The following is a 55,987-nucleotide window of genomic DNA, read 5'->3' as shown; positions in this document are numbered from 1 at the left end:
GGGGCGGCAGGGGCGTCGCCCGGTCGTGTCCCCCCTTTCCTCTCGTCATTCCGGACGGATGCGCCGCCCCGGCGCAGTCGATCCGGAACCCACGGGGCGACGGGCACCGGCGGCGGTAGCCGGTTGCGGCGGCGGGTGGGTTCCGGAGCCGGACGCTCGCGCGTCCCCTCCGGAATGACGAAATTGGGGAGGATCCGGTCGGCTTTCCCTCCCGGCGCCAACCCTCGCTTCGTCATCCCGGAGGGGCTGCGTGAGCAGCCGGCTCCGGGATCCACGACGTGACGGGCATTGCCAAATGCCTCAAGCAGATGGTGTTTTCGCGATGTGTGAACACCGTAGGTCGCACCGTGGGTTCCGGATCGGCTGCGCCGGGGCGGCGCATCCGTCCGGAATGACGAGATAGGGGGGAGGCGCTGGAACACGGTTCCGCCGTTGTCCGGAGACGCATGCCGCGAGGCGCGCACCGTCAGCCTCCCGGCACGCCGGCGATCGCGTCCCGCAGCAGGCCGATGATGGCGCGCCGGGTCTCGACCGTGAGGGTGGCGTAGTGCGGCTGCAGCACCACGTTGTCGAACGTCAGGAACGCCGGGTCGAAGGCCGGCTCGGACGCGAACACGTCGAGGCCGGCGCCGGCGATCGTGCCGTTCCCGAGGGCGGCGATCAGCGCCGGCTCGTCGACCACCGAGCCGCGGGCGATGTTGATCAGGATACCGGTCGGCCCGAGGGCCGCCAGCACGCGGGCGTCGACCAGCTTCTCGGTCGCCGGGCCGCCGGGGCAGGTCATGACCAGGAAGTCGACCCGGGCCGCCAGGTCGGCGACATCGGCCACGTACTCGTAGGGCGCGTCCGGCTTGGCGCGCGGGCCGGTGTACAGCACCGTCATCTCCAGGCCGGTCGCCTTGCGCGCCAGTCGCGATCCGATCTGGCCGAGGCCGACGATGCCGACGGTCTTGCCGGCGACCCGGTGCGACAGGGCCATCCGCTCGCTCGCCCAGCGGCCGTCGCGCACGAACCGGTCGGCGCGCACCACGTTGCGGGCGGTCGCGTAGATCAGGGCGATGCCGAAATCGGCGGTGTCCTCGGTGACCACGTCGGGGGTGTTCGCCACCGCGATCCCGCGCGCCGCGGCGGCGGCCAGGTCGATCCGGTCGAGGCCGGCCCCCTGGCAGGCGATCAGCTTCAGGTCGGGCAGCGCGTCCATCAGCGCCGCGTCGGCGCCGGCCATGCTGGTGGTCAGGGCCACGCGGATGCCGGGGACCGGCGGCCAGCCGCCGTCATCCCCCCGCCGGTGGTCGCGCAGCTCCCAGTCGGCGGCCAGCGCGTCGCGCAGGTCCCTGGGAACCGGGGTGACGACCAGGACCGTGCCCTTGCTCATGACTGTCCTCCGCTTGCGGCGGCTTCGCGGGCGGCCCGCAGCTGTTCCAGGATGCCCGGCATGGCGTTCTCGGCGCCCGCCTGCAGGTCGTCGTAGAGGCTGTTGCCGTGGGCGTCGATCGCCACCGTCAGCGGCCCCAGCTGCTCGACCCGCAGCTTCACGATGCGGTAGTGCGAGATCATGTCGTTCCAGCTCACCGACACCACCTCGCGGATCGCCTCGGACAGCACCGTGCAGCCGCCGCCGAGGAACGACAGGTAGACGCAGCCGACCTCCTTCATGGCGTCGGCGCAGGCCCGGTCGAGCCCGCCCTTGCCGCCGACCGCGCGCAGCCCGAAGGTCCGGATCAGGGTCGGCATGTAGGGGTTGAAGCGGGTGCTGGTGGTCGGGTTCAGGTACAGCACGTCGAACGCGCCGTCGGCCTCGGTGTTGTAGCTGCCGAGGTGGAAGAACCCGGCACCGGTCAGGTCGGTCGGCGGCGCCTCGCCGGTCTCCAGGCAGCGCATCAGGCGCTGGTGGGTCGGCAGCCCGGCGGTCATGACGATCTCGCCGTCGATGCGGATCATCTCGCCGGCCCGCAGCGACCGGATGTCGGCCTCGGTCGGCGGGAAGGTGATGGTCCTGGTCATGCCCATCGCGCGCGCCTCACTCGTACAGCTCGACCGAGCCGTCGGCGGCGATCCGCGCGCCCATCCGGCGGTTGATCCAGCAGTTGAAGCAGACCGCCACCGGCACGAAGCCGTGGCTGGCGGCGTAGTTCACGTGGACCGCCAGCGCCGTGGTGTCGCCGCCGGTGCCCATCGGCCCGAAGCCGGTGGCGTTGACCGCCGCCGTCAGCCGCTCCTCCATGGCCTGCAGGATCGGCTCGGGGTTGGTCGAGCCGAGCGTGCGCAGGGTCGCCTCCTTGGCCATCTTGGCGGCGTAGTCGAAGGTGCCGCCGATGCCGATGCCGATGATCACCGGCGGGCAGTGCTGCGAGCCGGCCTTCATCACGCAGTCCATGACGTAGGTCTCGATGGTCTCCAGGCTCGGGAAGCTGAAGATCTCCAGCGCCGCCCAGCGCCCGGAGCCGAGCGCCTTGGGCGAGCACAGGATGTCGATGTGGTCGGCGCCGGCGATCACGTCGAAGGTGGTGATCGGCATCTCCTTGCCCTGGTAGCCGCGCTCCAGGGTCAGGGGGTTGGTGACGTGCTTGAGGATCGGCGGCCGGATGGTCGCCACCATGTCGTCGAAGCCGTCGGAGATCGCCTGCCTGATGTCGAAGCCGAGCCGCGCGTTGGTGCCGAGCTTCACGAAGAACACCGGCACCCCGGAGTCCGAGCACAACAGGTGGTCCTTCTGCTCGGCGGCCCGGGCGCTGTTCAGCATCAGCTTCAGGGTGTCGCGCGAGACCGCCTTGGTCTCGGCCTCGAGCGCCCGCTGCAGGGCGGCCTTGGTGTCCTCCGGAACCTTCTTCAGCGCCGCCTCGTGGATCCGGCGGACGACCGATCGGACCAGGTCGTAGGTGATGGTCATGGGCGCGTTCCTGCGATCGATCGCGAATGCCGCCCGTCGTTCCGTGGGTTCCGGAGCCGGACGCTGCCGCGTCCTCTCCGGAATGACGTCTGAAAATGGATCGTCATTCCGGACGGACGCGCCGCCCTCGGCGCGGTCGAGCCGGAACCCACCGGGCGACGGGGGCTCATGCCGGCACTCCCGGGATGCCGCTGAGCGACGGCACCAGCGGCTCGCCGTCGGGATGGATCGCGGCGGCGAGGCCGTCGGGCAGCGGGATGCGGTGGGCGTTCAGGGTCATCGCGACCATGGTGTAGTAGCCGGTCAGGGCGGTCAGCTCGACCACGCCGCGCTCGCCCCAGCGGCTGCGGACGGCGTCGTAGGCCGGGTCGCCGACCCGGCCGGACAGCTGCAGCTCGCGCACGAAGACGTAGACCTCGGCCTCGTCCGGGTCGCTGAACCGCGGCGGGCGGCCGTCCAGGATCGCCTCGACGATCGCCGGGGCGACGCCGGCCGCCAGTGCCGCCTCGGCGTGCACCACCCATTCCAGCTCGGCGTTCCAGCGCCGCGCCGTCACCAGGATCGCCAGCTCGCCGAGCCGCTTCGGCAGGGTCAGCCGGTAGCGCAGGACCTCGCCCAGGCGCTGCCAGCGGTCGGCCAGCTCCGGGCTGTGCAGGGCGGCGCGCAGCGGCCCGATCACGGCGCCGCGCGGCCCGCTGACCACCGTGTCGTAGACCGCGCGCTGCTCGGGCGTCATCGAGTCCGGGTCGGGAAGCGGGATGCGGGCCTCGGCCATGGGCTCAGTCTCCGGTGCGGTCGAGGCCGAGTTCGGCGAGCACTTCGGCGGTGTGCTCGCCGAGCAGCGGCGGCGGGGTCTCGAAGGCCAGCGGGGCGTTGCCGAAGCGCATCGGGCTGACCACCTGCGGCACCTTGCCGGCCAGCGGGTGCGGCAGCTCGCGCAGCATCCCGCGATGCCGGACCTGCGGGTCCTCGAACACCCGCGGGACCGTGTTGATCGGCCCGCACGGCACCGCCTTCTCGCCGAACGCGGCGATCCAGTGGTCCAGGCTTTCGGTCGCGAGGCGCTCGACGATCAGCGGGTGCAGCACGTCGAGGTTGCGCACCCGCTCGACATTGGTGGCGTAGCGCGGGTCGTCGGCCAGCTCGGGCCGGCCGATCGCCTCGGCGAAGCGGCGGAACTGCTCGTCGTTGCCGACCGCCAGCGCGATGTGGCCGTCGGCGACCGCGAACACGTCCTGCGGCTGGATGTTGGGATGCTTGTTGCCCTTGCGGGTCGGGGTCGCGCCCGACACCAGGTAGTTCATCGCCTGGTTCGACAGCGCGGCGACCGAGACGTCGAGCATGGCGACGTCGATGTGCTCGCCCTCGCCGGTCTCGGCCCGGCGCGCCAGGGCGGCCAGCGAGGCGATGGTGGCGTACATGCCGGTCAGGATGTCGACGATCGGCACCCCGACCTTCTGCGGCCCGCCGCCGGGGGCGTCGTCGCGCTCGCCGGTGACGCTCATCAGCCCGCCCATGGCCTGGATCATGAAGTCGTAGGCGACCTGGTCGCGCTTCGGCCCGGTCTCGCCGAAGCCGGTGATCGAGCAGTAGATCAGCCGCGGGTTCACCGCCTTCAGGTCGTCCCGGCCGAGGCCGTAGCGCGCCAGGGTGCCGACCTTGAAGTTCTCCAGCAGGATGTCCGAGCGCGCCGCCAGCGCCTTCACCACCGCCTGGTCGGCCGGGCTCGCCAGGTCGAGCTCGACCGAGCGCTTGCCGCGGTTGACCGACAGGTAGTAGCCGGGCTCGCTGGTGTCGTTGCCGTCCTTGTCCTTCAGGAACGGCGGGCCCCATTTGCGGGTGTCGTCGCCGACCCCCTTGCGCTCGACCTTGATCACGTCGGCGCCCAGGTCGGCGAGGATCTGGCCCGCCCAGGGGCCGGCCATGATGCGGCTGAGGTCGAGCACCCGGATGTGCGAGAGCGGCCCGGCCACGGTCAGGCCCCCCCGAACGTAAAAGGCGACCGCGAGTCGTCGCCGGCAGGCGCACCGCTGTCGTCGCGCACCGCGGTCGCCGCCACCGACGGCCGGGCCTGGATCCCGGCGTACCATGCGGCGAGCCCGGGATGCGCCGCCTGCCAACCGCTGCCGGCGTAGCGGAAGTCCATCTGGCCGAGCGCGCAGGCCGTCGCCGCCTGGCCGATGCCGAAGGGCTCGGCGGACAGCGCCGCCGCCTCGGCCTCCAGCGCCGCGAAGCAGGCCCGCACCTTGGTCTCGAAGGCCGCCGCGATCACCGGGTCGGGCCCGGCGGCGCGCATCCGCTCGTTGCGCCACAGCAGCAGGATGTCGGTCAGGCCGTCCGCGAGGGCCTGCCGGCGCAACTGGCGGAACCGCGCCGCCGGCTCGGCCGGGAACAGCCGGGGGCCGTCGTGCAGGCCGTCCAGGTACTCGCAGATCACCCGCGAGTCGAACAGCGTCGTGCCGTCGTCCAGCACCAGTGCCGGGATCTTGCCGAGCGGGTTGTCGGCCAGCACCGCCGGGTTCGGCGGGGCGGCGAACGCCACCGCCGAGCGCACGCATTCCACCCGGCCGGCCTGCCCGGTCTCGTGCAGGACGATCATCACCTTGCGCACGAACGGCGAACGCGGGGACCAGTGCAGTTTCACGGACGGCGTTCCTTCCCTCGCTCCTTCGCAATCCCAGGCTAGTCCCGGTGCTTTCGAAGTGTCAATAAACCATATCTATGACCTATTGATCGAGGAAGCCGGCCAGGGCCTGGTTGAAGGCCGCCGGCTGCTCGACGTTCGGGATGTGCCCGGCGTCGGCGATCTCGACCAGCGCCGCGCCGGGGATCTTCTCGCGCATGGCGGCCATGGTGGCGGGCAGGGCGCCGTCGCGCGCCCCGACCACCAGCAGGACCGGGACCCGCAGCGTCGGCAGCACCGCGGCGTAGTCGAAGCCCTGCAGGGCGGTGGCGCAGGCGACCAGCCCCTCGGCCGGGGTGGCGGCGACCATCGCCCGCACCTTGTCGGCCCGGCCGGACGCCACGAAGCCCGGGGCGAACCAGCGCGCCACCGTGGCCTCGGCGAACGCCGCCATGCCGTCGGCCCGGACCTGGCGGATCCGCTCGGCCCATTGTTCGGCGCCGCCGGGGGCGGTGGCGGCCTGGCCGTCGCACAGCACCAGCCGCTCGACCCGTTCGGGATGGCGCGCCGCCAGGTCGAGCCCGGTCGGCACCCCCATGGACAGGCCGACGAAGCCGCAGCGCGCGATCCCGAACCGGTCGAGCAGCGCCGCCACGTCGCCGCCGAGCCGGGCGAAGTCGCAGGGCCCCGCCGGGACCGTGGTGCCGCCGTGGCCGCGCTGGTCGTAGCGCAGGATCCGGAACCGCCCGGCCAGCGCCGCCACCTGCCCGTCCCACACCGTCAGGTCGGTGCCGAGCGAGTTGCTGAACACCAGCCAGGGCGCGGCGTCGTCGCCGTCGAGGCGGCAGCGGAAGCGCAGCCCGTCGATCTCGACCGTGTGGAAATCAGGCATCGATCACCCTCCTTCTTTCGTCATTCCGCCCGGTGGGTTCCGGCTCGGCCGCGCCGGGGCGGCGCGTCCGTCCGGAATGACGACAAAGGGGGAAGGGACCGGCCGCGCCGCGGCGGACCACGAAGGGCCGCACACCTCCCACCCCCGTCGTCATTCCGGAGCGGTACGCCGGCGGCGGAACGCATCCGGAACCCACCCGCCGCACGGCGCGTGCCGCGGCGCGCTCCCGTCGCTCCGTGGGTTCCGGCTCGGCCGCGCCGGGGCGGCGCGTCCGGCCGGAATGACGACGGGGGGGCGGGGGCCACGAAGGGGTCACCGCAGCTTGACGTCGAACCGCACGACGTCGCCGCGGTAGATGCCCTCGGCGATCAGCACCGCGGTGCCGTCGGCGTCGACCGCGCGCCGGTGCACGAAGGCGACCGGGGCGTTCAGCGGCATCGCCAGGGCCTCGGCGGTCTCCATGTCGGCGGTGCCGATGGTCAGGGTCTGGCGGGCCTCGGCGATGGTCAGGCCGGGGATGTCGTGGATCAGCCGCAGCGCGGTCTTGCTCTCGACGTCGGCGCGGCCGATGCGGTCGCGCAGCCGCTCGTCGATGTAGACGTCGGTCAGCAGGAACGGCGCGTCGTGCCGCCAGTGCCGGCGGTGCAGGTGGCGGTAGGAAGGCGCCAGCGCGCCGATCTGGTAGGCGATGCGCTCCAGCCGGATTTCGGCCTCGTCCGACAGGATCTCGATGCGGGCGCTGTGGCTGGGCCGCAGCATGCCCGACCAGTCGGTGGCGACTTCGCACCACAGCGCCTCCTGCGGGCGGCGCCGCACGAAGGTGCCCTTGGCGCGGTAGCGCTCGATCAGCTTCTCGTCCTCCAGGATGTCGAGGGCCTGGCGGATGGTGGCGCGCGCCACCCCGCATTCGGCGGCCAGCGCGTCGACCGTCGGGATCTGGCTGCCGAGCGGCCACTGGCCGGAGTCGATGCGCCGCCGGAACAGGGTCGCCAGCTGGATGTAGCGGGCGATCGCGCTGCGGCTGAAGTCGACCGGCTTCCTGGGCGAAGCCGGCGCCGGCATGGCGGCTGTGCCCGTCATCGGCCCCTTCATCGGCCCTTGAACACCGGCGGGCGCTTCTCGACCACCGCGCGGGTCGCCTCGCGGGCGTCCTCGGTGGCCATCAGCCGGGTGCTGTACTGCTGCTCGCGGGCATAGCCGTCCTCGACCGGCATGAACTCGATCTCGTTCAGCGCCTGCTTGCCGTAGCGCAGGCCGAGCGGCGCCTTGTCGGCGATCACCGCGGCGAGGCGCCCGGCGGCGGCGGCCAGCTGGTCCGCCGGCACCACCTCGTCGACCAGGCCGATGCGGAACGCCTCGGCGGCGTCGATCGGCCGGCCGGTGAAGAACATCCGGCGCAGCGCGCCCTGCGGCACCAGCCGGCCGATATGGGCGCCGCCGCCGCAGCGCCCGACGTTGATCTCCGGCAGGCCGAAGGTCGCGTTGTCGGCGGCGATCCGGATGTCGCAGACCGACGCCAGCACGCAGCCCGCGCCCAGCGCCGGGCCGTTGACCGCGGCGATCACCGGCACCGCGGCGTTGCGCACCGCCGAGAAGCAGCGCCGCACCACCGCACCGCGCTTCGGGTCGTCCTCGACCGTGGCGGCCATGAACTCCTTGAGGTCGAGCCCGGCGCAGAACGCCCGGCTGCCGGCGCCGGACAGCACGATCACGTTGACGTCGTCCCAGCCCGAAGAGCTCTCGAACAGCTCGGCGATGTCGGCGTAGAGCTGCAGGGTCAGGGCGTTGACCGGCGGCCGGTCCAGGGTGACGCGGGCGATCCGGTCGGACTTTTCGACGGTCAGGGACATGCGGGGCTCCGGTTGGCGGGGCGGGCGGTGATGGGCAGTTTCAGCGATAAGGCTAGATGTATGAGCTTTTGCTGTCGAGCGGGAACGGTGCCGAACACGCGTCTCGTCTTCGGCAAGGCTCGTGTGGACCAGCAGGGTGTCCTGCAACTCGACAGAAGATCGCGGGCTGAGCTTGCGTAGCCGGTCGAACAGCAAGAACAGCTGGTCCGGCCGGTGTCGACCCTGAGCGGTCACCCGGACGCTGGAGGCAATTGCCAAGTCGCTGACGGGCACGCATCAGCCGCCCCCCGCCGCGGTCGGCTCAAATGGCACGTGTCGTCGGTAAAGAAACTGCTGGATCAGGCGCGGGAGATGGGGCTGGTAGGAGAGCGGTGGTAAGCGCTCATGCACCGCCGCGACAAACCGCTGCAAGGGCGCCCATCGGAAGCCCGAGTAGCGAGGCGCCGGTTTCGGACTAGACTGGCAACCACGTCGTCTCCGGCCGGCGGACATTCAACGTTCGACAAGCTCCGGTTGTCGCACCACTCTGCTTCTTGTCGCGGCAACCGGAGGCTGAGATGGCGACACCGAACGATCGGCGGGTCTTTCTTGAGGGGGATCTGGGCGAGAACGGCGGCCAGGTCGCATTCGAAACCGTGAAGGATTTTGTCGACTGGGCAACGAGGGAGGGGGAGTTCTGGGCGTTCCTTGTCGAACGGCACCAGAGTCTCCCGAGGAACACACTGGCTCGCACCATCGCTGACCATATCAGCCAGATTACGGTGCACGGCGAGAAACTGGTCAATACAGGAACAGACGATCCCGACGCCGTTCGCCGCCTGAACGAGAGCTTCGAGGCCTACCGCGCGAAGAAAACCCTGCACTCCAGCAACGCGGCAGCCGCACGTGTGAAGCTGATCTACGAGAAGCTCGGTCTGGAGGCCGCGCTGGGGGCGCTGGAGACGATCAAGTCCAGCGACTTTCAACCTGAAAACCGCGGAGCCATGTCCGGAGCGGTGGCATATGTGCACCTGTCACAGTTCGGTGAACCCACGATGGGGAGTCCTGAAATTGCCGCTCTACAAGCTTCGATCGCCGAAATCCGCGAGCAAACCTCCAGCTTGGTGCAAGGCCTTCGTGATGACCAGAGGGCGGTTCAGGCGGCTCACGACGCCATGGTGGCCGACGGCCGAAGGCTCGGTCACCATGCCCTTCAGGTGTGGCGCCGCTTCCGGCGGCGAATGAACCAGCGAGCAGGCCAAGCCCTGGCGTCGCTCGAGGCCACGGACCAGGCTTATTCCGAGCAGATGCAGTTGCAGGCGCCAGTCGACTACTGGACTGACAAGAAGGCCGACCACACCAGAAAGGCGAGCACGTTGCGCTGGGTGTTGCTGGGCTATACGGCAGTGTCGATTGGCGTGATCGGTTTCTTTGCGCGCGACCTGCCCGAGCTGGCCCCGCAGTACAAGGGAGAGACCCTTGTGTTCGCGGGCGCCGCAGCTGCAGCGCTGCTCACGATTGCCTTCTGGGGCGGTCGTATTCTGGTGCGCCTCTATCTCAGCGAGCTTCATCTCGCCGGTGATGCCTGGGAACGGGCAACCATGGCCAAGACTTATCTAGCGCTAACCAAGGAGGGTAACGCGGGCGAAGCGGATCGGCCGATCGTCCTTGGCGCGCTGTTCCGTCAGGGCACTGACGGCGTCGTCAAGGAGGACAACGTACCGGACACATCGCTGATCGCTATGCTCGCCCGGGTCCTCGACAAGCGCTAGGCGACCAGTCCTCCCGGTAGCGTGGAATTATAGACCCTTCATTCGTGTTAGTGGGGCCTTGTCGAGGGCGCCTACCTCTCGGTACTTCCCGATCCGGCAGGAGTGGTCTTCGTTTCCGCCCTTCGGCTTGTGCGGCTTCGACGGGGTCTTCAACATGACCCGAAGGACCTCGTCGCGCTAACGCTCGTCAGGAATCTTTGTGCTGTCGTCGCTCTTGGGGGCGTCATGACTGAACCCGTTGATCCTTACGACCAGATCATCATGGCCGTAGGCGAGGTGTGCTTCTGGTGGTCAAGCCTCGAACACCTCATCCACGACATCGTTCTGCACCTAGCAGTGGCCTTGGATCCCGCATTTGACAAGGAGAGCCCGCGCAACATTCTCCACCTGACCCTCGCCAGCCTCGATATCCGCGGCAAGATTGTTACCGCGAAGGCACTGGCTCACCAGATCGACGAGATCGACTCTCCGGGGTTCTATGACCGCGTCGAGGAACTGCTGAACTACGTCGACAACGAGCTTCGGCCGGAGCGCAATCGGTACGTACACGACAACTGGTCGATCGCTGGTTCTGCGGCGATGCGGATGCGCCTAGCGCCAAAGATCACCCGGCCACAAGCACGCCAACGGGATCTCACCATGTGGTCAGGACGGCGCTATCCGTCCATCACGGCTGCCTTGGCGTTCGTCAAAAACCTCCAGCTTGCGGATGGCGACTTGGTTCAACTCGACAACCACATTGCGTGGATGGTGTCGCAGAGAGACCTGCAACCAGGATCGCCTCAACCACTTCTGCCGGAATGGCAAAGCTTAGCTCATCGTGACTGGCGCGAGCCAAGTAAGCGTTGACCCCAGCCTTGACTATCTCGTCCATGACCACGCCGCCGCCCGTATTCCCCTGATCCTTCTTGTCGTGTCGCATGTTGCTACGTCAGATATACAATTGCCCGGCCGAGAGCCCTGAGTTTTGAATGACCGCCACCCTCCCTGCAGTGCCGGCCCGCCATTCGGCTGGCGGCGACCCTGCAGGGCCGGATGACCCGTACTCCGGCCGCTACCGCAAGTGGTTGCCTGCCATTGTGCGCAAGTACCCAACTTGGCGGCACTTCGCTGCAGCCGCATCTACTCCAAGTCGCCTTGAACCGCGTACGGGGCCACGACTCCGCTTCAGAAGCGCGCAATGCTAGAGTATCCTTTCGGCTGGATCCGACCCTGACGAGCTCGAAAGGTGGAGCTGAGGAAGTGGCTTAGAATGAAGAAGTTTTGGCGCTTTGTCGCTATTCGGGAAAATAGAGAAATTCTCGGCTGGATTGCCACAGGGGTGGCGACTTTGACGGGTGCCATTTGGACAGCGTTCGTCTATTTCGAGGGGGGACAAGAGACACCTCGTCGGCACATTGATCTCACAGCGATTGTGAACGGATGCATTGAAGGCCCAATTCATCCCGATGCCTCGACAATCACACAACGTATCCGCAAAGCTCTTGCCGATGAGATGATGGTCATTGCCTGGAAGGGCGGTGTGGCAAGTGAAAATGTTCAACATGGCACACCGGTGTTCGCGATCTCTGACATAATTTCAGACGGTGATGCGGTAATGTTAAAATATAAATGGCAAAACGGTATACTTTCTCTTAAGCCGGTATTGCCTCGGTATGGCTCCGTGCGAGTTGGCGTTCATTTGGTTGGGGGCTGGCTGCAGGATCAAGGCTTCGGATGTCTAGAATTGAATTACGATTCGTCAAATCGAACGGCTGAAGGCTGGTGGGCGGCGGCTGACAGGCTGGATGAAAAATCGAGTATATTCTTAGCTCCACGCTCACTCGCGATTGGGGTGGGTGGTGATACTGACACTGTAAAGATTCGGCCGCTCTACTTTGAGCTTGGTACTGCTAAATTACTTCCGGAATCACTTGAGCGGCTACGTGAATATGCCAAGATAATCAACACACTGTCCGCCAAAACGGTACTTATTGAAGGTCACGCCTCTGAAGTTCGACCGGCAATTAATTTTCCATTAAGTTCCAACCGAGCAAAAGTTGTAGAGCGCGCATTGGCGGATCTCGGTGTAGACCCAGGTGAGATCACTATCAGGGCATACGGTGGGGAGAATCCGGTAGAAGGAAGAACACCAGATAGTGCTTACAATGATCGTGTTGAAATCCGAATAGAGGATCGCGTCGAGTAAGCTGAACGGTTATTTGGAATTGTCATTTGCATCTTGTGAGTATAAATATCTGTTTGCGTGAAATTCGATTGCCGAACTGTCTGTCGCGCCTGTGGGGCACAGTTGCATGTGTCCGCTTCCCACCCATTCGAGCGGTTCAAGCAGTGTCGTCGATGATCTGCGGTGACCCCCTGGCCCCGGGCCCGCCCGCGCCGCCGGCACCGTCACCCGTCCCCACCCTCCTCCAGCAGCGCCTCCGCGCACTCCCCGGCGACCGCCGCGAATACCGCGACTTCCGCCACCCGCCGCAGGTCGAAGCCGCGCGCCTGGGCGTCGCGGAGCGCCGCCGTCGTCGCGTCCCGCAGCCGGTCGCCGCGGGGGCCGAACAGCACCGCCAGATGCGCCTCGGCCAGGCCGGCGGCGGCCAGCGCGGCGGCCAGCCGGTCGCGCTCGTCGGCGTGCCGGCGGGCCAGCCCGTCCAACCGGGCGAGCAGCCGGTCGCGCGCCTGCGCGATGCCCGCGCCCGCGCCGCCCGGGCCGTCGCCGTCCGGGTCGTCGCCGTCGCCGTCCGGGCCGCCGCGCGGCTCGCCGCGGGGGTGCCGCGCCGTCGCCTGCAGCACGGTGGCGAACGCCCTGGTGTCGCCCTTCAGCGCCTTGTCGATCTGGCTGGCGACCATCGCCGCGGCCTTCGGCACCCGCCGGGTGCGGCCGCCCTCGGTCACGGTCACCGGGCGCCGCAGCTCGGCCTCCAGCAGCGAGGCGAGGTTGCGCACGCCCTTCGGCCGGCCCTTCGGGTTGCCGGACCGGCCCGGCCGGAACCGGTGCTGCCGGGGCGGCTGGGCATAGCCGGCGGGCGGGTCGGGGGGCGCGTCGGGGGCAGGGATGTCGGGGGCAGGGATGTCGGGGGGATGCTCGGTCATGGAAGCGGCCTCGGTCGGGGTTGCGGTCGGGGTTTCGGGTGGGAAGGAGGCTCGCGCCCGTCGCGCCGTGGGTCCCGGAGCCGCCCGCTCGCGCGGACTCTCCGGGATGACGAGGAATGGGGGAATGCGCGGATCCCGCCGAGGTCATCACCCCCCTCTTCGTCATCCCGGAGGGCCCCGGACTTGATCCGGGGCGGCTCCGGGACCCACCGGCCGCCGCGACCGCCCCCGCCGCCCCCGTCATCCGCCGCCCGGTTGGCCGCCGGGTTGGCCGCGGCGGCGCGGCGCGGCGTCGGCCAGGTAGTGCCGCAGCAGGGCGGCCATGACCGACAGCTCGACCACATAGTGGCCGGGGAAGCCGAAGGCGCGCTCGCGCAGGGTCGCGGCCAGTCGCTCGCCGCCCGGCACGAGCAGCGGCTCCAGGACCGACCCAGGCGCAAGATCCGGGAACACCTCGGTGGTCTCGACCCGGTTGAGCACCAGGTAGATCTCGGTGTCGGCGAGCGGCAGGCCGGCTTCGGGGTAGGACGGCGAGCCGGGGCGATCCTCGGCCAGGATGCGCTGGCGCGGCGCGGCGGGGCTGGCCTCCAGCTGCCGCCAGGCCTGCGCCAGCTCGGGGCGCAGGTGGCGCAGCAGGTCGACGATCTCGCGCTGCTTGAAGCCGGCGTTCAGCAGCAGCAGGCCGAGCGCCAGGCAGAACGCGTCGAAGGCGGCGAACCGGGCCTCGTGGCCGCGCCCCGGCGGCGCCGCCGCGGCGAAGGCCGAAGCGGGGGCGGCCTCGGGCGGGGCGGCGCGGTCGAGGTCGAGCAGCCGCTTGACGCGGGTGCGGAACACCGCCTGCGGCCGCCGGCCGGCGCGGTCCCGGCTCAGGAACCGCCAGACCGCCTCCTCGACCTGGTTGCGCTTGAACGCCATCGCGGCACCGTGTATGAAACCTCGAAAAAGGTTCTAATCGCTCGGGCGGCGGAATGCAAGCCCGGCGCCCGGGGCGGGACCGCGACTGGACAGCCGGACCGGCCGCACCGGCGCGGATTTTCCCTGTTGTTTCCCTGTTACCGGGCGGCACTGAATTCAGTGAATAACCTTGACCCCCCGCCGGCCCGCACCTAAAGCGGGAACGGCCCGTCGCCGGACGGCGGAGCCCGGAGATCCAGATGTCAATCGCTGCAGCCGCACGCGGCGGTGGCGCAGGTCGCGTCCTCGGGGACGAGATCCGCGCGACCGTCGCGCTGTCGATCCCGATCGCCCTGACGCAGATCGCGCAGATGGCGCTGCACACCACCGACGTGGTGATGACCGGCCGGCTCGGCCCGCACGCGCTCGCCGCCGGTCAGCTCGGCCACAACCTTTTCTTCCCGGTTTTCATCACCACCCTCGGGGTGCTGTTCGCGACCGCCGCGATGTTCGCGCAGGAGATCGGCGCGCGCCGCTACAAGGGGGTGCGCCGCACGGTCCGCCAGGGCTTCTGGGTGATCGTGGTGATGACCGGGCCGGCCTGGCTGTTCTTCTGGAACGCCGAGGCGGTGCTGGTCCACCTGCTCGGCCAGGATCCCGAACTGGCGCCGCGGGCGGCGGACTACGCGCTCGGCGCCATGTGGGGCTTCCCGTTCATGGCCGGCTTCAGCCTGCTGCGCAACTTCATCGCGGCCCACGGCCGGCCGCGCGCCGCGCTGTGGATCCTGGTGGTCGGGATCGGCGTCAACGCGTTCGCCGACTGGGTGCTGATGTTCGGCAAGTTCGGCCTGCCGCGCTGGGAGCTGTTCGGCCTGGGCATCGCCACCACCCTGGTGCAGGGCACAATGTTCCTGGCGCTGCTCGGCGTCGTGCTGAGCGACCGGCGCTGGCGGCGCTACCGCATCCTGGCGCGGTTCTGGCGGCCCGACTGGCCGCGGTTCCGCGAGGTCTGGGCGGTCGGCCTGCCGATCGGCCTGACCAAGCTGGCCGAGGCCGGGCTGTTCGCCGCCTCCGGCTTTCTGGTCGGGCTGATCGGGGTCGAGGCGCTGGCCGGCCACGCGGTCGCCCTGCAATACGCGGCGATCGCCTTCATGCTGCCGTTCGGGGTCGCCCAGGCGGCGACCGTGCGGGTCGGCCTGGCGGTCGGCCGCGGCGACCCCGACGGCGCGCGCCGGGCCGGCCGGGTGGCGATGATCGTCGGGCTGCTGGTGGTGATCCCGCTGGCGCTGCTTTTCGTCACCGCCGGGCGGCCGCTCGCCGGGTTGTTCCTGTCGGCCGGCGACGGCCACGGCGAGGCGGCGGTCGGCTACGCGGTGTCGTTCCTGGCGATGGCCGGGCTGTTCCAGCTGGCCGACGGCGGCCAGGCGGTGACCGCCGGGGTGCTGCGCGGCTTCAAGGACACCCGGGTGCCGATGGTGATCGCGCTGATCGGCTACTGGCCGGTCGGCATCGGCACGGCGCTGCTGCTGGCGTTCCAACTCGAGCTCGGCGGCATCGGCGTGTGGGGCGGCCTCGCGCTCGGGCTGGCGGTTGTCTGGGCGGCGCTGGTGCTGCGGTTCCGGCGGGTGGCCGACCGGGCGGTCGCCCGCAACCTCACCGGCTGACGCCTTACTGGCTGACCTTCTCGATGCGCCAGCGCGAATGGGCGTCGTCGACGCTCTCCCAGGCCTTCTGCTGCCAGGCCGACTTGGCTTGCTCGTAACTGTCGAACGGCCCGATCCGGGTCTCCGGCGAGCCGTCGGCGGTCTCGTTGAAGTCGGTCGACTTGTAGACCCCGCCGACCACCCAGAACTCGGTCGCCTCCTCGTGCAGGATGCGATAGCGGACATGGGCGTCGTCGACATGCTCCCAGGCCAGCTTGGCCCAGATCGACTTGGCGGTGTCGTAGTCCTTGAACGGGCCGATGCGCTGCTCGGCGTCGCCGCCCTTGATGTGCGTGAAGCTGGTGTCCGTGTACTCGCCGCCGATCACCCAGTACTTCATGGCCGTCTCCGAACCGCACCCGTGACTGTGCGGCCCGTATAGCGGAGCGCGACCGCCGGTTCAATCGAGGGATGCCCGCAGGGCCGGCGTCGGGTCAGCCGCCGTCCTTCAGGCTCAGGATGTGGGCGGTCACGTCGCCGATCTCCTCCGGCGTCAGGATCAGGTTCGGCATGGTGCGGTGCGGGGTGCTCAGGAAGGCGGACAGGGCCATTCCGGTCATGCCGGGCGTGTCGGCGACGTCCTCGAAGCTCGGGGCGGCGGACACCGGCGACACCGTCTCGCCGACGGCGACCGCGTGGCAGTTGGCGCAGACCCGCAGCGCCAGGTCCAGCCCCCTGGCCTTGTTGCCGGCCTCCTGGGCGTCGGCGGTCGACGGCGGGACCGCCAACGGCGCGGCGGCGAGGAGGGCGAGGAAAGCCGCGATCGGCAACTGACGCATGGGGAACTCCCGGCTGATGGCGGACCTTCGGAATCTAGGGAGGCGATCACAGCCTGTCGACCGGCGGCGATGTCGCAGGCCGACGTTTGAATCGATTTTTCCCGGCATTGTTAAGACCTGCTTAGGACCCGCCAAGTGAACATGCGTCGCGGTCTGCACGATTGTTGGGAGCATTGCGCGCGTCATGTCCATAGGGTCACGAACCCTCGATCTGCCCCGCGAGATTCTGCGGCAGATCACCGATCACCAGCAGTTCGTCGAACGTCGCGGCGGTCGCCGGATGACGTGCAAGAACGCCAAGCTGTCCGGCAAGGCGCTGGACGGCCTGCGCCTGCAGACCGCGATCCTGTCCGGCAGCGACCTGTCCAGGGCGTCGGCCGAGATGACGGATTTCTCCGGCGCCGACCTGTTCGCGGTGGACTTCAGCTGGGCGAAGCTGCGCAAGGCGGTTCTGAGCCAGGCCGACCTGCGCGGCGCGAATTTCTGCATGGCCGACCTCAGCGGCGCGGTGATCCGCAACGCCGACCTGCGGGCCGCCCAGGTCGACGAATGGGGCACCACGCTCAAGCGCCTGCTGAACCTGTCCGGCGCCAACCTGTCGAGCGCCGACTTCACCGGGTCGGACCTGGAGGGGGCGGACGCGACCGAGGCCCTGGCGGTCGATACCGTGTTTGCCGACACCGGGCTGACCGCGGTCAACTTCGCCGGCGCCAACCTGTCGGGCGCCGACCTGTCGGGGTCCAACCTGACCGGCGCCAACCTGACCGGCGCCAACCTGGACGGCGCCGACCTGTCGAATACCAAGTTGACCGACGCCAACCTGCGCAACGTCGACCTGTCGACCTGCAAGCTGGAGAACGCCGACCTGGAGGGCGCGGTCACCCGCGACCTCGAGCATCCGCTGCCGCCGGAGATCGAGGCGAGCCTGCGCGAGCACAGCCGGTGGATCGCCAGCGGTGGGTCCGCCGGGTCGGTCGCCAACTTCGCCGAGCGCGACCTGAAGGGGCTGGATTTCTCGGGCTGCGACGTGCGGGCCGCGATCTTCGACGGCGCCAACCTGGCCGGCGCCCGGTTCATCAAGTCGGAACTGCTGTTCACCAGCCTGAAGGGAGCGGACCTGGCGGCCGCCGACCTGTCGTTCTCGATCATCACCGGGGCCAGCTTCGTCGGCGCCAACCTGGCGGGCGCCAGCCTCGTCGGGGCCCGCATCTCGTCGGCCGCGCTCGCCGACCGCAGTGGCCGCCGGACCGGCCGCAAGATGCCGGTGCGGTTCCAGAGGGCAAACCTGCAGGGCGCCAACTTCACCGGCGCCCGCATCGAGTCGGCCGATTTCACCGACAGCCAGTACCGCGACGCCCTGCTCGGGAACGCCAAGATGATCGGTTGCGTCGGCCTGGAGTTGGACGACCTCTGAGCCCGGGCTGCTGAGACCGGGCGCCCGGTCAGTCCTTGCGGACGACGTTCGCGTCCGGCCCGACCGGGAAACCGGTGATGTTGCGGGCGCCGTCGGCGGTCACCACCAGGATGTCGTGCTCGCGGTAGCCGCCGGCGCCGGGCTCGCCCTGCGGGATCATGATCATCGGCTCCATCGACACCACCATGTCCGGCTCCAGCACGGTGTCGACGTCCTCGCGCAGCTCCAGCCCGGCCTCGCGGCCGTAGTAGTGGCACAGCACGCCAAAGGAATGGCCGTAGCCGAAGGTCCGTCGGTCGAGCACGCTGTGGCCGGCATAGATCTCGTTCAGCGCGTGGGCGATGTCGCGGCAGCGGGCGCCCGGCCGGATCAGCTCGAGCCCGGCGCGGTAGACCTCCAGGTTGATCTCCCAGTAGCGCAGGTGGGCGTCGGACACCTCCTCGGCGAACAGCGTGCGTTCCAGCGCGGTGTAGTAGCCGGCGATCATCGGAAAGCAGTTCAGCGACAGGATGTCGCCGCGCTCGATCCGGCGCGACGTCACCGGGTTGTGGGCGCCGTCGGTGTTGAGGCCGGACTGAAACCAGGTCCAGCTGTCCATCAGCTCGGCGTCCGGGAAGCTGCGGGCGATCTCCCGCACCATGGCGCCGGTGGCGTGCAGCGCCACCTCATGCTCGGTCACGCCGACGCCGAGCGCCTCGACGCAGGCGGCCCCGCCCAGGTCGGCGATCCGCGCCCCCTCGGTTATGAGGGCGATCTCCTCGGCCGACTTGACCATGCGCTGGCGCATCGCCGGGGCGGCGACGTCCAGGAATACCGCATCCTCGAAGGCGTCGCCGAGCAGTTGCCGGGTCTCCAGGTCGACATGGTCCGTCTCGATGCCGATCCGCCCGGCGTTCGGCAGCAGGGTCTGCAGGGCGTAGAAGAAGTTGTCCCGGCGCCAGTCGGTGTAGACCATGTTGTCGCCGGCGGTGCGCCGCCAGGGCTGGCCGCCGTCGATGTTGGCGCTGACCGAGGTCACCGAGTCGGCGGTGACGACCAGCGCGTAGCGCCGGCCGAAGCGGGTGTAGAGGAAGTCCGAGTAGTACGCGATGTTGTGGTACGAGGTCAGGATCGCGGCGTGCAGGTCGAGCTCGCCGAGGATCCGTCGCAGGCCGTCCTGGCGGCGCGCCACTTCGGCGTCGGAAAAGGTGCGGCGCGCCGGCCGCCCGTTGCGGATGTGCTTCAGGCGTTCCATTTCCAAGGTCATTTCCCGGCTCCAGTCTGAGTGGCTCCGGTTGCGGAGTGTCGCCCGGCACTCTATCTGAGCCCGACTACGACGCCCTATCAACGGGACGATGATGCTATCCGCGCTCCGAGCGGCTAGCATCGCCGTCCCGTGCCCGCGAGCCGACCGACCTGAGCGAGTCCATGACCGACAACGCCGATACCAACGCCCTTTCCCTGCTCGACGACCTGCTGGCGCGCGCCCGCCGGGCCGGAGCCGATTCCGCCGACGCCCTGATGGCGCGCGGCGTCTCGCAGTCGGTCTCGCAGCGCCTCGGCACGCCCGAGGCGGTGGAGCGCTCGGAGGGCCGCGACGTGGAGCTGCGGGTGTTCGTCGGCCGCCGGCAGGCGGTGGTATCCTCGACCGACTTCGCGACCGACGCGCTCGACGAGCTGGTCGTCCGGGCCCTGGCCATGGCCAGGGCGGCCCCCGAGGACAAGTATGCCGGCATCGCCGACCCCGGGCAGATCGCCCGGACCTGGCCGGACATCGAGATGTTCGACGCCACCGAGCCGTCGGCCGAGACCCTGGTCGAGCGCGCCCGGGCTGCCGAGGAGTCGGCACTGGCGGTCAAGGGCGTGACCAATTCCGAGGGCGCCGAGGCCAGCTGGGGCGTCACCGAGGTGGCGCTCGCCGCCAGCAACGGCTTCGCCGGGGGGTACCGGCGCTCGAGCTACTCGATCGTCGCCTCGGTGGTCGCCGGGTCCGGCCAGAAGATGGAGCGCGACTACGACTACACCGCGGCGGTGTTCGACGGCGACCTGGAGTCCCCCGAGGAGATCGGCCGGCGGGCCGGCGAGCGGGCGGTCGCCCGCCTGAACCCGCGGCGCCCGAAGACCGCGACCCTGCCGGTGGTGTTCGACCCGCGGGCCGGGCGCTCGGTGCTCGGCCACCTGGCGTCCGCCATCAACGGCGTCTCGATCGCCCGCGGGACGAGCTTCCTGAAGAACGACATGGGTGAGGCGCTATTCGCGCCGGGAATCCGCATCGTCGACGATCCGCACCGGCCGCGCGGCCACCGCTCCAAGCCGTTCGACGGTGAGGGCCTGCCTACCACCCGGCGGGCGATGGTCGACGACGGCCGGCTGGCCAGCTGGTTCCTGGACCTGGCGACCGGCCGGCAGCTCGGCCTGGAGAGCACCGGCCATGCCGGCCGCGGCGCCGGTTCGCCGCCGAGTCCCGGGGCCACCAACCTCTATCTCGATAAGGGAACGGTCGGCCGGGATGCGCTGATCGGCGACATCGAGCGCGGCTTCTACGTCACCGAGCTGATGGGGTCCTCCGTCAGTCTCGTGACCGGCGACTACAGCCGCGGTGCCGCCGGGTACTGGATCGAGAACGGCGAGATCACCTTCCCGGTCTCGGAGATGACCATCGCCGGCCATCTCCGCGACATCTTCCGTACCCTGACCCCGGCCGACGACCTGGTGTTCAAATACGGCATGGACGTGCCGACGATCCGGGTCGAGGGCCTGCTGGTCGCCGGCGGCCAGGACTGAGTCAGGCCTCCCCCGGCGGCCTGCCCGCCATCCCATAGGCAGTCGACCGCTCGCGGGCTCGTGAGCGGGCGTTCCCTGGAAGTTTCCCATCGCCCTCCCCATCTCGCGGCTTGCGGGATCGGGGAAGGTGTCTGGAGTTCGATATGCCGTCCTGTACCTCTCTGGCTCGCGTGGTCCTGCTTGCCCTGGTTCTCGGCAGCGGCGTCGCCCTCTCGAAGCAGGAACCGGCGGTGCCGCCGGCGGTGACCGACATGGAGACCGGCCTGGCCGTGAACGCCTCCGACGGCATCGCGATCCACGGCTACGACCCGGTCGCCTATGTGATCGACCACGAGGCGGTTCCCGGCTCGGCCGAGTTCGCCACCAGCTGGCGCGGTGCCGAATGGCGTTTCAGCTCGGCGCGCAACCGCGCCCTGTTCGTCGCCGACCCGGCCCGCTATGCGCCGCAATACGGCGGCTTCGGGGCCTACGGCACCGCGATCGGCAAGGCCTACGATGTCGATCCGCGGGTGTTCGACGTGATCGACGGCCGCCTCTACCTGCACCGCAACGACCGGGTGCGCGCGCTCTGGCAGCGCAACCCCGAGGGCTACATCGCCGAGGCCGACGACACTTGGCGTCAGCGCGTGCGGTCCGCCGGATCGTGACCCGCCGTCACCCGCTGTTGCGCAGGCCGGCGGCGATGCCGTTGATGCTGAGGTGGATGCCCTCGACCACCGCCGGGTCCGGGTCGCCGGCGCGGTGGCGATGCAGCAGTTCGACCTGCACATGGTGCAGCGGGTCGATATAGGGGAAGCGGTTGCGGATCGAACGCGCCAGCAGCGGGTTGCCCTCCAGCAGCGTCGCCTGGCCGGTGATCGCCAGCACCGCATCGATCGAGTCCTGCCATTCCGCCCGCAGCCGCGCGAAGATCGTGGCGCCGAGCGCGCGGTCGGTCACCAGTTCGGCGTAGCGCGAGGCGATGGCGATGTCGCTCTTGGCCAGCACCATGTCCATGTTCGACAGGGCGGTGCCGAAGAACGGCCAGTCGCGGACCATCGCCCGCAGGGTCTCCAGGCCGTCCGGATTGTCGGACAGCCACCCCTTCACCGCGCTGCCGAAGCCGAACCAGCCCGGCAGCATCAGCCGGCACTGGGCCCAGCTGAACACCCAAGGAATAGCCCGCAGGTCCTCGATACTGGTCGACTTCTTGCGGGACGCCGGCCGGCTGCCGATGTTCAGGTTGGCGATCTCGCCGATCACCGTCGAATCCCAGAAATACCGCTCGAATCCCTCGGTCTCGTAGACCAGCCCGCGATAGGCGGTGAAGGCGCGCTCCGACAGCGACTCCATGACGGCGAGATGGGCGTCCGGCGGCGGGCGGCCCTCGGCGGTCAGCAGGGTCGCCTCCAGGGTGGCCGCGGCCAGGGTCTCCAGGTTGCGACGCCCGACTTCGGCGTTGCCGTACTTGGCGGCGATCACCTCGCCCTGCTCGGTCACCCGGATCGAGCCCTGGATGGCGCCCGGCGGCTGCGCCAGGATCGCTTGGTAGCTGGGGCCGCCGCCGCGCCCGACCGAGCCGCCGCGGCCATGGAACAGCCGCATCGCCACGCCGTGCCGGCGGAACACCTCGATCAGCACGGTCTGGGCCTTGTACAGTTCCCAGATCGAGGTCAGGTAGCCGCCGTCCTTGTTGCTGTCCGAGTAGCCGAGCATGACCTCCTGGGTCTCGCCGCGCGACGGCAGCAGGCAGCGGTATTCCGGCAGCGCGAACAGCCGGTCCATGACCTCGCCGCAGCGCTGCAGGTCGCCGATGGTCTCGAACAGCGGCACGATGTCGACGTCCAGTCGCGCCTCGCGTGGGTGCAGCAGGCCGACCTCCTTCAGCAGCACCGCCGCCTCCAGGATGTCCGAGACCCCGTCGGTCTTCGAGATGATGTAGTGGCGCACCGCCTGCGGCCCGTAGCGCCGGCGGCCGTCCGCCGCCTCGGCCAGGGTCGCCAGTTCGCCGGCGGTGCGCTCCGAATAGGTCAGGTGCGGCGCCGACATCGGCCGGGCGCCAGTCAGCTCGGCCCGCAGGAGCGCGATGCGGCGCTCCTCCGGGGCCTGCAGGTAGCCGGCCTCGGCGCCGGCGACCTCGAGCAGTTCCGCGACCACGGCCTCGTGGACGTCGGAGTTCTGGCGCTGGTCGATCGAGGCCAGGTGAAAGCCGAACACGTCGACCGCGCGCCGCAACCGCCGCAGCCGGCCCCTCGCCAGGCTGGCCGAGCCGTGGGCGGTCAGGGACTCGTAGACGGTGTCCAGGTCGGCGCGCAGCTCCCCGGCGCCGGCATAGGCCGGGGCGGCGCCGACGGCGTGCCGGGCCGCCTCGACCCCGTCGAGCACCCGGGCGGTCTCGGCCAGCCGGGCGTACATGCCGGCGATCGCCCGGCGGTAGGGCTCGGTGGCACGGTGCGGGGAATGGTCGGGCGACCGCTCGGCCAGCGCCCGCAGCCCGTCCGACACCGCCACCCGCCGGTCGTCCAGCGACAGCTCGCCGCCCAGCCGGTGCAACTCGTCGAGATAGAAATCCAGGGCCCGCGCGCTCTGCATGCGCAACGCCTCGCGCAGCACCTCGGCGGTGACGTAGGGATTGCCGTCGCGGTCGCCGCCGATCCAGCTGCCGACCCGCAGGAACGACGGAACCGTCACGTCCTCCCAGCCCTCGACCAGCCTCAGTTCGTCCTCCAGGTCGCCGTACAGCCGCGGCAACTCGCACAGGAAGGTGTGGTCGTAGTGCGAGAGGCCGTTGGCGACCTCGTCCAGCACCCGCAGCCGGGTGCTGCGCAGGATACTGGTCTGCCAGAGCACCAGCACGGCGCGCCGCAGCTCCTTGCGGTTGGCGGTCAGCTCGGCCGGGGTGAAGTGGATTCGGTCGCGGTCGTCCAGCAGGCGGGCGATCTGCATCTCGCGGTCGATCGAGCTCTTGCGGCGGATCTCGGTCGGGTGCGCCGTCAGCACAGGACTGCAATGGGCGCCGTCGAGGAACGCCTGCAGCCGCCTGGCCGACACGCCGGCGCCGTAGGCCCGGCCGAGCGCGTGGGCCAGGGTGCCTTGGCGCGGCGCCGCGCCGGTCATGGCATGGGCGCGGGTGCGGCGGATGTGGTGCTGGTCCTCGGCGATGTTGGCGAGGTGCGAGAAATATCCGAAGGCCCGGATCACGGTAGTCGCGCGGTCGGTCGGCAGCCTACTCAGGATGGCCTGCAGCTCGCCGCGGGCGGTCTCGTCGGAGCCGCGGTGGAAGCCGATCGAGGTCTTGCGCACCTGCTCGACGGTGTCGAAGGTCTCGTCGCCTTCCTGGGCGCGGATGGTCTCACCGAGGATCCGGCCGAGCAGGCGGATGTCGTAGCGCAGCGGGGCGTCCTTCTCCACTCCGCCGCCGTCCGTTCCGCCGCTCTGGATCGCCTGTTCCATGGTGCCTGTCCCGTCGGGGTTGTGCGGACCGGCATTGTCCACGACCTCGGTGTGCAGTGCACCATGGAAATCGACCGGAGCCCGCGGACGGCTATCCGGCGGCCGGCATCACCAGCGGGAGGGTTTCGTCGGCCACCCGGATTCGCACCGGCAGCCGGGCGATGACGTCGCCGTCGCCCTGCACCGGCCGGGCGTCGTCCTCCAGGATCGCGATCTCGCGGCCGGTGACGATGCGGTAGCTCTTGAGCCGCGGCAGGAACCCGCCGAACAGCCCCAGCATGTAGTATACCGCCTGCCACCGCCCGGGCTTCTCGAACAGGCAGACATGCAGCAGTGGCTCGGTCAGCCGGGCCTTGTCGGCGCACACGAACCGGCCGGCGTAGTAGTGGCCGTTGGCCACCACCGCGGCCGCGGCCCGGTGCGGGACGCCGTCGATCTCGATGAGGAACCGGTGGCGGCGATACGCCAGCCAGCGTTGCAGGGTGGCGACTGCGTAGGCGAACTTTCCGGTCCGCCGCTTGAGCCGCTGACTGACCGAGGCCACCACATCGGCGTCCAGGCCGATGCCGGCCATCAGGGTGAACCGCCGGCCATTGGCCTCACCCAGGTGGATCGGTACGGCCAGGCCGTGCAGGATCGCGCGAACCAGTGCGTCGGACCGTTCATCGAGACCGATCTCGGCCGCCAGCACGTTGGCGGTGCCGAGCGGGATCAGCGCGAGCGGGAGCGTGCCGCCGGCGAGCCCGTTCACCACCTCGTTGACGGTGCCATCGCCGCCGGCCGCGACCACCACGTCGGGGCCCTCGCCGAGCGCTGCGCTCGCCAGCGCCGCATGGGCGTAGCGGATGGCATCGCCGGCCCGGGCGGTCGGTTTCAGTTCGACCCGGGCGCCGGCCCGTTCGAGCTCGGCGATCACCGTGGCCAGACGGTGTCGGCGCCGGCGCCGGCCGGCGTTGGGGTTGTGGATGATCAGGACCCTTCGGCGGCCCGCCGACGGATTGCCGGCGGCGGTGTCCGCATCGCTGTCGTCCAGGCTCCTGTACATTCCCGGGTGGTTCCTCGCGGTGTCGTCGGGCGAATCAATCATTATTCAAGTATTACCAAAATATGACAAAGACTCCAGTGCCGTTTTGGCCGTCTTCTCAGGATAACCCGAAGTGTTTGTCATGGATATTTCACTTTACCAGATTTAGCGGGTCCCCTATCCACCGGGTCCAATTGTGGGCTTCTTGCGCGCGACCCGGGACGGGATGGGAGAGAGCCGATGAATGCCGAGCGCGGCGTGACACGGTACCGTTCGATCTGGATCTCCGACATCCATCTCGGCACCCGCGGGTGCCAGGCGGAACAGCTGCTCGACTTCCTGAAGCACACCGAGTCCGAATACCTGTATCTGGTCGGGGACATCATCGACCTGTGGCGGATGCGGCGATCCTGGGCATGGCGGCAGGCGCACAACGACGTCATCCAGAAGCTCCTGCGCAAGGCCCGCAAGGGCACCAAGGTCATGTTCATACCCGGAAATCACGACGAGATGTTCCGGGAGTTCCTGAACGCCGATTTCGGCCAGATCGAGATCCGGCCGGAGCATGTCCACGTCACCCGCAGGGGCGAGCGCTTCCTGGTCATCCACGGCGACGAGTTCGACGCCGTGGTCACCTACGCCAAGTGGCTGGCGATCCTGGGTGACTGGACATACAACACCCTGCTTTCGCTCAACACTGTCTACAACGACATCCGGCGCCGGCTGGGCTATCCGTACTGGTCGCTGTCGGCCTACCTCAAGCACAAGGCCAAGCGGGCGGTCGAATTCATCGGGCGTTTCGAGGCGGCTCTGGCCACCGAGGCCGCGCGCCGCGGCGTCGACGGGGTGATCTGCGGCCACATCCACAAGGCCGAGATGCGCCGGATCGGCGACATCCTGTACTGCAACGACGGCGACTGGGTGGAGAGCTGTACCGCTCTGGTCGAGCACATGGACGGCGGCCTCGAGATCCTGCACTGGACCGAGGTTCGGCAGCTCTCGTTCGCGGCCTGAGCCCGGCGCGCGGCATGACCCTGCCTCAAAGCCCCGGCGGACCGCTGCACGTGGCGGTCGTCACCGACGCCTGGCACCCGCAGGTGAACGGCGTAGTGCGCACTCTCGCCGCCACCGGCGACGAACTCACCGCACTCGGCCACCGGGTGACGTTCATCACGCCGGGCGACTTCCGGACCGTGCCGTGTCCAACCTATCCCGAGATCCGGCTGGCGGTGCTGCCGCAGCGCAAGATCGCGCGGCTGCTCGACGCGGCCGCACCCTGCGCCATTCACATCGCCACCGAGGGCCCGCTCGGCCATGCCGCGCGCCGCTACTGTCTGAGCCGCGGCCTGCCGTTCACCACCGCCTACCACACCAAGTTCCCGGAATATGTCCGGGCCCGCGCCCGGGTTCCGCTGGGATGGACCTATGCGGTCATGCGGCGGTTCCACGGCCCGTCCAGCGGCGTGATGGTGGCGACCTCTTCGCTGCGGCGCGAGTTGGAGGCGCACGGCTTCACCAATATCCGGGACTGGACCCGCGGGGTCGACGTTGCGCTGTTTCACCCGCGGCCGTCGATCCTCGACCTGCCGCGCCCGATCCTGATGTATGTCGGCCGGGTGGCGGTCGAGAAGAACATCGGCGCCTTTCTGACGCTCGACCATCCCGGCACCAAGGTGGTGGTCGGCGACGGCCCGCAGCGCGCCGAGCTAGAGCGCCGCTATCCCGACGTGGTGTTCGTCGGCTCCCGGCAGGGCGAGGCGCTGGCCGCGCACTACGCATCGGCCGACGTGTTCGTGTTCCCGAGCCGGACCGACACCTTCGGCCTGGTGCTGATCGAGGCGCTGGCCAGCGGTGTGCCGGTCGCAGCCTACCCGGTGCCGGGACCGCTGGACGTGATCGGCGATTCCGGCGCTGGGGCGCTGGACGAGGACCTCGGCGCGGCGGTGCGCCGGGCCCTGGAGATCGACCGCGAGGCGGCGCGGGCGCACGCCCTGAACTTCACCTGGCGGCGCTGCGCCGAGGCCTTCGTGGACAACCTGCAGCCGTTCGAGACGGAACCGGTCCGCACGGCGGCGGCCTGACGGTCCGGCACCCGGGCGATGCGCGTTCGCCGCGTACCCATGCCGGGTGCGCCGTGGTAGGTTCCGGCCGTCCGAAACCTGCCGACCGCTGCCGGTGACCGCCCAGATTCCGCGTTCATGCTGAAACGACTGCTCAAGAGCGAGGCCGGCCTGCGCGCCGCCGGCATTCTCGCCGGCTGGATCGTGCGGTTCGTCGGCGCGACCACGCGCTGGGAATGGGTCGCCGATCCCGAGTCGCTGGCCCTGCTGCGCAGCGAGGAGCGTATCATCGGCGCGTTCTGGCACAATCGCCTGATGCTGATTCTGGTCGCCTGGCCGCGCCCGAAGCCGGTCGCCATGGTGATGTCCGAGCATGGCGACAGCCGGATCCTCGGGATCGCGGTCGGCGACTACATCACCCGGCCGATCTGGGGATCGTCGCGGCGCAACCCGATGGCGGCGATGAAGGGCATGCTGCGGGCCCTCGACGACGGCCTGAGCGTCGCGATCACCCCGGACGGGCCGCGCGGCCCGCGCATGCGCTGCCGCCCGGGCCTGGTCGAGGCCGCCCGGCAGTCCGGCGTGCCGATCCTGCCGGCCGCCTGGAGCGTGTCGCGGCGCAAGGTGCTGCGGTCCTGGGACCGGTTCGTCGTCGCCTGGCCGTTCGGCCGCGGCGTGGTGGTGCTGGGCCCGCCGATCCGGGTGCCGGCCGACGCCGACGCCGCCGCGCTGGAGGCCAGCCGGCTGGCGATCGAGGCCGCGCTGAACGCCGTCGCCGCCGAGGCCGACCGGCTGACCGGCCACCCGCCGATCGAGCCGGCCCCCGAGGGGAGCCGCGGCCGGTGATGCTGTCGCTGTACCGCGGTGCCGCCACCGCCCTGGGGCCGGTGATCGACGCCTATCTGCGCCGTCGCATCGAGCGCGGCAAGGAGGATGCGGCACGCATCGCCGAGCGCCGGGGCGTACCGGGCTGCCCGCGCCCGCCCGGCCCGCTGGTCTGGCTGCACGCCGCCAGCGTCGGCGAGTCGGTGGCGCTGCTGCCACTTGTCGAGCGCCTGCGAAGCGAGCGCCGCGACCTGACCATGCTGGTCACCACTGGCACCGTCACCTCGGCGGCGACCATGGCGCGCCGGCTGCCGGACGGGGCGATCCACCAGTTCGTGCCGGTCGACCGGCCGGTCTGGGTGCGCCGATTCCTGGCGCATTGGCGGCCGGACGTCGGGATCTGGGTCGAGTCGGACTTGTGGCCGGTGCTGGTGACCGAGGCGCGGGCCGCCGGGGTGCGGCTGGCGCTGGTCGACGCCCGCATGTCGGAAGGCGCGTTCCGGCGCTGGCGCCGGGCCGGCTGGCTGGCGCGGCCGCTGTTCGCGCCGTTCGAGCGGGTACTGGCCTCCAGCGAGGCCCAGGCCGGGCGGTTCCGGCAGCTCGGCTGCACGGACGTGCGGTTCGTCGGCAACCTGAAGGCCGCCGGGGCGCCGCCGCCGGTCGACGCCGACGCCGTCCGAAGCCTGACGGAAGCGATCGCCGGCCGGCCTGCCTGGCTGGCGGCCAACACCCATCCCGGCGAGGACGCGGTCGTGCTCGACGCCCACGCCCGGTTGGCGGCGGCGACGCCGGACCTACTGACGGTGATCGCCCCGCGTCACCCCGACCGGGGTGCGGCGATCGCCGAGCTGGCGGTCGCCCGCGGCCTGGCGGTGGCCCGCCGCTCGCTGGGCGCGCTGCCGGAACCGGGCACCGCGATCTACCTGGCCGACACCCTGGGCGAGATGGGCGCGCTGTACGCCACCCTGCCGGTCACCTTCCTGGCCGGCTCGCTGGTGCCGGTCGGCGGCCACAACCCGATCGAGCCGGCCCATGCCGGGACCGCCCTGCTGTTGGGCCCGCTGATGCCGAACAACCGCGACGCCGCCGACGCCCTGATCGCCGCCGGCGCGGCGCGCCCGGTAGCCGATGCCGGGACCCTCGCCGCGGCGGTCGCCGAACTGCTGGCCGACCCGGCGACGGCATCGGGCATGGCGGCGGCGGCGCGCCGGGTGGCGGCCGACGGCCGGGCCGGGCTGGACCGCATCCTGGAGGCGCTCGACCCGCTGCTGCCCGGGGAGACCGGGCGGTGAGGGCGCCGGATTTCTGGGCGGTCGACGGGACGCAGGCGCGCCTGCTGTCGCCGCTGTCGACCGCCTGGACCGCGGCCGGCCGGGCCCGCCGCTGGGCGGCCACGCCCTTTCGGCCGGCGGTGCCGCTGATCTGCGTCGGCAACGCGGTCGCCGGAGGGGCGGGCAAGACCCCGGTGGCGTTGGCGCTGGCCGGCGAGATCAAGGCGCTCGGCCTGCGGGTCGGCTTCCTCTCGCGCGGCCATGGCGGCTACGAGCGCGGGCCGCTGCTGGTCGACCCGGCGGTGCACGACGCCGCCGCGGTCGGCGACGAGCCGCTGCTGCTGGCCCGCTCGGCGCCGACCGTGATCGCCCGCGACCGCCCGGTCGGCGCCCGGTTCCTCGAGCGCCAGGGGGTCGACGTCATCGTCATGGACGACGGCCTGCAGAACCCGGCGCTGGCGCCGAGTGCCGCGCTGCTGGTGGTCGACGGCGGCTTCGGCTTCGGCAACGGCCGGGTGATGCCGGCCGGGCCGCTGCGCGAGCCGCTGGCTGACGCGCTGGCCCGGGTCGACGCGGTGGCGCTGGTCGGCGACGACCGGGCCGGGGTGGCGGCGGCGATCGGCGGCACGCGGCCGGTGTTCCGGGCGCATCTGGAGCCGCTGCCGGGCACCGAGAAGTTCGCCGGGATGCGGGTGCTGGCCTTCGCCGGCATCGGCCGCCCGGCCAAGTTCGCCGAGACCCTGGCCGAGGCCGGCGCCCGGGTGGTGGAGCTGGAGGCGTTCCCGGATCACTTCGTCTGGCGCGAGGACGAGGTGATGGAGATGGTCGAGCGGGCCCAGTCCCTGGGCGCGGTGCCGGTGACGACCGAGAAGGACGCCGCCCGGCTGTCGCCAGCGGCGCGGGCGATGGTCGAGGTGTTCCCGGTGGCCCTGGTCTGGCGGGATCCGGCGCCGGTGGCGAGGTGGGTGCGCGGGGCGGTGGGGTAGGGAGGTAGGCGGCGTCGGTGGATCGGCCGCAGCCGATCGTCACGCCGACCGGCCGTCTGGCTCGCGCCCCTTACCCGCCCGGCATCGGCGGCACCAGCAGCTGCGGGTCGATCCGCGACTTGAACCAGTTCATCCGCCAGTCGAGATGCGGGCCGGTGGCGCGGCCGGTGGCGCCGAGCTTGCCCAGCACGTCGCTCTGGCGCAGCCGGTCGCCGACCTTCACGGTGACCGCGCTCAGATGCAGGAAGGCGCTGGACAGGCCGTGGCCGTGGTCGAGGATCACGGTGCCGCCGGTGTAGTACAGATCGTCGGCGGCCAGCACGACCACGCCGTCGGCCGGGGCCCTGATCGGGGTGCCGACCGGGGCCGCGATGTCGACGCCGTAATGCGGCTGCTTCGGCTCGCCGTTCAGGATGCGCTGGCTGCCGTAGACCCCGCTGATCCGGCCGATGGCCGGCCACACGAAGCCGGTCCGGAACATCGGCTCCGGCCTGTCGACCTCGCGCAGGGCGGCGATCTCGGCGTTCTCGCGGCGGATACGCTCCAGCACCTCGGGCGGCGGCGTCACCATCTTCGGCGGCAGGCCGTCGATGCGCTGGATCGCGAACTCTCGCGGCGCGATCGCCAGGCTGCGGCGCTCGACCTTGCCGCCGGGCTCGGTCACCGTCAGCTCGGCGGTCGCCGGCGCATCGCGGTGGAAGCCGAGCACGAACACCCCGTCGGGCCCGACCCGCACCCTGCGGTCGTCCAGCACCACCGTCGATCCCGGGTCGGTGCGGCCGATCACCAGCCCGCCCTGGGTGAGGGTGCCGTCCAGCCGGGTCTCGGCACGGGCCATGGGAACGAACGCCAGCAAAGCCAGCAGCAACGCCAGGATGCGCATCAGAACAGGCTCTCCTGAGAGGCCGGCGGGGCCACCGGCTTCGGCTTCGGACGGCTGCCCCCGGCGCCGATCACCGCCGCCCGCTCGCCGTCTCGGAAGCGGAGCGACACAGGCTGGCCGTCGCGCGCTTCCTCGGCCGCGGTGACGGGGGCGCCGTCGGCGTCGCGCACCAGCACGAAGCCGCGGTCCAGCACCCGCACGAAGGAGTTCGCCTCGAGCACCCGGTCCAGGCCCTTAAGGCGGTCGTCCTCGACTTTCAGGACCCGGTCGACGGCGGAGTCGGCGGCCTTGGCGAAGCGCTCGACCTCGCGCCGGTCCTGGGCAAGGCGCTGGGCGATCGGCTCGATCCGCAGGCCGCGCAGCAGGGCTGTCAGCCGGCCCTCGGTGCGGGCCAGCATCTCCGACGGGGTCGGCAGCCGGCGGGCGACCCGCTCGGACAGCCGCTCCAGCCGGCGTTGGATGGTGGAGCCGGCGGTCTGGGCGGCGTAGTCGAGGCGCTGCTGGGCCTGCTCGATGCGGGCCGCCGGGTCGCCCAGGCCGCGCGCCAGCCCGTTCAGGTGGTTGCCGCCGTCGGCGAGGCGCCGGGCCATGGCGTGGGCCAGGCGGGCGGTGTCCTCGGCGATCCGGGCGACCAGTTCGGCGCGCACCGGCACCGCCATCTCGGCGGCTGCGGTCGGGGTCGGCGCCCGCCGGTCGCTGGCGAAGTCGATCAGGGTGGTGTCGGTCTCGTGCCCGACCGCCGAGATCAGCGGAATGTCGGAGGCGGCGGCGGCGCGCACGACCACTTCCTCGTTGAACGCCCAGAGGTCCTCCAGGCTGCCGCCGCCGCGCGCCACGATCAGCAGGTCCGGCCGGGCTATCCGGCCGCCGGTCGCCGGGACCGCGTTGAAGCCGGCGATGGCGCGGGCGATCTGGTCCTTGGCACCCTCGCCCTGGACCAGCACCGGCCAGACGATCACATGCACCGGGAAGCGGTCGGTCAGGCGGTGCAGGATGTCGCGGATCACCGCCCCGGTCGGCGAGGTGACCACGCCGATCACCCGCGGCAGGTAGGGAATCGGCCGCTTGCGCTCGGCGTCGAACAGGCCCTCGGCGGCCAGCCGCTTGCGGCGGTCCTCCAGCAGCTTCAGCAGCGCGCCTTCGCCGGCTAGTTCGATCTGCTCGATCACCATCTGGTACTTGGAGCGGCCTGGATAGGTGGTCAGCTTGCCGGTGGCGATGACCTCCATGCCCTCCTCGGGCTGCACCGACAGGCGCTGGGCCGAGCCCCGCCAGCACACCGCCTCCAGCACCGCCTGGTCGTCCTTGAGCGACAGGTACAGGTGGCCGGAGCCGGCCCGGGTCGGGCGCGAGACCTCGCCGCGCACGCGGACCCGCTCGAACGACGATTCGATGGTCCGCTTCACCGCCCCGGAGATCTCGGTGACGGTGAACTCGGGCATGTTGCCGGGGGTGGAGTCGCGGGCGGACTCGGGGGGGGAAGCGGCGTCTTGCATGCCGCCAATCTATGCTACACACCGGCTGCTGTGAACGTCCGCGCCGGACAAAATCAACCCGCCGAAGCGAGCCCGAGGGGCAGGAGGTCAGCCATGCGCATTCTGGTCGTCGGGTCCGGCGGGCGCGAGCACGCGCTGTGCTGGGCGATCGCCGCCTCGCCGCTGGTCGACGCCCTGTACTGCGCGCCCGGCAACGCCGGCATCACTCGCGAGGCGACCTGCGTGCCGATCCCGGTCGAGGACCTGGACGGCATCGTCGGCTTCGCCCGCGACGAACGGATCGACTTCGTGGTGGTCGGGCCCGAGGGGCCGCTGGTGGCCGGCCTCGTCGACCGGCTGGACGCCACCGGCATCAAGGCGTTCGGGCCGAACGCCGCGGCCGCCGTGCTGGAGGGCTCCAAGGCCTTCACCAAGGACTTCTGCGCCCGCCACGGAATCCCGACCGCCGCTTACGGCCGGTTCACCGATGCCGAGGCCGCCAAGGCCTATATCCGCGGGCAGGGCGCGCCGATCGTCGTGAAGGCCGACGGACTGGCGGCCGGCAAGGGCGTGATCATTGCCGAGACAGTGGACGAGGCGCTGGCCGCGGTCGACGCGATCATGGCCGACAGGGCGTTCGGCGAGGCCGGTGCCGAGATCGTGGTCGAGGAGTTCATGACCGGCGAGGAGGCCAGCTTCTTCGCGCTGACCGACGGCGCCACGGTGCTGCCGCTGGCCGGTGCCCAGGACCACAAGCGGGTCGGCGACGGCGACACCGGGCCGAACACCGGCGGCATGGGGGCCTACTCGCCGGCTCCGGCGGTCGACGCCGCGATGGCCGGCCGCATCATGGCCGAGATCGTCGGGCCGACTGTCGCCGGCATGGCCGCCGAGGGCCGGACCTTCAAGGGCGTGCTCTATGCCGGGCTGATGCTGACCGCCGAGGGGCCGAAGCTGATCGAGTACAATGTCCGCTTCGGCGACCCAGAGACGCAGCCCCTGATGATGCGCCTGAAGAGCGATCTGCTGCCGGCGCTGATCGCGGTCGCGGACGGCCAGCTCTCCCATGTCGACCTGCGCTGGCGCGACGAGTTCGCGCTGTGCGTGGTGATGGCGTCGAACGGCTATCCCGGCAGCTATGCGAAGAACACCGAGATCCGCGGGGTCGAGGCGGCGGAAGCGGACGGTGTCGTGGTGTTCCATGCCGGCACCGCGCGCGGCGCCGACGGCCGGCTGCTGGCCACCGGCGGCCGGGTGCTCGGGGTGACCGCGCTGGGCGCCGACGCGGCCGACGCGCGGCAGCGGGCCTACGCGGCGGTCGACCGCCTCGACTGGCCGGACGGGTTCTGCCGCCGCGACATCGGCTGGCGGGCCGTGGCCCGCGGGTAGCGCCCGGCGCGGTCGCTACATGACCGCCTTCTTCAGCGCACCCCAGTCCCAGCCTACCACGGTCGACCTGTGCAGGCCCTGCGGCAGTTGGGTATGGGCGGTCGACCCGGCCACCAGCACGCCGGCGACCTGCAGGTTCGCATGCTTGGCGAACCGGACCTCCTCGACCACGTTGCGGCTGGTCGACACCATCGGCGTCACCAGCACCAGCGCGACCTGCGCCTTCCGCATTGTCTCGACCATGACCAGTTCGCGGTGCGTGGGATCCAGGTCGTCGCGCTTGGAGGCTCCGGTCACCTTCAGGGGCCAGTTCTGCTCCGACAGCTCGCGCAGGAAGTCGCGGGCCACCAGCCGGCCGCGCTGCAGGTCGAAGATCAGGTGCAATCGACGGACCTGCGCGGGGGGAGAATCGGTCATGAATTGTTCATCGCTTCGTAGGATCCAGGTAGGAGTTGTGGTCGAGCGTTGTGGCCGAGGTCAAGGCTTGCGGGTGGGGATCGCGTGACCAACGACAAAGACGGCTGCGTCGTGCGCCTGGACGACGCCCGGTCGGGCGCCTTCGCGTCGCTCGAGACGTTCTTGGCGGCGGTGGACGGGGCGACCGCGTACGCGTTCCAGCCGATCGTCCATTTTGACACCGGGATCGCGCACGGCTTCGAGGCCCTGCTGCGCGGCGTCGACGGCCTCGGCCTGGGATCCATCGGGGCGCTGTTCGACCTCGCCTACCATCGCGGCTGGCTCGGCCCGCTGGAACGACTCCTGCAGTCCAAGGCGATCGACGCCTTCGCCGAGATCCCGTCGGACACCGTCCGCCTGTTCTTCAACGTCGACGCCCGCCGGGTTGCGGCCGCCGAGGCGGTGGCCGAGGAGATCGCCGAGCGACTGGACGTCCGAAGCGTCGGGCGCGACCGATTCTGCCTGGAGATCCCGGAGACCCAGGAACTGGCCACCGGCGACGGCGCGCTCGGCGTGTTCCGGCGCCTGAAGGAGGCCGGCGGCCACCTGGCGCTGGACGACTTCGGGCAGGGCTATTCCCGCCTGCGGCTGCTGCACGAGCACCAGCCCGACTACGTGAAGATCGACCGCTATTTCATCTCCGGGATCTCGGCGGAACCGAAGAAGCGGTTGTTCGTGTCGCGCATCGTCGACGTCATGCACGTGCTGGGCATCCGCATGATCGCCGAGGGTGTGGAGACCGAGGCCGAGTTCCGGACCTGCAAGGACCTCGGCTTCGACCTCGCCCAGGGCTTCCTGGTTCAGCATCCGACCGTCGAGCGCGCGGCGCTACGTTCCGTCTACCCTGTGGTGGAGCGCATCAACCTGACGGAGCGTCGCAATCGATCGGGCGACGTCGGGTTGGTGCGGGAACAGATCGAGCGGTTGCCGCCGCTGCGCGCCGACCTCGACATGGTCGACGTGTTCGAGGCGTTCCGCCGGCATGGCGAGATGTCGTTGTTCCCGGTGATCGACCGTGACGACGTGCCCGTGGGGGTGATCCGCGACGTCGACCTGAAGGCCTATGTCTACTCGCCGTTCGGCCGCGACCTGATGGCCAACAAGACCTACGGCAAGCAGCTCCGCGACCTCGTGAACCCGTGCCCGGTGGCGGCCGTCGAGACCCCGATCGAGAAGATCCTGGAGCTGTTCGCCCACCATGCCGACACCCCCGGCGTTCTGATGGTGGAGCATGGACGCTATGTCGGATTCATGGGCTCGATCGCGATCCTGCGGGCGGTTCACGAGAAGAACCTGGCGGCGGCCCGCGACCAGAACCCGCTGACCCGCCTGCCGGGCAACCTGTCGATCGGCGACTGGGTGGCCGAGGCCCTGGCCGACGGCGGGACCGACCGGGTGCTGGCCTATTTCGACTTCGACAATTTCAAGCCGTTCAACGACAGCTACGGGTTCCGCCAGGGCGACCGGGCGATCCAGCTGTTCGCCGAGCTGATGCAGAAGTCGTTCGCCGGCGCCGCCTTCCTCGGGCACATCGGCGGCGACGACTTCTTTGCCGGCTTCTTCGGTGCCGACGCGGCCGCGGTTCGCGCCCAGGTGCAGGAACTGCTGGAGCGGTTCCGTCACGAGGTCGAGAGCTTCTACGAACCGGAGGCGCGGCGCCTGGGCTACCTGGCGGCGGCCGGCCGCGACGGCCAGGTTCGCCGGTTCGGCCTGCTGACCTGCAGCGTCGGGCTGCTGGTGCTGCCGGCCGGCCGCGAGCCGGTGCCGGCCGACCGGGCGATGACCGAGATCGCCCGCCTCAAGAAGCAGGCCAAGGCCGGTGCGAACCGGCTGGCTGTGTCGGAGCTGGGCGCGGCGACCTGAGGCCTGCGGCCGCCGAAGCTGCTGGGCGGCAGCCATCGCCGGCCGGTCCGCAGGTCGGTCGGCCTATCGACCGGGTGCGCGGCCGGGCGGGCAAGCGCTATCCTTCGCATTGCCGTCCCGACGCTGATCTGCGTGTCGAGAGGGCTGCCGGGCGCGAAATCTGGACAGGGAAATGCCATGCAGTTCCACCTCAACGGGTTCCGCCCCGGCGATCCGGGTGTCTCCGGACCGGCCGATGCATCGTCCGGCAGCGACGCCCTTCCCGGGGAAATCGACGTCCTGATCGTCGGCTGCGGACCGGCCGGCCTGACCCTGGCGGCGCAGCTTGCCCGGTTCCCCGGCATCACGACCCGGATCGTCGAGCAGAAGCCCGGTCCGCTCGAACTGGGGCAGGCCGACGGGGTCGCCTGCCGGACCATGGAGATGTTCCACGCCTTCGGGTTCAGCGAGCGGCTGATGAAGGAGGCCTATTGGGTCAACGAGACGACGTTCTGGAAGCCCGACGACGGCGACCGCCGGAACATTGTCCGCCACGGCCGGGTCCAGGACGTCGAGGACGGGCTGTCCGAGTTCCCCCATGTGATCCTGAACCAGGCACGGGTGCACGACTTCTACCTGGAGGCCATGCGCAACTCGCCCGGCCGTCTGGAGCCGGACTATGCGCGCCGCCTGCTCGACCTGCAGGTCGACCCGGGCGCCGCCGGCCACCCGGTGACCGTCTGGCTGGAGCGGACCGATCCGGGGTACGGCGGGCAGGTTGAGACCGTGCGGGCGCGCTACGTGGTGGGCTGCGACGGCGCGCGCAGCGCCGTTCGGCAGTCGCTCGGCCTGACCCTGCGCGGCGAATCCGCTAACCAGGCCTGGGGCGTCATGGACGTGCTGGCGGTCACCGACTTCCCCGACATCCGCTTCAAGGCGGCGATCCAGTCGGCCAACGAGGGCAACGTCCTGATCATTCCGCGCGAGGGCGGCTATCTGGTCCGGCTCTATGTCGAGATGGACAAGCTGGCTGCGGACGAGCGGGTGTCGCGCCGCAACCTGACCGCCGACCACCTGGTCGCCGCGGCCCGTCGCATCCTGCATCCCTACAGCCTCGAGGTGAAGGAGGTCGCTTGGTGGTCGGTCTACGAAATCGGCCAGCGGCTGTGCGACCGGTTCGACGACGTGCCGGACGGCGCCGCCGGAACCCGCACGCCCCGTGTGTTCATCGCCGGCGACGCCTGCCACACCCACAGCCCGAAGGCCGGGCAGGGCATGAACGTGTCCATGCAGGACGCCTTCAACCTCGGCTGGAAGCTCGCCCACGTCCTGCAGGGCCGCAGCGCGCCGTCGCTGCTGCACAGCTACTCCGCCGAGCGCCAGGCGGTCGCGCAGGAACTGATCGACTTCGACCGCGAGTGGGCCAGGATGTTCAGCGCGCCGCCGAAGGGCTCGCCCGAGGACACGGGCGACGGTGTCGATCCGGCCGAGTTCCAGCGCATCTTCCAGAAATTCGGCCGCTACACGGCGGGAACGGCGACGCGATATCGGCCGTCGCTGCTCACCGGCGAGCCGACCCACCAGCACTTGGCCCGGGGACTGGTCGTGGGCATGCGGTTCCACTCGGCCCCGGTCATCCGCCTGGCCGACGCCAAGCCGGTCCACCTCGGCCACACGATCGAGGCCGACGGCCGCTGGCGGGTTTTCGCGTTCGCGGGTGCCGGGGATCCGGCCGCCGCGACCGCCGGGATCGGGGCGCTGTGCAGGTTCCTCGATCGGTCGCCCGACTCGCCGGTCCGCAGATACACGCCGCCGGCCGCCGACATCGACTCGGTGATCGACCTGCGGGCGGTGTTCCAGCAGGATCACCGCGACCTCGACCTGGCAGCCATGCCGGACTTCCTGCTGCCGCGGAAGGGCCGCTACGGGCTGATCGACTACGAGAAGATATTCTGCGCCGACCTGAAGTCCGGCAACGACGTGTTCGCGATGCGCAGGATCGACCGGGACCGCGGCTGCCTGGCGGTCGTGCGCCCGGACCAGTACGTCGCCCAGGTCCTGCCGATCGACGCCCATGCCGAGCTTGCCGCATTCTTCGCGGGCTTCATGCAGCCGTGCGCCGGGTGACCTGAAGTGTCAGGCCGTCGTGGAGCGGTCGAAGAAATCCCGCGGGCTCTCCACCTCGACCAGCCGGTTGCCCGCGATCTCCCAGAACCGGTTGCCGACATTGGCCACGAACCGCCGGTCGTGCGACACCAGCAGGCAGGCGGCGTCGCGGGCGCGGAGCTCGGCCTCGAGCGCCTCCTGGCCCTCGATGTCCAGGTGGTTCGTGGGTTCGTCCAGCATGTAGAAGTTCGGGCGCTGCAGGCGCAGGACCAGCATCGCCAGCCGCGCCCGCTGCCCGCCGGACAGGGTCGCGACCGGCCGGGCCTGCAGGTCCAGGGCGATGCCGACGCCGGCCAGCAGCGCGCGGGCCCGCCGGTCGCCCAGGTCGAACCGGCCGGTGACTGTCTGGAACGGCGTCTTCGCCCGGTCCAGCTGGCTCAGCTCCTGGTCGCAGATGCCGGCCACCATGGAACCGGCGCAGGCGATCCCCGCCTGCACGCCACCCGCCGCTACCCCGGCGATGACGGCGAGCAGCCACGACTTGCCGGTGCCGTTGCCGCCCAGCAGCACGACCCGCTCGCCCGGTGCGATCCACAGCCGGCCGGTCCGGAACAGCAGGGTGCCGTCCGGCGTGGTCACCGTGGCGGCGTCGAGGGTCAGCAGCGCCCTGGCGTGCGCGTTGCCGTCCGCCAGCCGGATGGTGCCAGCCGACAGCGACCGATGCGCCGGCCGCGCCTCGTCCTCGATTCGCGCGGCCCGGGCCCTGAGCTGCTTGGTCTTCACGGTCAGCAGGTCGGATCCGGAGTTGATGCCGATGTTGTTCAGCTTGGCCGCCTGCCGGCGCAGCTGGGCGACCTGCTTCAGGTCGGTGGCGTGTCGGCGGGCGGCCGCGGCGTCGGCTTCCGCGAGGGCGTCGCGGGCCGGCGAGAATGGCAGCGCGAACAGCGGCGAGCCGTGCTCGCGCAGGAACAGCGTCCGGGTCGTGACCGCGTCGAGGAACGCCCGGTCGTGGCTGGCGGCGATCACCGCGGTGTCGCGCGGCAGCCCGGCGACCCAGCGCTCGATCTGGGCGATCCGGGCGAGATCCAGATGGTTGGTCGGCTCGTCGAGCAGCAGCAGATCGGGTTCGGTCACCCAGGCCCGGGCTAGCTGCGCGATGCGCTGCCAGCCGCCGCTCAGCGCCGCCAGCGGCCGGTCGCGCAAGGCCGCCGGGAATCCGAGGTCGTCTAGCGTCACCTCGGCGCGCCAGGCTTCCCAGTCCCGGGTCTCCGCCGGCAGGGCGTCGAGCGTGGCCTCGACCGCGTTGAGCGCAAGCAGCCGGTCCGGCGGGTCCTGCCGGACCAGCGCCGTGCGCAGCCCGCGAGCCCGGACGATACCGCCGGCGGTCGGCTCCAGCCGGCCGGCGAGGCAGTTCAGGAGGGTTGTCTTGCCGCGGCCGTTGGCGGCGACCAGGCTGATGCGGTCGCCCCTGGCGACGGTGAGGGAGAGGTCCTGGAAGAGCGGGGAGCCCAGGGTGACACCCAGGGAATCGAGGCTGACGAGGGACATGACGAGGTCTTTCGAATTCCGCCCGGAGCTGCCTCCGGAAATGGCGCAGGGCGCCGAAAAGGGCGGATCGGGACGAAAGACGATGGGCGTCGTCGGTTCCTGATCAGCCCTGCAAACGCGTTTGCAGGGCGGAAACGGGGCCGCGCTGTCGATAGCGCCAGATCAGCATCGCGCAGCCCTCCTCTGGTTGCAGGTTAGCGACAGCCGTTTCGTACCACGGCAGTCGCTTGCCGGGCAACCGGCGGCGCGGCCGGTCGGCAGGGACCCCTGGGCGATCCGGCGAGGGCGGCATCGCGGAAGTGTTCCCGCAAGTCGCCCGGTCCGCCGGCGGCGGCACGACGTGCCAGGACGAGCGCGTTCGGGCATGCGGGCTTGCATGTGGGCGTCGGCTTGAACAGATTCGCCGCGCCCGTATCGGCGAACAGACAATATCGGGAGAATCAGGGAGTGGCGGTCCGCCTCGACGACGTCCGGGTGCTCGCGCGCATCGCCGAGCGGGAAGGATTGCTGGCCGACCTGGTGCCGCTGTGGCGGCGGTGCCCGGAGCCGTTGGCCTCGCTGGTCCCGGGCGCCGAGCCGGCAACTGGCGTGGACTGGATCTGGCCGGTCCTGGAGCATCTGGCCGGACGCGCTGCGTCCGACACCGACTGCGCGCGGGCCTTGGTGATCCTCGACGCGTTGCTTCGCCCGACCGTTGTGGAGGTGGCCGCCCGGCGCGGAATGAGCGGGCATTCCGGCACCGCCGGCGTCATCGAGACGCTCGCCGACACCACCGAAGCGCCGGACTACGCCGTTCATCTGGTCCACCTGCTGATAGCGGCAAACCGGCCGAACGACGTCAACCGGGCGATCCAGCGTTACGTCTCCGACGGGAGGCTCGCGGTTTCGGCGCTGGTCGAGCCGGAGAAGCTGGACGGACTGCTGTGGCAGGCACCGGCACCGGAGACCAGGCGAACCACTTCCGTGCCGGTCCTGGGAGCGGACGGCGACGAGCGTGTCGAGCGGCGCCTGGACTGGCCATCGGGCCGGCCCTATCTGGCCGAGTTGCAGGGCGTCACGCTGGAAGCCAACTTCCTGCTTCATGTCCCGGAAGCTGGGGTGGTTGCCGACGGGATCTCCTACCGCCGCCGCTATGGGCTCCGATACCGATCCTTCCTGATGTCCCCGAAGCAGCCGGTCGTCGTGCATGCGCCGCTGACGGAGGACGTGCCGATACTTGAGCGGGCGACGTATTTCGGCCGACCTTCGGAGCATGGGCACTTCATTGTCGAGGGCCTCGAGCGGCTGTATGCCCACACCATGGCCGGGCATCCGCCGAGAGCTCCGATCCTGGTGCAGAGCCTGCCGCGCCCGGGCTATCGACGGTTGCTGGCGGGGCTCGGACTGCCGGCCGACGACGACGGCTATGTGGTCGTTCCCGACAACCGCGTGCACTGCCGGCGACTCACGGTTGCTGGGATCGGCACGCAGCTGCCGGCGGTCCATCCGGATACCGTGCGGTTTCTCGGCGACCGCGGCCGGCGTGCCGCCGGCGTCCCGGCCGGCCGGGACGGTGCGGGTCGTCGGCTCTACCTTGCCCGTCGCGCGTCCGGGCGCAGGGGAATGCTCAACGAGGCCTCGGTCCGCGGTGAGCTGGAGACCGCCGGCTACGAGACGGTCTACCTGGAAGACCTGGAACTCGTCGACCAGATCGCCTTGATCGCCGACGCGTCGGAGGTGGTCGGGATCCACGGCAGTGCGATGATCAACCTGATCTGGGCGCGTCCCGGCACCCGTATCTGCGTCCTGGCACCGGCCTCCTGGCGGACATGGGCGCCAGGGCATGTCGACATGTTGTTCGGACTCTTCGAGGCGGTCGGACTCGAGGCGACGCTCGTGGAGTGCGATTTCGCGGAGACCGCACGCGGGAAGCGACAGCAGTTCGATGCCGACCTGGAAGTTCCGATCGCCGGCATCAGGCGCTGGCTGGGGCGTTCCAGATCCGGCTGACGTAGTCGCGAACCGATGCCTCGTCGTTCGCGATTCGCGTGAATCCGGCGACCAAACTGTCCGGGTCGACCGGGAGTCGGCGGCCCATCCATGCGCCGATGATCGCATCGAGATTCCCCCGGAGCGGTCCGCCGGCCGGGTTCAGGCCGGTCACCAGCAGGAGCCCCGAGGGCGGGGCCGGCACGAAGGTCAGCGACAGGTCGGGTCGCTCCCGCGAGAGAATTGCCGCCGCTTTCCAGACGTCGCCGGTCCAGAAGATCCGCTGCCGCTCGCGCGTCGCGACCACGTGGTGGATCGGGTAGACGTCGTGCAGTGCTACGACCGTGGACGGTGAGGACAACCGCTCGACGTTTAGGAAGTCGCGCAGAACCTGGTCGAAGGTGTGAAGACCGTCGATGAAGGCGAACTGGACAGGGGCTTCGATTACGTCAAGCAGGTCCGGGCGTGCGAAGAAGGCATCACTGGTCATCTCGACGATGCGGCCGCCGACCGGGCACGTCAGCTTCGGCTCGGGGTCGACGCCGACCGCGCGCGTGTCGGGGCGAGCCAGGGCGAACGACTTGCCGAAATTGACCCCGATCTCGAGATAGTTTCGTGGCCGGCCATGCTCGTGGATCCAACCGAGCACCTGCCGGTAGTCTTCGCCCGGCAGCCGGCGGGCCACTTCGGCGAGGTCCTGCGCATAGTTCCGTTCAGCGTCACGGCGTTGGTCCGAAGGGCCGCTCTCAGATGTCCGCATGGATCGTCCGCCAGTCTGGAAGTTGGCGTCACCCTGCCTTGGACCGGAACTCGAATACCAGGGGAATTTGCAGGATGCGCCGCGGGATCTCGGAGCCCGACGACGCCACACCATGGAACGAAATCGGCGAGCGCGCGAAGAGAACGGCCGTGTTCGGCCGGTATGGGGCGACGGCTACTTCCGTGAAGTCCTCGAACGGATAGCCCGCTGCCCCGGTCTCGCATCGCATGTCGGGATTCTTGGGCCTGTAGAGCCGCGTGCCGTGCTCGGCCGGGTCCCCCGGATCGGCCAGATAGACGAGCGCGGTCACGAGTTTCGCGTTGCCGTCCGTATGCGGCGGCAAGGCAAAGCCGGATCGGTCACAGATCACGTCGATGTTGGGGGTACGCAGCCTGACGTCACCGGACTGGCGCTCCAGCTGCGCCCGAACCGTGTCGGCGAACAATTCGATCAGCGCCCGGGTGAACGCCTCGGACCGAACCAAGCCCAACAGGCGGGCGAAGGGCCGGATTCCGGTATGGTCGTCAACAACCGTGGCAAGGTCGTCGGCGGTCTGGAACAGCCGCTGGTCCGAATAGCCGATCGCGGCGCGGCGTTTCCGGATGTCCTGCATCGACCCGGGGTCGGGAAACGACCGACGCATGGCCCCGAACAGGTCCGGGTGCAGAAACCCGTCGATGACGGCATGGGGGAAGGGATCGTTGATCACCTTGCCGCCGCGGATACGCTCGATGGTGGCGTCGTCGCTCATCAGAGGCTGGAATCCCGAGTGTGACGTCGATCTAGCGGCCGGAAGGGAAGCTTGTAAAGATCTCGGATGGCGGTCGACGGCCTGACCGGGCCTGCGGCTAGCGTCGGTCTGCGAAAAACGCACGGAGCATCTCCCCCGCTCGCGTCTCCTCGACGCCGCCGACCACCTCCGGATGATGATGGCAGGTCGGCTGGTCGAACACCCGCGCGCCGTGCTCGACGCCGCCGCCCTTTGGGTCGTAGGCGCCGAACACCAGCCGCCGGATCCGGGCATGGGCGATCGCCTGGGCGCACATGGCGCAGGGCTCGAGGGTGACGTACAGATCGCACTCGGTCAGCCGCGGCTCGTCCAGCGCCCGCGCGGCCTGCCGGATCGCCAGCATCTCGGCGTGGGCGGTCGGATCGCGGTCCGCCTCGACCCGGTTGCCGGCCTCGGCCAGCACCCGGCCGCTCGGCGCATGCACCACCACGGCCCCGACCGGCACCTCGCCGGCGGCCGCCGACGCGCGCGCCAGCGCCAGCGCCCGCGTCATGAAGCCGCCGCCCGGGAAGCCCTGTCGGGAGCCGCGTTCGTCCATGGCGCGGGCATACGCCGTCGCGTGGCGATTGTCACGCCGGGCGGCGCGCGCTACACCGGCTGCCCATGCCCCAGAACCCGTCCAAGCCGCCCCGCCGCGCCCCCATCGATCTCGCCCCGCTGTTCGAGGAGAGCCGCGGCCCCGAGCGCATCGCCAAGCGCCTGGCCCGGGCCGGTCTGTGCTCGCGTCGCGACGCCGAGCGTTGGATCGCCGATGGCCGGGTCAAGGTCGACGGCACCGTCCTGGCCTCGCCGGCGGTCAAGGTCGACGACGGCAACGTCATCCTGGTCGACGACAAGCCGCTGCCCGACCTGGAGCCGCCGCGGCTGTGGCGCTACCACAAGCCGGACGGGCTGGTGACCAGCAACCGCGACCCCGAGGGCCGGGCGACGGTGTTCGACAAGCTGCCGAAGGATCTGCCCCGGGTGGTCACGGTCGGCCGGCTCGACATCGATTCCGAGGGCCTGCTGCTGCTGACCAACGACGGCGAGCTGGCCCGCTACCTGGAACTGCCGTCGACCGGCTGGATCCGGCGATACCGGGTCCGGGTGTTCGGGCCACTGGATGAGGCGAGGCTCGGTAACCTGAAGAAGGGCATCCGCATCGACGGCGTCGAGTACGGCCCGATCGAGGTGACCATCGACAAGGCGACCCGCACCAATTCCTGGCTGACCGTCGGCCTGCGCGAAGGCAAGAACCGCGAGATCCGGCGGGTCATGGAGCATCTGGGGCTCAGTGTCAGCCGCCTGATCCGGATCACCTACGGCCCGTTCCAGCTCGGCGACGTGCCGCCGGGCGGGGTCGATGAGGTCAAGCGCCGGGTCCTGAAGGACCAACTCGGTCTCGACAAGGGCGACGACAGCGGTCATGCCAAGGCCCGGCCGCAGCGGATAGGCACGGCGCCGCCGGGCCGCAAGGCGGGAACCGGAAAGCCGAGAGCCGATCGGCTGGAACTCGCCGAACCGATTCCGGCCAGGCCGGGCCGCGGCAAGCCGGTGCGGGGCAACGCGGCGAGAGGCAAGGCGGGACCGGGCAAGGCGGGACCGGGGCAGTCGGCCGGCGGTCGCGCTACGTTGGGCAAGCCGACAGCAGGCAAACCGGCGGCGTCGAAGCCGGGCACCTTGCGGTTGAAGCCCGGGGCGGAGGGTGACGGCCCGACCGATCGCAGGAGCAACGGGGGGAGAGCGGGTGCGGATCGTCGCCGGAAAGCACCGCGGGGCTAAGCTGACCGCGCCCGAGGGGCTGGAGGTGCGGCCGACCTCGGAGCGGGCCCGCGAGGCGCTGTTCAACATCCTGGAGGGCGGCCGCTTCGCGTTGACCCTGCGCGGGGCGCGAGTGCTCGACCTGTTCGCCGGCTCCGGGGCGCTCGGCCTGGAGGCGTTGTCGCGCGGCGCCGGCCAGGTGATCTTCGTCGAGACCGCTCCGGCCGCGCTGGCCGCGCTGAACGCCAATATCGCCAAGCTGCGCGCCGCCGGCCTCGCCCATGTCCGCGAACTCGACGCCACCCGCTTCCTGGAGCGCACACCGGTGCCGGCAGATCTGGTGCTGATGGACCCGCCCTACGGCTCCGGCCTGTGGGCCGAGGCGCTCGACACCATCGACCGCGGCGGCTGGGTCGGCCCGGACACTCTCGTCGCCGTCGAGGTCGGCAAGAAGGAGAAGGTGGCGGCCCCGGCCGGCTACCTGCTGGCTGACGACCGGCGGTACGGAGCGGCGCGGCTGATCCTTCTGCAGAAGACGGCGGACTAGCGGCCCTCCAGCCCGGCGTGCTCCTTCTCGAAGTCCCAGACCTGCTGGAAGCCCATGGCCTTCGAAAAATCCATGAAGTCGGTCAGCGGGGCGGTGACGCCGGTCGAGGCGCCGGTCTGCCTGAGGGTGCCGTAGACCGACTCCAGGGCCGCGCCCATGGCCAGGAACCCGACCGCGGGGTAGATCGCCATCTGGTAGCCAAGGCTTATGTACTCCTCGGCGCTCAGCACCGGGGTCTTGCCGCCCTCGACCACGTTGACCAGTAGCGGCAGGTCGAAGCTGCGGCCGATGGTCTCCATCTCCTCGACGGTCTCCGGCGACTCCACGAACAGGATGTCGGCGCCGGCCTTCGCGAACGCCTCGGCCCGGCGCAGCGCCTCGTCGAGGCCGTGGGCGGTGCGGGCGTCGGTGCGCGCCACGATCAGGAAGTCGCGGCTGGCGCGGGACTCGGCGGCGACCTTCACCTTGGCTGCGGCCTGTTCGATCGGGATCACCCGGCGGCCCGGTGTGTGGCCGCATTTCTTCGGGAACTCCTGGTCCTCGAGCTGGATGGCGGCGGCCCCGGCGGCCTCGTAGCCGCGCACAGTGTGCTCGACGTTGAGCAGCCCGCCATAGCCGGTGTCGCCGTCGGCCACCATCGGGGTGTTCGCCAGCCCGGCGAAGGTCCGCACCCGGTCGACCATGTCGCGGTAGGAGGCGAGCCCGGCGTCCGGCAGCCCGAGATGCGAGGCGACGGTGCCGTAGCCGGTCATGTACAGGCAGTCGAACCCCATGCGGTCGGCCAGCCGGACCGAGATGCCGTCGAACACGCCGGGTGCGGTCAGCAGCTTGCCGGGCCGAAGCTTGTCGCGCAGGGATGCCATCGGGGTTCCTCCGTGGGAGCGTCGTTTGCGGGGGAGAGTGGCACAGCTTCGTTCACCCTGTCGCCCTGAGGTGAGAGCGGAGCGAGCCGCGAAGGGCGATAGGGAAAGGAGCGCGCATCTCAGTTCGCGACGCGCATCAGAAATCCGTGCAGCGGCCCTTGTGCTCCCAGTCGCCGAAGCGGGTCGGTTCGGGGCCGCTGTAGCCGCCGCGCTCGGGCGGCAGGTCGGTGGCGGCGGCGCGCGGGTCGAGCCGGTCGAGCCGGTCCGGCACCTCGACGGGCGCGCCGGCAGAGGCAGGAGCCGCAGGCTTGGATTGCGGTGTCTGGACGCTGCGGAACGGGCGCGGCTGCTTGCTCATGACCCCAGCATATAGGCCGCGGCTGACCCGGCCGCCAGTCCTTGAAGCCATCGCCGGCGCGGGCCATTTCTGCCACGGTTCCTCGAAAACCATGGGCAAGGAGACATGAACACCTTCCGCACTGGATTGCTGCTGGCGGCCCTGGTGGCGCTGTTCGGGGTAGTCGGCTATGCCATGGGCGGCGAGGGCGGCATGCTGATCGCGCTGGCGGTCGCCGTCGCCATGAACTTCTTCGCCTACTGGAATGCCGACTCGATCGTGCTGCGGATGTATGGCGCGAAGGAGGTCCGGCGCGCCGACCTGCCGTGGTTCCACGACATGATCGGCCAACTCGCCGCCCGGGCCGAGCTGCCGATGCCGCGGGTCTACCTGATCGACCAGGAACAGCCGAACGCCTTCGCCACCGGCCGCAACCCCGAGAACGCCGCGGTGGCCGCCACCACCGGCCTGCTGCGCCGGCTCAGCCATGAGGAGGTGGCCGGGGTGATGGCGCACGAGCTGGCGCATGTGAAGAACCGCGACACCCTGATCATGACCGTCACCGCGACCATCGCCGGCGCGATGTCGATGCTGGCCAACTTCGCGATGTTCTCGGCGATGTTCGGCGGGTCCGACAACCGGAACAACCCGCTCGGCGGCATCGGCCTGCTGCTGATGGCAATCGTGGCACCGCTCGCCGCCACCGTGGTGCAGCTGGCGATCAGTCGGACCCGGGAATACGGCGCCGACGCCCTGGGCGCGCAGATCTGCGGGCGCCCGCTGTGGCTGGCCTCGGCGCTGGACCGGCTGGAGACCGCCGCCCACCGGATCGACAACGACGCCGCCGAGGCCAACCCGGCGACCGCGCACCTGTTCATCGTCAATCCGCTGCACGCCCGCTCGCTCGGCGCGCTGTTCTCCACCCACCCGCCGATGAAGGAGCGGATCAGGCGCCTGCGCGCCATGGCCGGCGGGCAGGATTCCGCACGCGGGCCTTGGGGTTAACAACGGGGCTTGAGGGCCGCGGCCGGGCGTGTTCAAAGGGCGCCATGGCCGATGCCCGCACCACTCCCGAAGCCAAGGTCTCCGCGTCGCGCAGCGTCGCGTTCGACCTTTTCCGCGCCGTCCTGACGAAGCGCACGCCGTTCGACGAGGCACTCGCCGCCCATGACGGGCTGGCCAAGCTGCCGGACCGCGACCGCGGCTTCGCCCGCCTGCTGGTCGCCACCGCACTGCGCCGTCTCGGCCATGTCGACCGGCTGGTCGACGGCTGCCTGGACAAGCCGCTGCCGGCCAAGGCGCTGGTGGTGCGCGACATCCTGCGGCTGGCCGCCACCGAGCTGCTGATCCTGGGGGTGGCGCCGCATGCCGCCGTCGACAGCGCCGTCACGCTGGCGCGCTCGCGCGGGTTCGAGCCGTTCGTGAAGCTGACCAACGCGGTGCTGCGCCGCCTCGACCGCGAGGGGCGCGGCGCGATCCTTGAGATGCCGGCCCTGCAGGCGCTGCCGGACTGGCTGGCCGATGGCTGGCGGGCCGCCTACGGCGACGCGACCGCCGAGGCGATCGCCGCCGCCGGCTTCGTGGAGCCGCCGCTCGACATCTCGGTCAAGGAAGACCCCGAGGGCTGGGCCGGGAAGCTCGGGGCCACCCTGCTGCCGACCGGCACCCTGCGGCGCGGCTTCGACGGCCGGGTCGAGGCGCTGCCGGGCTTCAAGGAGGGCGCCTGGTGGGTCCAGGACATGGCGGCGGCCCTGCCGGCGAAGCTGCTCGGCCCGGTCGCCGGCAAGCGGGTCGTCGACCTGTGCGCGGCGCCGGGCGGCAAGACCGCCCAGCTGGTCGCCGCCGGTGCCGACGTGCTGGCGGTCGACCGCGCCAAGCCGCGGCTGCTGCGGCTGGAGCGCAACCTGGCCCGGCTCGGCCTGACCGCCGCGACCCGGGTCGCCGACGCCACCGAGATGAAGCTGGAGAGCCCGGTCGATGCGATCCTGCTGGATGCGCCGTGCTCGTCGACCGGCACCATCCGCCGGCACCCCGACGTGCCGTGGCTGAAGCACCCCGGCGACCCGGCCAAGCTCGCCACCCTGCAGGACCGGCTGATCGCCAACGCCGTGCGCATGCTGGCCCCGGGCGGGGTGCTGGTGTTCTGCACCTGCTCGCTGGAACCGGTCGAGGGACCGGAGCGGGTAGCGGCCGCGCTCGCGGCGAACCCGGAGCTGCGGCGCGAGCCGATTCGCCCCGACGAGGTCGGCGGCCTGACCAAACTGGTGACCGAACAGGGCGACCTGCGCAGCCGGCCGGACCAGCTCGCGGCGCTTGGCGGCGTCGACGGGTTCTACGCCTGCCGCCTGGTGCGGGCCTGACCCGTCGCCCGGCGGCGCTTGATGCCGTAGCAGCAACCTGATAACGACCGCTCCATGTCCCGCGACATCCTGATTGCCCCCTCGATCCTCTCGGCCGACTTCGCGCGGCTGGGCGAGGAAGTCCGTGCCGTGAACGACGCCGGTGCCGACTGGATCCACATCGACGTCATGGACGGCCATTTCGTGCCGAACCTGACGATCGGGCCCGGCGTGGTGAAGGCCCTGCGGCCGCACACCGGGCGGACCTTCGACGTGCATCTGATGATCGCGCCGGTCGACCCGTTCGTGGCCGCCTTCGTCGAGGCCGGCGCCGAGATCGTGACCGTGCACCCCGAGGCCGGCCCGCATGTCCACCGGACTCTGCAGCTGATCCGCTCGCTCGGCGCCCGGGCCGGCGTGGCGCTGAACCCGGGCACCCCGGTCGAGGTGCTCGACAACCTCATGGACCTGGTCGACCTGATCCTGGTGATGACGGTGAACCCGGGGTTCGGCGGCCAGGCCTTCATCGACAGCCAACTCGCCAAGATCGCTGCCGCCCGGACCCGGATCGACGTCACCGGGCGCGATATCCGGCTGCAGGTCGACGGCGGGGTGACAGTCGACACCATCGCCTCGGTCGCCGCTGCCGGCGCCGACGTCGCGGTGGCCGGCACCGCGACCTTCCGCGGCGGACCCGACGCCTATGCCGGCAACATCGCCGCCCTGAAGGCCGCGGCCCGGGCCCGGGCATGAGCGGAGACGGCGGTCTCGGCCGGCGGCTCCGCGAGGCTTGGTACGCCTCTCCCCTGCATGCCTGGCGGATCAGCGGCGATGGGCCGCAGGGCCTGACGGTCGCCCTGACCGATCCGTGGCCGGGCGAGGCCGACGCCGGCCGCGAGATCCTGGAGGGCGCGTTCCCGGTCGCCGGGCAGGTCGTGCATGTCGGTCCCGACCCGTGGCGGACCGAGGTCCTGACCCCGGGCGCCGCCGAGGTCCTGCACCGCTTCGAGTGGCTGCGCGACCTGCGCGACCTGGGCGGCGACGCCGCCCGCCGCAAGGCCCGCGACCTAGTCGGCGGCTGGATCGAGACCTTCGACCGCTGGGACCGCTTGGCGTGGCGCTCGGACGTGCTGGCGGCCCGGCTGGCGTCCTGGGTTGCGACCTTCGGCTTCTTCGGGGAATCGGCGGACGAGGCGTTCCGCGAAGCGGTCCTGGCCAGCCTGGCACGCCAGCATCGCCACCTGCTCGGGGCGCTGTCCAGCGGACCGGACGGGGTCGCCCGGATAGAGGCTCTGCGCGGCGCCATCGCCGCCGGCGTGGCCCTCGGCCAGGGCGGCGACCGGCTGCAGGGGCTGGTCGACCGGCTGGATGCCGCCGTGCGCGAGCAGATCCTGACCGACGGCGGCCACCGTGCGCGGTCGCCGCGGGCCCAGATGACCGTGCTCGCCTGCCTCGTGGACTCGCGGGCGGCGCTGCGGGCCGCCGGCCGGGAATCGACCGGCGCCCTCGACGACGCGATCGGCCGGATGACCGGGATCCTGCGCATGCTGCGTCTCGGCGACGGCGGGCTGGCGCTGTTCAACGGCGCCACCGAGGGCACGGTTTGGCGGATCGACTCGCTGCTGGCCCGGACCGAGTCGAAGGTGCGGGCGGTCGGCTCGGCGCCGGACACCGGCTTCGAGCGGCTGGTGGCCGGGCGGGCGGTGGCGATCATGGATGTCGGCGTGCCGACCGTCGAGGAAGGGCTGCTGCACGCCGGCACCCTGGCCTTCGAGCTGTCGGTCGGCAAGGAGCGGCTGATCGTCAACTGTGGCGCCGCTCCGGCCGACCCGCGCTGGGAGAACGCGCTGCGGGCGACCGCAGCCCACTCGACCCTGGTGATCGACGACACCAACTCGACCGAGATCGACCTGCGCGGCGGGATCGGCCGCGCCCCGACCCGGGTCCGGGTCGAGCGCTGGGAGGCCGACGGCGCGGTCTGGGTTGAGGCCGAGCATGACGGCTACGCCGAGAGCCACGGGGTCACCCACCGCCGCCGGCTCTACATGGCGGCCGGCGGCGACGACCTGCGCGGCGAGGACGTGCTGACCTACACCGGCGGCCCCGGCGTTCGGCCGGCGGAGGCGGTGATCCGCTTCCACCTGCATCCGCGGGTGGCGGCCTCGGTGGTGCAGAACGGTGCCGCGGCGCTACTGCGCACGGCATCCGGCGCCGGCTGGCGCCTGCGCTCGGCGGGCGGTGCGCTGCGCCTGCAGGAGAGCGTGTATTTCGGCGACCGCGGCGTGCTGCAGCGCTGCCGCCAACTGGTCCTGGCGACGCCGGCCGGCGCGGTCCGCGAGGACGGCTCGCTGACCATCAAGTGGGCGTTGCGCCGCGAAGACCGGCGGGCCGGCTGAGCCGCGCCGCCCGCTGGCATCTATCTCCGTTTCGAGCACTCCGGTATAAGCGCGGTCATGTTCGGATTCATTGTCCTGGCGGCGCCCGCCTTCGCCTTCGCGCTCGCGTGTCTGGGTACCCGCGTGCTGATCGGCGTGCTGACCCGCCGGGCCGTGCTGGACCGTCCGAACGAGCGCTCCAGCCATACCGCCCCGGTGCCGCGCGGCGGCGGCCTGGCGGTGGTGGCGGCGATCGCCGTCGGCTGGATCTGGCTGGCTGCGGCCGACGCCGAGCCCGTCCACTGGCTGGCGCCGCTGGCCGCCACCCTGGCGCTGGCGGCATTGTCGTTCGTCGATGACCTGCGCAGCCTCGGGGCCGGCGTCCGGCTGGGCGCCCAGGCGCTGGCGGTGGCGGTCGGCCTCTGGGCGCTCGATGGCCGCGGCGCGCTGGCGGCCTTCGCGCCGGCCTGGATTGACCTGCCGCTGACCGCGCTCGGCTGGCTGTGGTTCGTGAACCTCTACAACTTCATGGACGGGATCGACGGCATCACCGGTACCGAAACGGTCTCCATCGGGCTCGGCCTCGCCGGCCTCGCGGTCCTGGGAATCGCGCCGGCCGCCGTCCTCGGCCCGGCCCTGGTGCTGGTCGCCGCTGCCGCCGGGTTCATGGTGTGGAACTGGCATCCGGCGCGGATCTTCCTCGGCGACGTCGGCAGCGTCCCGCTCGGCTATCTGCTCGGGCTGCTGCTGGTGGTGGTCGCCGGCGGCGAGGGCGAGGGCGGCGGTGGCGCCACGGCAGCCGGCGGTTTGGTGGCGGCGTTGCTGCCGCCGCTGGTCTATTTGGTCGACGCCACCCTGACCCTCGGGCGCCGGCTGGCGCGCGGGGAGAACCCGGCACGGGCGCATCGCGAGCATGTCTACCAGCGGGCGGTGATCGCCGGGGCCAGCCACTCGGCCGTGTGCCTGCTGATCGCCGCCGCGAACCTGGTCCTGGTCGGGCTCGCCTGTTTCCTGGCACCGGCGGCGCCGCTGGTCGCGCTGGCGGCCGGCGCGGTGGCGGTGGCGGTGCTGTTCGCGGCGCTGCGGCCGGCGCCGGTCCCGACATCCGCGCGGCGGGCCTAAGGGCTGCGGGCATGAGCGAGACCCCGGCATGAAGGTCCTGCTGACCGGCGCCAACGGCTATGTCGGGCGGGCTGCCCGGGCTGCGCTCGAATCCGCCGGACACGAGGTGGTGGCGGCGGTGCGGACGCTCGACCGGTTGCCGGCGCACCGCCGGGCCGGCGCCGTGGCGGTCGGCGCGATCGACGCCGGCACCGACTGGAGCGGCGTTCTCGACGGCGTCGAGGCTGTGCTGCACATGGCATCGCCGGCGCTGATGGACGCCGACGCCGCGACCCGGCGGGAGGAGGCCCGCCGGGTGATCGTCGACGGTACCGGCCGGTTGCTTGCGCAGGCCGGCGCGGCCGCGGTCCGCCGCTTCGTGTTCGTCAGTTCGCTGAAGGCGATGGGCGAGGAATCCGGTGCGCGGCCCCTGACCGAGGGTGACACCCCGGTGCCGCAGGACGAGTACGCCGAGGCCAAGCTGGAGGCCGAGCGGCAGGTGCTGGCCGGGGCGCCGGGCGGCCTGGTGGTGCGCAGCCCGGCGGTGTACGGCCGCGCGAGCGGCGGCAACCTGCGGCAGATGATCGAGTTCCTGCGCCGGGCCCCGGCGGTGCTGCCGCTCGGCTACACCGGCAACCGCCGGTCCTTCATCCACCGCGACAACCTGGTCTCGGCCCTGCAGCGCTGCCTCGAGGCGCCGGACGGCATCGGCGGTACCTTCCTGGTGTCGGACGGCGAGGCGGTGTCGACCGCGACCCTGGTCCGGCGGATGCTGCGGGCGCTCGGCCGGCGGGCCCTGGTGGTGCCGGTGCCGCGGGCGGTGCTGGAGACCCTGGTCGCGGCCCGGCTCGGTCCGGAGGCGGCGCGCCGGCTGGTCCAGTCCTATGCGGTCGACGACCGCGCGATTCGCGCCGCCCTCGGCTGGTCGCCGCCGCTCGATCCCGAGCGCTCGATGGCCGATGCGGTCGCGATCGGGCCCGATCCCCATGCGTGAACCGTTCCCGACGGGCCGCGCGAGCGGCCGGTACCCCGTGATAGACTGGCGCCGCAGCAACCGGAGGACCCGGCCGTGACCGGACGGGCGTTACGACGATCAGCCGCGATCCTCGGCCACGACGTCGCAATGGCGGCGGCGTCGTTCCTGCTGTCGCTGTATCTCCGGCTCGGCGACGGCATCTGGTGGTGGCCGCGGCAGGTGGTCGAGACCGGGCTGGTCGCCTTCACCCTGACCGCCGCCGCGGTGTTCCTGGTGGTCCGGCTCGACACCGCGGTCTGGCGCTACACCTCGGTCGGCGACCTCGCGCGGATCGTGCGGGCGGTCCTCCTGATCCTCGCCGGCTTCCTGGTCGTGCAGTTCGCGCTGACCCGGCTCGACGACTTCCCGCGGTCTTTCCTGATGATCGAGGCGTTCGTGCTGACCGGCCTGCTGGCGGCGCCGCGCTTCGGCTACCGGCTACTGAAGGACGGCACGCTGTCGGCGCTGTTCGAGCGCAATGCCCAGGACCGGATCCCGGTGCTGCTGGTCGGGGCCGGTGACGGCGCCGACCTGTTCATCCGCGAGATGGCGCGCGGCCAGGAGGCGCCGTACCGGGTGGTCGGCATCGTCGACGACCGCGATTCCCGTACCGGCCGGCAGATTCGCGGCGTGCGGGTGATGGGGGGGCTCGACGGCCTTACGGAGGTGGTCGAGCGCCTGACCGGCCAGGGCATCCGGCCACAACGCCTGGTGCTGACCCGCGCCCGCATGGACGGCGCCACCGTGCGTCGGGCGTTCGAACAGGGCGACGCGCTCGGCATCCCGGTCAGCCGGATGCCCCGGGTCGGCGCCCTGGAGGCCGCCGACGGCGGCGCCGTGACCCTGCGACCGGTCAATGTCGAGGATGTGCTGGGGCGGCCGCAGGCGACCTTGGACCGCGACGCGATGCGCGCCCTGGTCGCCGGGCGGCGGGTGCTGGTGACCGGTGCCGGCGGCACCATCGGCTCCGAACTGGTGCGCCAGGTGGCCGGCTTCGGTCCGGCCGCCCTGACCCTGGCCGACAGCTCGGAATTCGCGCTCTACAGCATCGACCAGGAAATGGCCGAGGCGGCTCCGGAGCTTGAGCGCCGGTCCATGATCGGCGACGTGCGCGACCGCGCCCGGGTCGCCCAGGTGATGGCAGCGGCGGCCCCCGACATCGTGTTCCATGCCGCCGCCCTCAAGCACGTGCCGCTGATGGAGGCCAACGCCGACGACGCGGTGCTGACCAACGCGGTCGGCAGCCGGATCGTCGCCGACGCCGCGCGAGCGTCGGGAGTGCGGGCGGTGGTGCTTATCTCGACCGACAAGGCGGTCAACCCGACCAACGTCATGGGTGCCACCAAGCGGCTGGCCGAGGCCTACGCCCAGGCGCTCGACCTGGCGGGCGGCAACGGCGGCACCCGGTTCGTGACCACCCGGTTCGGCAACGTGCTCGGCTCGACCGGCTCGGTGGTGCCGCTGTTCCAGCGCCAACTCGAGAAAGGCGGGCCGTTGACCGTCACCCATCCGGAGATGACCCGTTACTTCATGACCGTGCGCGAGGCGGTCGAGCTGGTGCTGCAGGCCGCCGCCCTGGAGGTAGCGACCGAGGGCGGGCGCGGTGGCATCACCGTGCTCGACATGGGCGAGCCGGTGAAGATCGTCGACCTCGCCCGCCAGATGATCCGGCTGGCTGGGCTGGTACCGGACGAGGACGTGCGGATCGCCTTCACCGGCCTGCGGCCCGGCGAGAAGCTCTACGAGGAGCTGTTCCACGACGCCGAGGCGCTGGAGCCGACCCCGGTACCGGCCCTGCGCCGGGCAAGGCCGCGCATTACCGACCTGGCGCTGCTGGCCCGCGGCCTCGACGAGTTGGAGGCGGCGGCCCGCGCCCGCGACTCCGCGCAGACCCTGCGGGTGCTGTCCCGGCTGGTCCCGGAATACGCCCCGCCGGCTGCCGACGCGGCGGCCCGGGCCACGGGGGACTGAGGCGGGACTTCCTACCGGTAGCCGTCGCTTCGTCTACGGTGTTCACACATCGCGAAAACGTCAGCCGCTCGAGGTATTTCGCAGTGCTCGTCACGCAGTGGATCCCGGAGCCGGCTGCTCGCGCAGCCCCTCCGGGATGACGAAGTGAGGGTTGGAGTCGGGAGGGAAGCCGACCAGATCCTCCCCACTTTCGTCATTCCGGAGGGTCTCGGACTTGATCCGGGACGGCTCCGGAACC

Annotated in this window: 50 protein-coding genes; 25 read left to right on the top strand and 25 right to left on the bottom strand. The window is 70.9% G+C overall.

Going from position 1 to position 55,987, the window contains the following annotated elements; translation table 11 throughout:
• Positions 1 to 466: 466 nt before the first annotated feature.
• The 9 genes from RIC31_RS07875 to RIC31_RS07835 all read right to left on the bottom strand — a co-directional run bounded on the left by RIC31_RS07875 (position 467) and on the right by RIC31_RS07835 (position 8,255).
• Positions 467 to 1,375, bottom strand: coding sequence for a 2-hydroxyacid dehydrogenase (locus RIC31_RS07875; protein WP_350104892.1), 909 nt, complete (start codon positions 1,373 to 1,375; stop codon positions 467 to 469).
• A complete protein-coding gene (locus tag RIC31_RS07870; protein ID WP_350104890.1) occupies positions 1,372 to 2,004 on the bottom strand; it encodes a fumarate hydratase C-terminal domain-containing protein in 633 nt (210 codons plus the stop codon). The genes RIC31_RS07875 and RIC31_RS07870 overlap by 4 nt, the downstream gene beginning before the upstream one ends.
• A 16-nt stretch (positions 2,005 to 2,020) precedes the next feature.
• On the bottom strand, positions 2,021 to 2,890 hold the full coding sequence (locus RIC31_RS07865; protein ID WP_350104888.1) for a fumarate hydratase: 870 nt from the start codon (positions 2,888 to 2,890) through the stop codon (positions 2,021 to 2,023).
• 166 nt (positions 2,891 to 3,056) lie between these two features.
• Positions 3,057 to 3,665: a carboxymuconolactone decarboxylase family protein gene (locus RIC31_RS07860; protein ID WP_350104886.1), complete on the bottom strand. Its 609-nt coding sequence runs from the start codon at positions 3,663 to 3,665 to the stop codon at positions 3,057 to 3,059.
• 4 nt (positions 3,666 to 3,669) lie between these two features.
• Complete coding sequence (locus RIC31_RS07855; RefSeq protein WP_350104884.1) at positions 3,670 to 4,863, bottom strand: CaiB/BaiF CoA transferase family protein; 1,194 nt, start codon at positions 4,861 to 4,863, stop codon at positions 3,670 to 3,672.
• Positions 4,864 to 4,865: 2 nt separating this feature from the next.
• On the bottom strand, positions 4,866 to 5,534 hold the full coding sequence (locus RIC31_RS07850) for a glutathione S-transferase family protein (protein ID WP_350104882.1): 669 nt from the start codon (positions 5,532 to 5,534) through the stop codon (positions 4,866 to 4,868).
• A gap of 82 nt (positions 5,535 to 5,616) precedes the next feature.
• Positions 5,617 to 6,405 (bottom strand): 3-oxoadipate enol-lactonase, encoded by a 789-nt coding sequence (gene pcaD / locus RIC31_RS07845; protein ID WP_350104880.1) that lies wholly within the window; start codon positions 6,403 to 6,405, stop codon positions 5,617 to 5,619.
• Between the two features lie 312 nt (positions 6,406 to 6,717).
• A complete protein-coding gene (locus RIC31_RS07840; RefSeq protein ID WP_350104878.1) occupies positions 6,718 to 7,485 on the bottom strand; it encodes a GntR family transcriptional regulator in 768 nt (255 codons plus the stop codon).
• Positions 7,486 to 7,493: 8 nt separating this feature from the next.
• Positions 7,494 to 8,255 carry an enoyl-CoA hydratase-related protein gene (locus RIC31_RS07835; protein WP_350104876.1) on the bottom strand — a complete coding sequence of 254 codons (762 nt, stop codon included), beginning with the start codon at positions 8,253 to 8,255 and terminating at the stop codon, positions 7,494 to 7,496.
• Between the two features lie 557 nt (positions 8,256 to 8,812).
• Between RIC31_RS07835 and RIC31_RS07830 the strand changes: the two genes are divergently transcribed.
• From RIC31_RS07830 to RIC31_RS07820, 3 genes are all read left to right on the top strand, one after another.
• On the top strand, positions 8,813 to 10,006 hold the full coding sequence (locus tag RIC31_RS07830) for a DUF6161 domain-containing protein (protein ID WP_350104873.1): 1,194 nt from the start codon (positions 8,813 to 8,815) through the stop codon (positions 10,004 to 10,006).
• Positions 10,007 to 10,231: 225 nt separating this feature from the next.
• Complete coding sequence (locus tag RIC31_RS07825; RefSeq protein WP_350104871.1) at positions 10,232 to 10,855, top strand: hypothetical protein; 624 nt, start codon at positions 10,232 to 10,234, stop codon at positions 10,853 to 10,855.
• Positions 10,856 to 11,258: 403 nt separating this feature from the next.
• Positions 11,259 to 12,194 (top strand): OmpA family protein, encoded by a 936-nt coding sequence (locus RIC31_RS07820; protein ID WP_350104869.1) that lies wholly within the window; start codon positions 11,259 to 11,261, stop codon positions 12,192 to 12,194.
• A 203-nt stretch (positions 12,195 to 12,397) separates the two neighbouring features.
• On the opposite strand, the gene RIC31_RS07815 is transcribed toward RIC31_RS07820, so the two are convergent.
• Both RIC31_RS07815 and RIC31_RS07810 read right to left on the bottom strand, forming a co-directional pair.
• On the bottom strand, positions 12,398 to 13,093 hold the full coding sequence (locus RIC31_RS07815; protein WP_350104867.1) for a DUF5681 domain-containing protein: 696 nt from the start codon (positions 13,091 to 13,093) through the stop codon (positions 12,398 to 12,400).
• A 240-nt stretch (positions 13,094 to 13,333) separates the two neighbouring features.
• Entirely contained in the window at positions 13,334 to 14,008 is a 675-nt protein-coding gene (locus RIC31_RS07810; protein WP_350104865.1) for a hypothetical protein, read from the bottom strand.
• Positions 14,009 to 14,247: 239 nt separating this feature from the next.
• Between RIC31_RS07810 and RIC31_RS07805 the strand changes: the two genes are divergently transcribed.
• Positions 14,248 to 15,651, top strand: a complete 1,404-nt coding sequence (locus RIC31_RS07805; protein ID WP_350104863.1) for an MATE family efflux transporter — start codon at positions 14,248 to 14,250, stop codon at positions 15,649 to 15,651.
• A gap of 4 nt (positions 15,652 to 15,655) precedes the next feature.
• Here the strand turns inward: RIC31_RS07805 and RIC31_RS07800 are convergent, their stop codons facing one another.
• Both RIC31_RS07800 and RIC31_RS07795 read right to left on the bottom strand, forming a co-directional pair.
• Positions 15,656 to 16,030, bottom strand: coding sequence for a DUF4170 domain-containing protein (locus RIC31_RS07800; protein WP_350104861.1), 375 nt, complete (start codon positions 16,028 to 16,030; stop codon positions 15,656 to 15,658).
• Between the two features lie 94 nt (positions 16,031 to 16,124).
• On the bottom strand, positions 16,125 to 16,469 hold the full coding sequence (locus tag RIC31_RS07795; protein ID WP_350104859.1) for a hypothetical protein: 345 nt from the start codon (positions 16,467 to 16,469) through the stop codon (positions 16,125 to 16,127).
• Between the two features lie 280 nt (positions 16,470 to 16,749).
• Between RIC31_RS07795 and RIC31_RS07790 the strand changes: the two genes are divergently transcribed.
• On the top strand, positions 16,750 to 17,883 hold the full coding sequence (locus RIC31_RS07790) for a pentapeptide repeat-containing protein (protein WP_350104857.1): 1,134 nt from the start codon (positions 16,750 to 16,752) through the stop codon (positions 17,881 to 17,883).
• Positions 17,884 to 17,911: 28 nt separating this feature from the next.
• Here RIC31_RS07790 and RIC31_RS07785 read toward each other — a convergent pair whose 3' ends face one another.
• The gene (locus RIC31_RS07785) at positions 17,912 to 19,129 is read right to left on the bottom strand and encodes an aminopeptidase P family protein (RefSeq protein WP_350104854.1); all 1,218 of its coding nucleotides are present in this window, start codon (positions 19,127 to 19,129) and stop codon (positions 17,912 to 17,914) included.
• Positions 19,130 to 19,290: 161 nt separating this feature from the next.
• Here RIC31_RS07785 and RIC31_RS07780 point away from each other — a divergent pair, with 161 nt between their 5' ends.
• Positions 19,291 to 20,646 carry a TldD/PmbA family protein gene (locus tag RIC31_RS07780; protein WP_350104852.1) on the top strand — a complete coding sequence of 452 codons (1,356 nt, stop codon included), beginning with the start codon at positions 19,291 to 19,293 and terminating at the stop codon, positions 20,644 to 20,646.
• Positions 20,647 to 20,789: 143 nt separating this feature from the next.
• Positions 20,790 to 21,293 carry a YHS domain-containing (seleno)protein gene (locus tag RIC31_RS07775; protein WP_350104850.1) on the top strand — a complete coding sequence of 168 codons (504 nt, stop codon included), beginning with the start codon at positions 20,790 to 20,792 and terminating at the stop codon, positions 21,291 to 21,293.
• 7 nt (positions 21,294 to 21,300) lie between these two features.
• On the opposite strand, the gene ppc is transcribed toward RIC31_RS07775, so the two are convergent.
• Complete coding sequence (gene ppc / locus RIC31_RS07770) at positions 21,301 to 24,078, bottom strand: phosphoenolpyruvate carboxylase (protein WP_350104848.1); 2,778 nt, start codon at positions 24,076 to 24,078, stop codon at positions 21,301 to 21,303.
• Between the two features lie 91 nt (positions 24,079 to 24,169).
• On the bottom strand, positions 24,170 to 25,123 hold the full coding sequence (locus tag RIC31_RS07765) for a diacylglycerol/lipid kinase family protein (RefSeq protein WP_350104846.1): 954 nt from the start codon (positions 25,121 to 25,123) through the stop codon (positions 24,170 to 24,172).
• 219 nt (positions 25,124 to 25,342) lie between these two features.
• On the opposite strand from RIC31_RS07765, the gene RIC31_RS07760 reads away from it, so the two are divergent.
• The 5 genes from RIC31_RS07760 to lpxK all read left to right on the top strand — a co-directional run bounded on the left by RIC31_RS07760 (position 25,343) and on the right by lpxK (position 30,244).
• Positions 25,343 to 26,116, top strand: a complete 774-nt coding sequence (locus tag RIC31_RS07760) for a UDP-2,3-diacylglucosamine diphosphatase (RefSeq protein WP_350104844.1) — start codon at positions 25,343 to 25,345, stop codon at positions 26,114 to 26,116.
• Positions 26,117 to 26,160: 44 nt separating this feature from the next.
• Positions 26,161 to 27,183 (top strand): glycosyltransferase family 4 protein, encoded by a 1,023-nt coding sequence (locus RIC31_RS07755; protein ID WP_350105703.1) that lies wholly within the window; start codon positions 26,161 to 26,163, stop codon positions 27,181 to 27,183.
• Between the two features lie 117 nt (positions 27,184 to 27,300).
• Positions 27,301 to 28,008, top strand: a complete 708-nt coding sequence (locus RIC31_RS07750; RefSeq protein WP_350104842.1) for a lysophospholipid acyltransferase family protein — start codon at positions 27,301 to 27,303, stop codon at positions 28,006 to 28,008.
• The gene (locus RIC31_RS07745; RefSeq protein WP_350105700.1) at positions 28,008 to 29,279 is read left to right on the top strand and encodes a 3-deoxy-D-manno-octulosonic acid transferase; all 1,272 of its coding nucleotides are present in this window, start codon (positions 28,008 to 28,010) and stop codon (positions 29,277 to 29,279) included. Before RIC31_RS07750 ends, RIC31_RS07745 begins: the two co-directional genes overlap by 1 nt.
• A complete protein-coding gene (gene lpxK / locus RIC31_RS07740; RefSeq protein WP_350104840.1) occupies positions 29,276 to 30,244 on the top strand; it encodes a tetraacyldisaccharide 4'-kinase in 969 nt (322 codons plus the stop codon). Before RIC31_RS07745 ends, lpxK begins: the two co-directional genes overlap by 4 nt.
• 70 nt (positions 30,245 to 30,314) lie before the next feature.
• Here the strand turns inward: lpxK and RIC31_RS07735 are convergent, their stop codons facing one another.
• Together RIC31_RS07735 and xseA are read right to left on the bottom strand one after the other, a co-directional pair.
• Entirely contained in the window at positions 30,315 to 31,127 is an 813-nt protein-coding gene (locus RIC31_RS07735) for a M23 family metallopeptidase (protein WP_350104838.1), read from the bottom strand.
• Complete coding sequence (gene xseA / locus RIC31_RS07730; RefSeq protein ID WP_350104836.1) at positions 31,127 to 32,623, bottom strand: exodeoxyribonuclease VII large subunit; 1,497 nt, start codon at positions 32,621 to 32,623, stop codon at positions 31,127 to 31,129. Before xseA ends, RIC31_RS07735 begins: the two co-directional genes overlap by 1 nt.
• Before the next feature lie 93 nt (positions 32,624 to 32,716).
• Between xseA and purD the strand changes: the two genes are divergently transcribed.
• Positions 32,717 to 33,991, top strand: a complete 1,275-nt coding sequence (gene purD, locus RIC31_RS07725; protein WP_350104835.1) for a phosphoribosylamine--glycine ligase — start codon at positions 32,717 to 32,719, stop codon at positions 33,989 to 33,991.
• Between the two features lie 15 nt (positions 33,992 to 34,006).
• Here the strand turns inward: purD and RIC31_RS07720 are convergent, their stop codons facing one another.
• Positions 34,007 to 34,408, bottom strand: coding sequence for a hypothetical protein (locus RIC31_RS07720; RefSeq protein ID WP_350104834.1), 402 nt, complete (start codon positions 34,406 to 34,408; stop codon positions 34,007 to 34,009).
• 84 nt (positions 34,409 to 34,492) lie between these two features.
• Here RIC31_RS07720 and RIC31_RS07715 point away from each other — a divergent pair, with 84 nt between their 5' ends.
• Both RIC31_RS07715 and RIC31_RS07710 read left to right on the top strand, forming a co-directional pair.
• Positions 34,493 to 36,310 (top strand): EAL domain-containing protein, encoded by a 1,818-nt coding sequence (locus RIC31_RS07715; RefSeq protein WP_350104831.1) that lies wholly within the window; start codon positions 34,493 to 34,495, stop codon positions 36,308 to 36,310.
• Positions 36,311 to 36,487: 177 nt separating this feature from the next.
• Positions 36,488 to 38,416 (top strand): FAD-binding monooxygenase, encoded by a 1,929-nt coding sequence (locus RIC31_RS07710; protein ID WP_350104829.1) that lies wholly within the window; start codon positions 36,488 to 36,490, stop codon positions 38,414 to 38,416.
• Positions 38,417 to 38,425: 9 nt separating this feature from the next.
• Here RIC31_RS07710 and RIC31_RS07705 read toward each other — a convergent pair whose 3' ends face one another.
• Positions 38,426 to 39,943, bottom strand: a complete 1,518-nt coding sequence (locus tag RIC31_RS07705) for an ABC-F family ATP-binding cassette domain-containing protein (RefSeq protein WP_350104827.1) — start codon at positions 39,941 to 39,943, stop codon at positions 38,426 to 38,428.
• 378 nt (positions 39,944 to 40,321) lie between these two features.
• On the opposite strand from RIC31_RS07705, the gene RIC31_RS07700 reads away from it, so the two are divergent.
• Positions 40,322 to 41,932, top strand: coding sequence for a glycosyltransferase family 61 protein (locus RIC31_RS07700; RefSeq protein WP_350105697.1), 1,611 nt, complete (start codon positions 40,322 to 40,324; stop codon positions 41,930 to 41,932).
• On the opposite strand, the gene RIC31_RS07695 is transcribed toward RIC31_RS07700, so the two are convergent.
• The 3 genes from RIC31_RS07695 to RIC31_RS07685 all read right to left on the bottom strand — a co-directional run bounded on the left by RIC31_RS07695 (position 41,898) and on the right by RIC31_RS07685 (position 43,999).
• Positions 41,898 to 42,671 (bottom strand): class I SAM-dependent methyltransferase, encoded by a 774-nt coding sequence (locus tag RIC31_RS07695; protein ID WP_350104824.1) that lies wholly within the window; start codon positions 42,669 to 42,671, stop codon positions 41,898 to 41,900. The genes RIC31_RS07700 and RIC31_RS07695 overlap by 35 nt on opposite strands.
• Positions 42,672 to 42,699: 28 nt before the next feature.
• Entirely contained in the window at positions 42,700 to 43,422 is a 723-nt protein-coding gene (locus RIC31_RS07690) for a hypothetical protein (protein ID WP_350104821.1), read from the bottom strand.
• A gap of 97 nt (positions 43,423 to 43,519) precedes the next feature.
• Positions 43,520 to 43,999 carry a nucleoside deaminase gene (locus RIC31_RS07685; protein ID WP_350104819.1) on the bottom strand — a complete coding sequence of 160 codons (480 nt, stop codon included), beginning with the start codon at positions 43,997 to 43,999 and terminating at the stop codon, positions 43,520 to 43,522.
• 65 nt (positions 44,000 to 44,064) lie between these two features.
• On the opposite strand from RIC31_RS07685, the gene RIC31_RS07680 reads away from it, so the two are divergent.
• Both RIC31_RS07680 and rsmD read left to right on the top strand, forming a co-directional pair.
• A complete protein-coding gene (locus tag RIC31_RS07680; RefSeq protein WP_350104817.1) occupies positions 44,065 to 45,222 on the top strand; it encodes a pseudouridine synthase in 1,158 nt (385 codons plus the stop codon).
• Positions 45,188 to 45,748, top strand: a complete 561-nt coding sequence (gene rsmD, locus RIC31_RS07675; RefSeq protein WP_350104815.1) for a 16S rRNA (guanine(966)-N(2))-methyltransferase RsmD — start codon at positions 45,188 to 45,190, stop codon at positions 45,746 to 45,748. Before RIC31_RS07680 ends, rsmD begins: the two co-directional genes overlap by 35 nt.
• Here the strand turns inward: rsmD and RIC31_RS07670 are convergent.
• Positions 45,745 to 46,611, bottom strand: a complete 867-nt coding sequence (locus RIC31_RS07670) for an isocitrate lyase/PEP mutase family protein (RefSeq protein ID WP_350104813.1) — start codon at positions 46,609 to 46,611, stop codon at positions 45,745 to 45,747. The genes rsmD and RIC31_RS07670 overlap by 4 nt on opposite strands.
• Before the next feature lie 136 nt (positions 46,612 to 46,747).
• Entirely contained in the window at positions 46,748 to 46,969 is a 222-nt protein-coding gene (locus RIC31_RS07665) for a DUF1674 domain-containing protein (RefSeq protein WP_350104811.1), read from the bottom strand.
• 105 nt (positions 46,970 to 47,074) lie between these two features.
• Here RIC31_RS07665 and htpX point away from each other — a divergent pair, with 105 nt between their 5' ends.
• From htpX to RIC31_RS07630, 7 genes are all read left to right on the top strand, one after another.
• Positions 47,075 to 47,953: a zinc metalloprotease HtpX gene (htpX, locus tag RIC31_RS07660; RefSeq protein WP_350104809.1), complete on the top strand. Its 879-nt coding sequence runs from the start codon at positions 47,075 to 47,077 to the stop codon at positions 47,951 to 47,953.
• 44 nt (positions 47,954 to 47,997) lie between these two features.
• Entirely contained in the window at positions 47,998 to 49,308 is a 1,311-nt protein-coding gene (locus RIC31_RS07655; RefSeq protein WP_350104807.1) for an RsmB/NOP family class I SAM-dependent RNA methyltransferase, read from the top strand.
• A gap of 54 nt (positions 49,309 to 49,362) precedes the next feature.
• Positions 49,363 to 50,040: a ribulose-phosphate 3-epimerase gene (gene rpe / locus RIC31_RS07650; RefSeq protein ID WP_350104805.1), complete on the top strand. Its 678-nt coding sequence runs from the start codon at positions 49,363 to 49,365 to the stop codon at positions 50,038 to 50,040.
• Positions 50,037 to 51,683 carry a heparinase II/III family protein gene (locus RIC31_RS07645; protein ID WP_350104802.1) on the top strand — a complete coding sequence of 549 codons (1,647 nt, stop codon included), beginning with the start codon at positions 50,037 to 50,039 and terminating at the stop codon, positions 51,681 to 51,683. The genes rpe and RIC31_RS07645 overlap by 4 nt, the downstream gene beginning before the upstream one ends.
• 57 nt (positions 51,684 to 51,740) lie before the next feature.
• The gene (locus RIC31_RS07640) at positions 51,741 to 52,784 is read left to right on the top strand and encodes an MraY family glycosyltransferase (protein WP_350104800.1); all 1,044 of its coding nucleotides are present in this window, start codon (positions 51,741 to 51,743) and stop codon (positions 52,782 to 52,784) included.
• Between the two features lie 28 nt (positions 52,785 to 52,812).
• Positions 52,813 to 53,757, top strand: a complete 945-nt coding sequence (locus RIC31_RS07635; RefSeq protein WP_350104798.1) for an NAD-dependent epimerase/dehydratase family protein — start codon at positions 52,813 to 52,815, stop codon at positions 53,755 to 53,757.
• 75 nt (positions 53,758 to 53,832) lie between these two features.
• A complete protein-coding gene (locus RIC31_RS07630; RefSeq protein ID WP_350104795.1) occupies positions 53,833 to 55,749 on the top strand; it encodes a polysaccharide biosynthesis protein in 1,917 nt (638 codons plus the stop codon).
• Positions 55,750 to 55,987 lie beyond the last annotated feature (238 nt).

Origin of the sequence: Thalassobaculum sp., assembly GCF_040219615.1 — a bacterium.
GTDB lineage: Bacteria > Pseudomonadota > Alphaproteobacteria > Thalassobaculales > Thalassobaculaceae > Thalassobaculum_A.
The sequence above is the reverse complement of the archived record's forward strand: the minus strand, read 5'-3'. Positions and strand labels throughout refer to the sequence as shown.

What these genes read in the sequence shown, in the direction of transcription:
- RIC31_RS07875 (WP_350104892.1), bottom strand. Translation starts at nt 1,375, where the DNA reads ATGAGCAAGGGCACGGTCCTGGTCGTCACCCCGGTTCCCAGGGACCTG.
- RIC31_RS07870 (WP_350104890.1), bottom strand. Translation starts at nt 2,004, where the DNA reads ATGACCAGGACCATCACCTTCCCGCCGACCGAGGCCGACATCCGGTCG.
- RIC31_RS07865 (WP_350104888.1), bottom strand. Translation starts at nt 2,890, where the DNA reads ATGACCATCACCTACGACCTGGTCCGATCGGTCGTCCGCCGGATCCAC.
- RIC31_RS07860 (WP_350104886.1), bottom strand. Translation starts at nt 3,665, where the DNA reads ATGGCCGAGGCCCGCATCCCGCTTCCCGACCCGGACTCGATGACGCCC.
- pcaD (WP_350104880.1), bottom strand. Translation starts at nt 6,405, where the DNA reads ATGCCTGATTTCCACACGGTCGAGATCGACGGGCTGCGCTTCCGCTGC.
- RIC31_RS07840 (WP_350104878.1), bottom strand. Translation starts at nt 7,485, where the DNA reads ATGACGGGCACAGCCGCCATGCCGGCGCCGGCTTCGCCCAGGAAGCCG.
- RIC31_RS07835 (WP_350104876.1), bottom strand. Translation starts at nt 8,255, where the DNA reads ATGTCCCTGACCGTCGAAAAGTCCGACCGGATCGCCCGCGTCACCCTG.
- RIC31_RS07830 (WP_350104873.1), top strand. Translation starts at nt 8,813, where the DNA reads ATGGCGACACCGAACGATCGGCGGGTCTTTCTTGAGGGGGATCTGGGC.
- RIC31_RS07825 (WP_350104871.1), top strand. Translation starts at nt 10,232, where the DNA reads ATGACTGAACCCGTTGATCCTTACGACCAGATCATCATGGCCGTAGGC.
- RIC31_RS07820 (WP_350104869.1), top strand. Translation starts at nt 11,259, where the DNA reads ATGAAGAAGTTTTGGCGCTTTGTCGCTATTCGGGAAAATAGAGAAATT.
- RIC31_RS07815 (WP_350104867.1), bottom strand. Translation starts at nt 13,093, where the DNA reads ATGACCGAGCATCCCCCCGACATCCCTGCCCCCGACATCCCTGCCCCC.
- RIC31_RS07810 (WP_350104865.1), bottom strand. Translation starts at nt 14,008, where the DNA reads ATGGCGTTCAAGCGCAACCAGGTCGAGGAGGCGGTCTGGCGGTTCCTG.
- RIC31_RS07805 (WP_350104863.1), top strand. Translation starts at nt 14,248, where the DNA reads ATGTCAATCGCTGCAGCCGCACGCGGCGGTGGCGCAGGTCGCGTCCTC.
- RIC31_RS07800 (WP_350104861.1), bottom strand. Translation starts at nt 16,030, where the DNA reads ATGAAGTACTGGGTGATCGGCGGCGAGTACACGGACACCAGCTTCACG.
- RIC31_RS07795 (WP_350104859.1), bottom strand. Translation starts at nt 16,469, where the DNA reads ATGCGTCAGTTGCCGATCGCGGCTTTCCTCGCCCTCCTCGCCGCCGCG.
- RIC31_RS07790 (WP_350104857.1), top strand. Translation starts at nt 16,750, where the DNA reads ATGACGTGCAAGAACGCCAAGCTGTCCGGCAAGGCGCTGGACGGCCTG.
- RIC31_RS07785 (WP_350104854.1), bottom strand. Translation starts at nt 19,129, where the DNA reads ATGACCTTGGAAATGGAACGCCTGAAGCACATCCGCAACGGGCGGCCG.
- RIC31_RS07780 (WP_350104852.1), top strand. Translation starts at nt 19,291, where the DNA reads ATGACCGACAACGCCGATACCAACGCCCTTTCCCTGCTCGACGACCTG.
- RIC31_RS07775 (WP_350104850.1), top strand. Translation starts at nt 20,790, where the DNA reads ATGCCGTCCTGTACCTCTCTGGCTCGCGTGGTCCTGCTTGCCCTGGTT.
- ppc (WP_350104848.1), bottom strand. Translation starts at nt 24,078, where the DNA reads ATGGAACAGGCGATCCAGAGCGGCGGAACGGACGGCGGCGGAGTGGAG.
- RIC31_RS07765 (WP_350104846.1), bottom strand. Translation starts at nt 25,123, where the DNA reads ATGTACAGGAGCCTGGACGACAGCGATGCGGACACCGCCGCCGGCAAT.
- RIC31_RS07760 (WP_350104844.1), top strand. Translation starts at nt 25,343, where the DNA reads ATGAATGCCGAGCGCGGCGTGACACGGTACCGTTCGATCTGGATCTCC.
- RIC31_RS07750 (WP_350104842.1), top strand. Translation starts at nt 27,301, where the DNA reads ATGCTGAAACGACTGCTCAAGAGCGAGGCCGGCCTGCGCGCCGCCGGC.
- RIC31_RS07745 (WP_350105700.1), top strand. Translation starts at nt 28,008, where the DNA reads ATGCTGTCGCTGTACCGCGGTGCCGCCACCGCCCTGGGGCCGGTGATC.
- RIC31_RS07735 (WP_350104838.1), bottom strand. Translation starts at nt 31,127, where the DNA reads ATGCGCATCCTGGCGTTGCTGCTGGCTTTGCTGGCGTTCGTTCCCATG.
- xseA (WP_350104836.1), bottom strand. Translation starts at nt 32,623, where the DNA reads ATGCAAGACGCCGCTTCCCCCCCCGAGTCCGCCCGCGACTCCACCCCC.
- purD (WP_350104835.1), top strand. Translation starts at nt 32,717, where the DNA reads ATGCGCATTCTGGTCGTCGGGTCCGGCGGGCGCGAGCACGCGCTGTGC.
- RIC31_RS07720 (WP_350104834.1), bottom strand. Translation starts at nt 34,408, where the DNA reads ATGACCGATTCTCCCCCCGCGCAGGTCCGTCGATTGCACCTGATCTTC.
- RIC31_RS07710 (WP_350104829.1), top strand. Translation starts at nt 36,488, where the DNA reads ATGCAGTTCCACCTCAACGGGTTCCGCCCCGGCGATCCGGGTGTCTCC.
- RIC31_RS07705 (WP_350104827.1), bottom strand. Translation starts at nt 39,943, where the DNA reads ATGTCCCTCGTCAGCCTCGATTCCCTGGGTGTCACCCTGGGCTCCCCG.
- RIC31_RS07695 (WP_350104824.1), bottom strand. Translation starts at nt 42,671, where the DNA reads ATGCGGACATCTGAGAGCGGCCCTTCGGACCAACGCCGTGACGCTGAA.
- RIC31_RS07690 (WP_350104821.1), bottom strand. Translation starts at nt 43,422, where the DNA reads ATGAGCGACGACGCCACCATCGAGCGTATCCGCGGCGGCAAGGTGATC.
- RIC31_RS07685 (WP_350104819.1), bottom strand. Translation starts at nt 43,999, where the DNA reads ATGGACGAACGCGGCTCCCGACAGGGCTTCCCGGGCGGCGGCTTCATG.
- RIC31_RS07680 (WP_350104817.1), top strand. Translation starts at nt 44,065, where the DNA reads ATGCCCCAGAACCCGTCCAAGCCGCCCCGCCGCGCCCCCATCGATCTC.
- RIC31_RS07670 (WP_350104813.1), bottom strand. Translation starts at nt 46,611, where the DNA reads ATGGCATCCCTGCGCGACAAGCTTCGGCCCGGCAAGCTGCTGACCGCA.
- RIC31_RS07665 (WP_350104811.1), bottom strand. Translation starts at nt 46,969, where the DNA reads ATGAGCAAGCAGCCGCGCCCGTTCCGCAGCGTCCAGACACCGCAATCC.
- htpX (WP_350104809.1), top strand. Translation starts at nt 47,075, where the DNA reads ATGAACACCTTCCGCACTGGATTGCTGCTGGCGGCCCTGGTGGCGCTG.
- RIC31_RS07655 (WP_350104807.1), top strand. Translation starts at nt 47,998, where the DNA reads ATGGCCGATGCCCGCACCACTCCCGAAGCCAAGGTCTCCGCGTCGCGC.
- rpe (WP_350104805.1), top strand. Translation starts at nt 49,363, where the DNA reads ATGTCCCGCGACATCCTGATTGCCCCCTCGATCCTCTCGGCCGACTTC.
- RIC31_RS07645 (WP_350104802.1), top strand. Translation starts at nt 50,037, where the DNA reads ATGAGCGGAGACGGCGGTCTCGGCCGGCGGCTCCGCGAGGCTTGGTAC.
- RIC31_RS07640 (WP_350104800.1), top strand. Translation starts at nt 51,741, where the DNA reads ATGTTCGGATTCATTGTCCTGGCGGCGCCCGCCTTCGCCTTCGCGCTC.
- RIC31_RS07635 (WP_350104798.1), top strand. Translation starts at nt 52,813, where the DNA reads ATGAAGGTCCTGCTGACCGGCGCCAACGGCTATGTCGGGCGGGCTGCC.